General features: G+C 72.8%; 47 protein-coding genes (1 of these 47 running past the window's edge). 22 read left to right on the top strand and 25 right to left on the bottom strand.

All coding sequences use genetic code 11. The features are described from left to right. From AB0J72_RS36570 to AB0J72_RS36540, 7 genes are all read right to left on the bottom strand, one after another. Positions 1 to 2,688, bottom strand: the 5' portion of a protein-coding gene (locus tag AB0J72_RS36570; protein ID WP_363407122.1) for a CHAT domain-containing protein. Its footprint begins 450 nt before the window's first position; only the first 2,688 of its 3,138 coding nucleotides appear in the window; the start codon lies at positions 2,686 to 2,688; its stop codon lies beyond the left edge, outside the window. 650 nt (positions 2,689 to 3,338) lie between these two features. Beyond that, positions 3,339 to 3,815, bottom strand: a complete 477-nt coding sequence (locus AB0J72_RS36565; RefSeq protein ID WP_363407119.1) for a hypothetical protein — start codon at positions 3,813 to 3,815, stop codon at positions 3,339 to 3,341. Between the two features lie 3 nt (positions 3,816 to 3,818). Then, positions 3,819 to 5,519, bottom strand: a complete 1,701-nt coding sequence (locus AB0J72_RS36560; protein WP_363407116.1) for a S8 family serine peptidase — start codon at positions 5,517 to 5,519, stop codon at positions 3,819 to 3,821. Between the two features lie 128 nt (positions 5,520 to 5,647). After that, positions 5,648 to 6,058, bottom strand: coding sequence for a hypothetical protein (locus tag AB0J72_RS36555; RefSeq protein WP_363407113.1), 411 nt, complete (start codon positions 6,056 to 6,058; stop codon positions 5,648 to 5,650). After that, entirely contained in the window at positions 6,055 to 6,864 is an 810-nt protein-coding gene (locus tag AB0J72_RS36550; protein ID WP_363407110.1) for a DUF692 domain-containing protein, read from the bottom strand. The genes AB0J72_RS36555 and AB0J72_RS36550 overlap by 4 nt, the downstream gene beginning before the upstream one ends. After that, positions 6,861 to 7,802 carry a TIGR04222 domain-containing membrane protein gene (locus AB0J72_RS36545; RefSeq protein ID WP_363407107.1) on the bottom strand — a complete coding sequence of 314 codons (942 nt, stop codon included), beginning with the start codon at positions 7,800 to 7,802 and terminating at the stop codon, positions 6,861 to 6,863. Before AB0J72_RS36545 ends, AB0J72_RS36550 begins: the two co-directional genes overlap by 4 nt. Positions 7,803 to 7,876: 74 nt before the next feature. Then, positions 7,877 to 8,452 (bottom strand): helix-turn-helix domain-containing protein, encoded by a 576-nt coding sequence (locus AB0J72_RS36540; RefSeq protein WP_360566156.1) that lies wholly within the window; start codon positions 8,450 to 8,452, stop codon positions 7,877 to 7,879. A 141-nt stretch (positions 8,453 to 8,593) separates the two neighbouring features. Here AB0J72_RS36540 and AB0J72_RS36535 point away from each other — a divergent pair, with 141 nt between their 5' ends. Both AB0J72_RS36535 and AB0J72_RS36530 read left to right on the top strand, forming a co-directional pair. Continuing rightward, a complete protein-coding gene (locus AB0J72_RS36535; RefSeq protein ID WP_363407103.1) occupies positions 8,594 to 9,241 on the top strand; it encodes an HAD family hydrolase in 648 nt (215 codons plus the stop codon). 169 nt (positions 9,242 to 9,410) lie between these two features. Further along, entirely contained in the window at positions 9,411 to 10,307 is an 897-nt protein-coding gene (locus tag AB0J72_RS36530; protein ID WP_363407100.1) for an RIO1 family regulatory kinase/ATPase, read from the top strand. A 113-nt stretch (positions 10,308 to 10,420) separates the two neighbouring features. On the opposite strand, the gene AB0J72_RS36525 is transcribed toward AB0J72_RS36530, so the two are convergent. Together AB0J72_RS36525 and AB0J72_RS36520 are read right to left on the bottom strand one after the other, a co-directional pair. Next, positions 10,421 to 10,807 (bottom strand): hypothetical protein, encoded by a 387-nt coding sequence (locus tag AB0J72_RS36525; RefSeq protein WP_363407097.1) that lies wholly within the window; start codon positions 10,805 to 10,807, stop codon positions 10,421 to 10,423. Between the two features lie 83 nt (positions 10,808 to 10,890). After that, positions 10,891 to 11,844 carry a quinone oxidoreductase gene (locus AB0J72_RS36520; RefSeq protein ID WP_363407094.1) on the bottom strand — a complete coding sequence of 318 codons (954 nt, stop codon included), beginning with the start codon at positions 11,842 to 11,844 and terminating at the stop codon, positions 10,891 to 10,893. 101 nt (positions 11,845 to 11,945) lie between these two features. Between AB0J72_RS36520 and AB0J72_RS36515 the strand changes: the two genes are divergently transcribed. Further along, on the top strand, positions 11,946 to 15,125 hold the full coding sequence (locus AB0J72_RS36515) for an Hsp70 family protein (protein WP_363407091.1): 3,180 nt from the start codon (positions 11,946 to 11,948) through the stop codon (positions 15,123 to 15,125). Positions 15,126 to 15,318: 193 nt separating this feature from the next. Further along, positions 15,319 to 15,753 (top strand): peptidoglycan-binding domain-containing protein, encoded by a 435-nt coding sequence (locus AB0J72_RS36510; protein ID WP_344502962.1) that lies wholly within the window; start codon positions 15,319 to 15,321, stop codon positions 15,751 to 15,753. Positions 15,754 to 15,845: 92 nt separating this feature from the next. Here the strand turns inward: AB0J72_RS36510 and acnA are convergent, their stop codons facing one another. Further along, a complete protein-coding gene (gene acnA / locus AB0J72_RS36505) occupies positions 15,846 to 18,614 on the bottom strand; it encodes an aconitate hydratase AcnA (protein ID WP_363407088.1) in 2,769 nt (922 codons plus the stop codon). A 154-nt stretch (positions 18,615 to 18,768) separates the two neighbouring features. Between acnA and AB0J72_RS36500 the strand changes: the two genes are divergently transcribed. Next, complete coding sequence (locus AB0J72_RS36500; protein ID WP_363407085.1) at positions 18,769 to 19,128, top strand: VOC family protein; 360 nt, start codon at positions 18,769 to 18,771, stop codon at positions 19,126 to 19,128. 35 nt (positions 19,129 to 19,163) lie between these two features. On the opposite strand, the gene AB0J72_RS36495 is transcribed toward AB0J72_RS36500, so the two are convergent. From AB0J72_RS36495 to asnB, 6 genes are all read right to left on the bottom strand, one after another. Next, positions 19,164 to 19,490, bottom strand: coding sequence for a hypothetical protein (locus tag AB0J72_RS36495; RefSeq protein WP_363407082.1), 327 nt, complete (start codon positions 19,488 to 19,490; stop codon positions 19,164 to 19,166). Positions 19,491 to 19,654: 164 nt separating this feature from the next. Then, positions 19,655 to 20,182: a YbhB/YbcL family Raf kinase inhibitor-like protein gene (locus tag AB0J72_RS36490; RefSeq protein ID WP_363407079.1), complete on the bottom strand. Its 528-nt coding sequence runs from the start codon at positions 20,180 to 20,182 to the stop codon at positions 19,655 to 19,657. 62 nt (positions 20,183 to 20,244) lie between these two features. Beyond that, on the bottom strand, positions 20,245 to 20,973 hold the full coding sequence (locus AB0J72_RS36485) for a hypothetical protein (RefSeq protein ID WP_363407076.1): 729 nt from the start codon (positions 20,971 to 20,973) through the stop codon (positions 20,245 to 20,247). Positions 20,974 to 22,469: 1,496 nt separating this feature from the next. Continuing rightward, the gene (locus AB0J72_RS36480; RefSeq protein ID WP_363407073.1) at positions 22,470 to 23,396 is read right to left on the bottom strand and encodes a PfkB family carbohydrate kinase; all 927 of its coding nucleotides are present in this window, start codon (positions 23,394 to 23,396) and stop codon (positions 22,470 to 22,472) included. A 12-nt stretch (positions 23,397 to 23,408) separates the two neighbouring features. Next, positions 23,409 to 24,605 carry an ATP-binding protein gene (locus AB0J72_RS36475; RefSeq protein ID WP_363407070.1) on the bottom strand — a complete coding sequence of 399 codons (1,197 nt, stop codon included), beginning with the start codon at positions 24,603 to 24,605 and terminating at the stop codon, positions 23,409 to 23,411. A gap of 54 nt (positions 24,606 to 24,659) precedes the next feature. Next, entirely contained in the window at positions 24,660 to 26,618 is a 1,959-nt protein-coding gene (gene asnB / locus AB0J72_RS36470) for an asparagine synthase (glutamine-hydrolyzing) (RefSeq protein WP_363407067.1), read from the bottom strand. A gap of 86 nt (positions 26,619 to 26,704) precedes the next feature. Here asnB and AB0J72_RS36465 point away from each other — a divergent pair, with 86 nt between their 5' ends. Then, on the top strand, positions 26,705 to 28,147 hold the full coding sequence (locus tag AB0J72_RS36465; protein WP_363407064.1) for an aminopeptidase P family protein: 1,443 nt from the start codon (positions 26,705 to 26,707) through the stop codon (positions 28,145 to 28,147). On the opposite strand, the gene AB0J72_RS36460 is transcribed toward AB0J72_RS36465, so the two are convergent. Next, the gene (locus tag AB0J72_RS36460; protein ID WP_363407061.1) at positions 28,144 to 28,626 is read right to left on the bottom strand and encodes a cupin domain-containing protein; all 483 of its coding nucleotides are present in this window, start codon (positions 28,624 to 28,626) and stop codon (positions 28,144 to 28,146) included. The genes AB0J72_RS36465 and AB0J72_RS36460 overlap by 4 nt on opposite strands. 60 nt (positions 28,627 to 28,686) lie before the next feature. On the opposite strand from AB0J72_RS36460, the gene trmB reads away from it, so the two are divergent. Together trmB and AB0J72_RS36450 are read left to right on the top strand one after the other, a co-directional pair. Further along, the gene (gene trmB / locus AB0J72_RS36455; RefSeq protein ID WP_363407058.1) at positions 28,687 to 29,334 is read left to right on the top strand and encodes a tRNA (guanosine(46)-N7)-methyltransferase TrmB; all 648 of its coding nucleotides are present in this window, start codon (positions 28,687 to 28,689) and stop codon (positions 29,332 to 29,334) included. Then, complete coding sequence (locus AB0J72_RS36450) at positions 29,331 to 31,847, top strand: DUF3516 domain-containing protein (RefSeq protein ID WP_363407055.1); 2,517 nt, start codon at positions 29,331 to 29,333, stop codon at positions 31,845 to 31,847. The genes trmB and AB0J72_RS36450 overlap by 4 nt, the downstream gene beginning before the upstream one ends. Here AB0J72_RS36450 and AB0J72_RS36445 read toward each other — a convergent pair. Continuing rightward, complete coding sequence (locus tag AB0J72_RS36445) at positions 31,844 to 32,896, bottom strand: alpha/beta hydrolase (protein ID WP_363407052.1); 1,053 nt, start codon at positions 32,894 to 32,896, stop codon at positions 31,844 to 31,846. The two genes, AB0J72_RS36450 and AB0J72_RS36445, sit on opposite strands and share 4 nt — an antisense overlap. Before the next feature lie 84 nt (positions 32,897 to 32,980). On the opposite strand from AB0J72_RS36445, the gene AB0J72_RS36440 reads away from it, so the two are divergent. Beyond that, the gene (locus AB0J72_RS36440) at positions 32,981 to 33,559 is read left to right on the top strand and encodes a TetR/AcrR family transcriptional regulator (protein ID WP_363407049.1); all 579 of its coding nucleotides are present in this window, start codon (positions 32,981 to 32,983) and stop codon (positions 33,557 to 33,559) included. Positions 33,560 to 33,587: 28 nt separating this feature from the next. Next, complete coding sequence (locus AB0J72_RS36435) at positions 33,588 to 35,792, top strand: catalase (protein WP_363407046.1); 2,205 nt, start codon at positions 33,588 to 33,590, stop codon at positions 35,790 to 35,792. Between the two features lie 89 nt (positions 35,793 to 35,881). Here AB0J72_RS36435 and AB0J72_RS36430 read toward each other — a convergent pair whose 3' ends face one another. Then, positions 35,882 to 36,283, bottom strand: coding sequence for a hotdog domain-containing protein (locus tag AB0J72_RS36430; protein WP_363407043.1), 402 nt, complete (start codon positions 36,281 to 36,283; stop codon positions 35,882 to 35,884). Positions 36,284 to 36,320: 37 nt separating this feature from the next. On the opposite strand from AB0J72_RS36430, the gene AB0J72_RS36425 reads away from it, so the two are divergent. After that, positions 36,321 to 37,052 (top strand): Sir2 family NAD-dependent protein deacetylase, encoded by a 732-nt coding sequence (locus AB0J72_RS36425; RefSeq protein WP_363407040.1) that lies wholly within the window; start codon positions 36,321 to 36,323, stop codon positions 37,050 to 37,052. A gap of 1,179 nt (positions 37,053 to 38,231) precedes the next feature. Here the strand turns inward: AB0J72_RS36425 and AB0J72_RS36420 are convergent. From AB0J72_RS36420 to AB0J72_RS36410, 3 genes are all read right to left on the bottom strand, one after another. After that, positions 38,232 to 39,974 (bottom strand): PH domain-containing protein, encoded by a 1,743-nt coding sequence (locus AB0J72_RS36420; protein ID WP_363407037.1) that lies wholly within the window; start codon positions 39,972 to 39,974, stop codon positions 38,232 to 38,234. Further along, positions 39,971 to 40,447, bottom strand: coding sequence for a PH domain-containing protein (locus AB0J72_RS36415; RefSeq protein ID WP_363407034.1), 477 nt, complete (start codon positions 40,445 to 40,447; stop codon positions 39,971 to 39,973). The genes AB0J72_RS36420 and AB0J72_RS36415 overlap by 4 nt, the downstream gene beginning before the upstream one ends. Before the next feature lie 85 nt (positions 40,448 to 40,532). Continuing rightward, positions 40,533 to 40,739 (bottom strand): acetone carboxylase, encoded by a 207-nt coding sequence (locus AB0J72_RS36410; protein WP_363407031.1) that lies wholly within the window; start codon positions 40,737 to 40,739, stop codon positions 40,533 to 40,535. A 287-nt stretch (positions 40,740 to 41,026) separates the two neighbouring features. Between AB0J72_RS36410 and AB0J72_RS36405 the strand changes: the two genes are divergently transcribed. The 7 genes from AB0J72_RS36405 (at position 41,027) to AB0J72_RS36375 (ending at position 48,080) form a co-directional block, all read left to right on the top strand. Continuing rightward, complete coding sequence (locus AB0J72_RS36405; protein WP_363407028.1) at positions 41,027 to 42,166, top strand: MoxR family ATPase; 1,140 nt, start codon at positions 41,027 to 41,029, stop codon at positions 42,164 to 42,166. Between the two features lie 14 nt (positions 42,167 to 42,180). Next, entirely contained in the window at positions 42,181 to 43,086 is a 906-nt protein-coding gene (locus AB0J72_RS36400; protein ID WP_344502939.1) for a DUF58 domain-containing protein, read from the top strand. Then, the gene (locus AB0J72_RS36395; protein ID WP_344502938.1) at positions 43,083 to 44,033 is read left to right on the top strand and encodes a VWA domain-containing protein; all 951 of its coding nucleotides are present in this window, start codon (positions 43,083 to 43,085) and stop codon (positions 44,031 to 44,033) included. Before AB0J72_RS36400 ends, AB0J72_RS36395 begins: the two co-directional genes overlap by 4 nt. A 708-nt stretch (positions 44,034 to 44,741) precedes the next feature. After that, positions 44,742 to 45,446: a 3-oxoacyl-[acyl-carrier-protein] reductase gene (gene fabG, locus AB0J72_RS36390; protein WP_363407024.1), complete on the top strand. Its 705-nt coding sequence runs from the start codon at positions 44,742 to 44,744 to the stop codon at positions 45,444 to 45,446. A 24-nt stretch (positions 45,447 to 45,470) separates the two neighbouring features. Next, the gene (gene fabI / locus AB0J72_RS36385) at positions 45,471 to 46,241 is read left to right on the top strand and encodes an enoyl-ACP reductase FabI (protein WP_363407021.1); all 771 of its coding nucleotides are present in this window, start codon (positions 45,471 to 45,473) and stop codon (positions 46,239 to 46,241) included. 20 nt (positions 46,242 to 46,261) lie between these two features. Next, positions 46,262 to 47,269 carry a ferrochelatase gene (locus AB0J72_RS36380; RefSeq protein WP_363407018.1) on the top strand — a complete coding sequence of 336 codons (1,008 nt, stop codon included), beginning with the start codon at positions 46,262 to 46,264 and terminating at the stop codon, positions 47,267 to 47,269. A 31-nt stretch (positions 47,270 to 47,300) separates the two neighbouring features. Then, positions 47,301 to 48,080: an HAD-IIA family hydrolase gene (locus AB0J72_RS36375; RefSeq protein ID WP_344502933.1), complete on the top strand. Its 780-nt coding sequence runs from the start codon at positions 47,301 to 47,303 to the stop codon at positions 48,078 to 48,080. Between the two features lie 1,153 nt (positions 48,081 to 49,233). Here AB0J72_RS36375 and AB0J72_RS36370 read toward each other — a convergent pair. Continuing rightward, the gene (locus AB0J72_RS36370) at positions 49,234 to 50,019 is read right to left on the bottom strand and encodes a hypothetical protein (protein ID WP_363407015.1); all 786 of its coding nucleotides are present in this window, start codon (positions 50,017 to 50,019) and stop codon (positions 49,234 to 49,236) included. Positions 50,020 to 50,094: 75 nt separating this feature from the next. Between AB0J72_RS36370 and AB0J72_RS36365 the strand changes: the two genes are divergently transcribed. Then, positions 50,095 to 50,937, top strand: a complete 843-nt coding sequence (locus AB0J72_RS36365) for a DUF3097 domain-containing protein (RefSeq protein WP_363407012.1) — start codon at positions 50,095 to 50,097, stop codon at positions 50,935 to 50,937. A 63-nt stretch (positions 50,938 to 51,000) separates the two neighbouring features. Here the strand turns inward: AB0J72_RS36365 and AB0J72_RS36360 are convergent, their stop codons facing one another. Beyond that, positions 51,001 to 52,326: a serine hydrolase domain-containing protein gene (locus AB0J72_RS36360; RefSeq protein WP_363407009.1), complete on the bottom strand. Its 1,326-nt coding sequence runs from the start codon at positions 52,324 to 52,326 to the stop codon at positions 51,001 to 51,003. A 144-nt stretch (positions 52,327 to 52,470) separates the two neighbouring features. Here AB0J72_RS36360 and AB0J72_RS36355 point away from each other — a divergent pair, with 144 nt between their 5' ends. Both AB0J72_RS36355 and AB0J72_RS36350 read left to right on the top strand, forming a co-directional pair. Then, positions 52,471 to 52,899 (top strand): NfeD family protein, encoded by a 429-nt coding sequence (locus AB0J72_RS36355; protein WP_363407201.1) that lies wholly within the window; start codon positions 52,471 to 52,473, stop codon positions 52,897 to 52,899. A gap of 77 nt (positions 52,900 to 52,976) precedes the next feature. Continuing rightward, positions 52,977 to 54,002, top strand: a complete 1,026-nt coding sequence (locus tag AB0J72_RS36350) for an SPFH domain-containing protein (RefSeq protein ID WP_344503242.1) — start codon at positions 52,977 to 52,979, stop codon at positions 54,000 to 54,002. Here the strand turns inward: AB0J72_RS36350 and AB0J72_RS36345 are convergent. Further along, positions 53,999 to 54,778: an RNA methyltransferase gene (locus AB0J72_RS36345; RefSeq protein WP_363407197.1), complete on the bottom strand. Its 780-nt coding sequence runs from the start codon at positions 54,776 to 54,778 to the stop codon at positions 53,999 to 54,001. The genes AB0J72_RS36350 and AB0J72_RS36345 overlap by 4 nt on opposite strands. Before the next feature lie 153 nt (positions 54,779 to 54,931). Between AB0J72_RS36345 and AB0J72_RS36340 the strand changes: the two genes are divergently transcribed. After that, positions 54,932 to 57,671: hypothetical protein (locus tag AB0J72_RS36340; RefSeq protein ID WP_363407006.1), on the top strand; the 2,740-nt coding region annotated here is incomplete at its 3' end.

Raw genomic sequence — 57,671 nt, 5'->3', positions numbered from 1 at the left:
TCGCGCGATCGCGTCGATCTCGGCGTCGGCGTGGACGAGGTCGGGGCCCGCGACGAGCAGCGGCGCTCCTGTTGTGACGGCGTTGGCGGCGGTACGCGCGGCGAGCCACACCGACGCGGACGGCGCCACCGCCACGGGCCGCCCCCGCAGGCTGGGCAGGAGCCCCCAGGGCAGCACCGCAAGCTGCCGGGTCGGCACGACCACCACGTCGTGGGGGCCGAGCGCCGCCAGTACAGGAGTGATCAACGCCTGATCGAGGGTGGCGGCCTGCCGGTCTGCGCTGGCCCGCACCACCGCGGCGAGCTTCGCCGGGAGGCGCCGGTCGGCCGCGGTGTCGAGGTCGCTGAGGAGGCGGCGGACGGACTCGGCCACGGGAGCGTACGGGCCGAGCTCCACCGACGTGATCGCCCCGCCGGCGAGGACGAGCGCGTGCAGGCGGTCGCGGCGGACGAGGTAGCTGACCATGCAGCGGCCGGCGCGGGCGAGCTCGGCGGTCACCTCGGTGTGGGTGGCGGCGCCGTGGCTCTCCTCGGTGTCGCCGGCCCACCAGCCGTGCCGGCGGATGCTCTGCTCGAGGTCGGCGCAGCGGGCGCGCAGCAGCGGCTCGGGCCGGCCTTCGAGCTCGCCGAGGCGCACGGCCCGGCGCAGCTGCCGCAGCTCCGCGAGGGCCTCCGCGATCTGCGGGTCCTGCGGCGGCAGGACGGACCGGATGCGGAACGACTGGGCGCGGGACCGCTCCGACCAGTTGAAGACGAGGCTCGGGGGGCCGAGCGACCAGGAGATGTCCAGCCCGTACGCGCCGAGGTCCGCCCCCAGCGCGGCGACGCTGCTCTGCAACTCGAGGCTGCCGAACCGGCGCCGGTGCTCCTGCAGCGTCACGAGCCCCTTGCGCAGCTCGTCGAGCGCCGCCCGCGGCCGCCCGTCGGCGCGGTGCAGCTCGGCCCGGGTGAGCCGGTGCAGCAGCCGCACGTCGAGCGGCACGTCGGCCGCGAGGGACCGGCGCGCCGGGGCCCGCTGCTCCGCCGGCGGGGTGTCACCGGCCGCCACCCTGGCACGCAGCGCCAGCAGCTCCGCACTGCCGGCGTCGTGCCGCAGCCCGAGTCCCCGCAGCGTCGCCGCCAGCCGTGTCGCCCGCCTGGCCACGGCCAGCAACTTCCGACGATTTGGGTTTTTCGGCTGATGTACCCCTGAAACCACCCCGACACGACTGCCGTTGCTTTCCGGCTGGACGTCGCTGCTGATCGTGGCGGGCTGGACGAAAGCAGCCGCTGCCACCGACGCCCGGGTGGGCCCGGTGGCCGGTGGCTGATCCGGGTTGCGGGCGGCCACGGGTTCGCCGGGGCCAGGCTGCGTCCTGGCGGGACGGGTGGCCGGCAGCTGTTCCGGGTTGGCGGCGGGCGAGGGTTTGCCAGGGGCGAACAGCGCCGGGGTGGGACCGGTGGTCGCTGGCTGGTCCGGGCTGGTGGCGGGCGCGGGTTCGCCAGGGGCAAGCTGCGGCCTGGCGGGACCGGTGGCCGGTGGTGGCTGGACGGGACCGAAGGCCGTTGGCGTCTGGTTGCGGGCGGCGGCAGGTCGTGGCTGGACGAGTCCGGCGGCCTGGACGGGGGCGGTGGCCGGTGGTGCCTGAACAGGGGCAGTGGCGGGTGGTGCCTGAACAGGGGCAGTGGCCGGTGGCGCCTGAACAGGGGCAGTGGCCGGTGGCGCCTGGACAGGGGCGGTGGCCGGTGGTGGCGGGACGGCGGCGGCCTGGGTGTGGGCGGCGCTGGCGAGGTCGACGCGGACCTGGAGCGACGCGGCGAGGGCGGCCCAGGCGCGGTTGCGGCGGCGGGTGAAACGGGCGCGGGCCCGGGCGCTCCACAGGGCCGCGGCGGCCAGGTCGCCGCTGCCGAGGGCGGCCTGGGCGCGGGCGAGCTCGGCCTCGCCGAGGTCCTGGCTGAGGCGGTGGCGTTTGAGCAGTTCGATCGACCGGTCGAGCTCCTCCGCGGCGGCGGTGTCGAGGCCCGCGCCGAGCAGGGCCCGCGCCCGGTCGAGCATCGAGATGGCGAGGAACCCGTCCGCCCGCAGCCGCCGCAGCGAGTCCGCCGCCGTGTCGAACGCCTGCAACGCCACGGGCACGTCCCCGCCCGCGAGCGCGCAGTAGCCGAGGTTGTGCTCGACCTTCGCCGCGAGCAGGTCGAGCCCGTGCGCACCGGCGAGCTCGCGGCACAGGCGCAGGTCGGCCCGGGCCAGCCGGACCCGCCCCGCGGTGAGGTGCACGACGCCCCGGTTGAGCAGCGTCCGCGCGAGGACCGCCGGCTCCCCGTGCTCCTGCAGCACCGGCACGGCCGCGTCCAGCAGCTTCAACGCCGCGTCGATCTCCCCGACGCGCAGCAGGAGCAGCCCCCGCTGCTGCAGCACGGTGCCGACGTCGGCCAGGTCGGCGAGCGTCTCGGCCCGGTCGAGCAGCTCCAGCCCGAGCTCGGTGCGCCCCTGTTCGGCCTCCGCGTGCGCGAGCGTCAGCAGCAGCCGCGCCGCCAGCGCCGGCCTGGACGGCTCCGCCGGCCACCCCAGCAGCCGCAGCGCCTCGGTCGCCCGCTTCGCCGCCGCCGCAGGCTTCCCGGCCGCCCCGGCCCGCACCGCCGACCGGTGCAGCCGCACCACCCGAGCGACCTCCCGCCGCTCGCCCGCGTCCGCCCCACCGTCCGCCATCGCCCGCCCCACCGGCGCCGTCACACCCGCCCCCGCACTGGCGCCCGGTGCAGCGCCGCCCGATGAACCGGCAGCCACGGACGGCCCAGCTCCCGCGACGGTGCCGGCCCCCGCAACCGCCGCCGGACTGTCCGCGGGGGAAGGGACGGTGGTGTTGGGCCGCGTGGCACCCGCCGAACTGCCGGCGGCGGGCGCGGTGGTGGCGGCTCGCGTGGCGCCCGCCGGACTGTCCGCGGGGGAAGGTGCGGTGGGTGCGGTGATGGATCGTGCGGCCTTCACCGGACTGCCGGCGGGGGGACGTGTGGTGGTCCGTGCGGCGGTTTTGGGTCGCGCGGCGCCCGCCCGGCTGCCGGTGGCGGGTTGCGTGGTGTCCGGTGCTGCGGTGGTGGTTCGTGCGGCCCTCACCGGACTTTCGGCGGGGGGACGTGCGGCGGTGGTGGGTCGTGCGGCGCCCGCCGGTCTGTCGGCGGGGGATGGCGTGGCGGTGGCGGCTCGCGCGGTGTCTGCCGAACTGCGGGCGGAGGGTGCGGTGGTGGCGCGCGCGGTGCGCGTCGGGCTGCCGGCAGCGGGCAGGGTGGTGCGGATGGGCATGGGTGTGGCCCGCGTGGAGGTGGACGCACGCGGGTCGGTCGGGGGCGGTGGAGTTGCGGCTACACCACGAACGATGGCGTCACCACCGTCCGGGCGCCATCGGCTTCTTGGTCGTTCGTCGGGTGGACGCGGATCTGGACCTCGCCGCGGGTGACCCGCTGGGCGGCGAAGCGGCCGCCCTCGTCGGTGTCCATGGTCTGCGGGCCGTCGACCGTGCGCAGCTCGATGCGGCAGGGGGAGGGTGGGGCGAGCCAGCCGTCGAGGCGAACGGTGCCGGCGACGCCGGCGGTCCATTCGACCATGATGGTGAGGCTCGCCGACTCGAACGTGGCGCGGGTGGTCTCCTCGTCGCCGCGGACCCCGGCCATCGCGCCGTCCAGCGCCGGGACGAGGCGGCAGACCTCGATGTCGAGGCCGGTGACGCTGAGGGAGAAGAGCAGGTCGGCGGGGACGGGGTCGACCAGGCCGGCGATGCGGCGCAGGTCGGCGAGCAGCGCGTCGTCGGTCGCGCCCGGGGAGTGCGGGAAGTCGGCCATGGTCTACCCCGGGAACCCGTCGAGGGCTCGCAGCGCCCGTTGCGTGGTGGACTTCGCGTCCAGCTGGTCGAGGCGCAGCTGCGGGTCGGCGGCGGCGTTCTCCAGCAGGAGCGCGGCGACCTCGGCGGCGCCGAGACCCGCGGCGAACGAGCTGCCGCTCCACGAGGCGAAGCCGCGCGTGTAGTCGTCGTCGTCGAGGGTCTCGCGGCGGGTGGGCCGGCCCCCGGCGTTGCCCGCGGGGGTGGTGAAGGCGGCGCCCCGGCTGCCCTGGACCTTCGGGAACGTGCTGATCAGCGCCGACCCGGGCGCCCAGTACCGGACCCAGGGGCCGTCGTTGCTGAACATGGCCTTGGCGTCGTTGGGCTGGAAGGCGCCGACGCTCATCACCGGCAGCTCCCCGTCGCACGCGAGGGCCGCGGGGTAGAACTCGCGGGACGTGGCGTGGTTCCCGGCGGCGGCGACCACGACCACCCCGGCCGCGAGCAGGCGGTCGATGTGTTCCTGGAGGCGGATGGTGTACGAACCGTCGGCCGCGCTCTCGAGGTAGTACCCCAGCGACAGGCAGACGACGTCGACCATCCGCCCACCGGTGCCCGCCTGGGCCGCTTCGACCTCGTCGGCGAGGCGGTCGAGGGCGATGAGCAGGTCGCTCTCGTAGACGACGCCGTCGCTGTGCATGACCCGGATCTGCAGGACCGTGGCGTCGGGGGCGACCTGCCGGACCAGCCCGCCGATGAACGTGCCGTGCCCCGTGTGGCTGCCGAGCTCGCCGGCGACGGAGCCGGTGCTGATCTGCCGCTCCCAGGCGTCGCGGAGGCGTTGCAGGGAGTGACCGGCGGCGATGAGCTGGTCCTGCGCGGCGAGGATCATGGCCTGCAGCTCGGTGTCGACGGTGGTGAACCCGTCCGCGGGCAGCGCCGAGCCGGCGGGGGTGGGGACGTCGAGCCACTCGTGCGGGGAGATGCCGGTGTCGAGGATCGCGACGACGGGCCGCCGGTCGCCGAGCTCCGCGACGGTGCGCCGGCGCGGCGGCGGGAGGACGAGGTCGACCGGCCGGCGGCCGGCGCCGCCGGCGAACCGCCAGGCGCTGCCCTCCGTCATCGGGGACCCCTCCGTCATGGGGGAGCCTTCGGTCATCGGCGAACCCTCCGTCATCGGAGAGCCTTCCGTCATGGGCGAACCCTCCGTCATCGGAGAGCCTTCCGTCATGGGGGAGCCCTCGGTCATCGGCACCCCGCCGATGGAGGCGCCGAAGAGCAGGTGGTCGAGCGACAGGTGCGCCCCGTGGCCGCTGGCGCGCAGCGCCTTCAGCGCCGCCCACGCGTCGACGGACTCGGGGTCGGCGCCGTGCGCCGCGACGAGCTGGACGGCCCGCACGCGCCGCCGCACGGCCCGCTCCCGGGCGGGCCCGTCGGGGCCGTGCGCCGCGGCACCGCGCCCGGCGGGCACGGCGTGGCTCTCGGCGAGGCGCATGCCGGACCCGGCGAGGGTCTGGTTGCAGCGCTCGAGGGTGTCCGGCGGCTCGCTCGCCGGCGCGGTCGACAGCAGGACGCCCGCCCGGTACACCGTCGGCGCGGACCCGCCGTCGCCGGGCTCCAGCACGCGGGCGCCGTGGCGGCGCAGGACGGCGGCCGACGGCAGCCAGGGCGTCGACGGTGGCGCGCCGTTGTCGTCACCGAGGTCGGCCAGGGCGTCCCCCGTCATCCGCCGGCAGCGTAACTGCATGTGGCTCTCCGTCCCGCAGGGCGCCGCGAACCCGATGTCAGCGCCGTCTCACCTGACTAGAGGGCGCACGCCTGGCACCTGATACAAGAATTTCGGAGCGCGCCCGGTCACGTGGTCCGGGATCCGTGCCGTGGCAGCAGCCGCCGCAGCCGGGCGGCGAGCCGCCCGCGGGGGACCGGGGCGGTGGCGCCGTCGTAGCGGAACGCGGCCTCGCGCCCGGCGAGCTCCTCCCGGGCGAGCGGCGTCAGCGTGGCGGGGTCGGCGGAGCGGGCGAAGTCCCAGCCGTCGCGCAGCGAACCCTGCGGCGGGCGCCCGGACGCCCAGTCGGCGAACGTGCGATGCCAGCGGTCGCCGTACGACGCGGCCAGGAATGGCCACGTGCGGGCCACCTCGCCGGCGCGTTTCCTGCGGAGGGCGACGGCCGCTGCCTGTACACCTGCCGCATCGAAACCAGGGGGGACGGCACCGCCGGCGACGAGCGCGTCGACGAGGGCCCGCTGCCGGTCGGCCAGGGTCATGCCGTGATCCGGGGGAGGCCGGCGGCGGCGCAGAGGGCGTCGAGCTCGCGGGTCAGCTCGGCGGCGGGCGGGTAGTGGCCGTCGCGTTCGAGCATCAGCGCCGGCGGGCTGGTCCGCGCGCACAGCTCCTTGACCAGGTCGAGGACCTCCGGCGGGGTCGGGTCGGTGTGGGTGTCGTGGTAGAAGCCGTCGTGCTCGGCCCCGCCGGCGACGTGCACGTACGCGATCCGCTCCAGCGGCAGCCCGTCGAGCGGGTCACCGGCAGTGCCGCGGTTGCGGGCGTTGGCGTGGACGTTGGCGACGTCGAGCAGGAGCGCGCAGCCGGTCCGGTCGAGGATCTCGGTGAGGAACTGCGCCTCGGTCAGCTCCGGGTCGGGCCAGTCGAACAGCGCGGCGATCGGCTCCAGGGCGAGGGTGACGCCGCCGAGCGCCGCCTGGGTGCGCCGGACGTTGGCGACGACCGCGTCGACCGCCTCCCGGGTGCGGGGCACCGGCAGCAGGTGCCCCGCCTCGACGCCGCCGGCCCGCACGAACGCGATGTGCTCGCTGACCAGCGGCGACCGCAGCAGCTCGGCGCAGCGCGCCAGGTGCGCCGCGCGGGTGTCGTCGACGGGTTCGGCGCCGCCGAGCGACAGCCTCACCCCGTGCGGCACGACCCGCACGCCCCGGTCGACCAGGTCCATGAGCATCGCCGGCGGGTGCGTCAGGTGTACGGACTCCGCGACGACCTCCGTGAACCGCAGCCCCGGGAGGCCGGCGACGTAACCGGCGATCTCGGGCCGCCAGCCGATGCCGACCGTGGTCATCCCCCGCACCCTCCGCCGCCACCGCAGCTCGACCCGCCGCCGCAGCTCGAGCTCGACCCGCCGCAGGAGCTGGACGAGCCGGAGTCGGAGCTGCCGCTCCAGCCACTGTCGAAGGAGCCGCCGCCACCGCTGGCGGCGACGTGCCGCTGCAGCTCGGCGGACTCGGCGAACGCGGGGTCGGCGAGGAAGAACGCGCCGGCGCCGAAGAGCCCGATGCTGAGCGCCGCGGCCTCCGGGCCGTAGGTCGACCACGACGGCGACTGGCGCGGCGACAGGTGCTGGGCCCGCATCCGCATCCGGGTCAGCAGCGCCCGGCCGTTGCTGGTGACCCGGGGGACGGCCCGGAAGAGCAGCGCGATGACGAAGACCGGGAACACCAGCATCACCAGGAAGCCGATGGGGCGGTCGTTGAAGATGCCGGCGCCGATCCGGGCGACGCCGAGCGCGACGACGGCGAGGACGATCAGCCACGCCCGCCGCACGTTGCGGCGGCGGTCGGGGTCGAGCAGCCACCCGGCCAGGGTCAGCTGCTCCTCGGTGCGCTTGAGCACGGCGACGACGCCGGAGTCGGTCTGCACGTTGCGGGCGGCGAGGCCACGGCGCGCGGTCTCGTGCACGGCCTGGTCGAGCTCGCCGGCGCCGGCCGGCAGCGGGCCGGTCTTCCGGAGGGTGCCCCGGGTGCTGGTGTCGATGGCGCCGGCGGCGCGCAGGGCGGCGAGGGAGCTGTAGACGGCCAGCTTCCGGTCGCCGTTGAGGAGCGCGGCCTGGGTCGGGGTCAGGTCCCGGGCGCGGCGCAGCGAAGGACCGCGCATGGCGGCGCGGCGCCAGATGAACGCGGTGATGATCGCGAGTGCGGCGAGCCCGGCGTACAGCCACAGGAAGTCCGGGCCCGCGATGCCCCAGGTGTCACCCGGGCCAGCGACGATCGATGTCCTCATGGGGTCAGTGTGGGTGCGGACGTCGAGTAGCGCCTGTCACCGGAAGGACACTTGAGGAAACCTTGTGACCGATGTCATCCCGACCTTCGGACGGCGGCCTCGACCAGGTTGAGGACGGCCTCGAGATCCTGCACGGGGCGGCCGGTCGCGAGGTGGAGGACCAGGCCGTCGTAGGCCAGCTCGAGGAACTGCGCGAGGATCGCGATCGGGACGTCGGCGCGCAGCACGCCGGCCTCCCGCTGGCGCTGCAACCGCTCGCGGGTCGCCTCGGCGACCGCCTCCGAGCGGGCCGCCCACCGCTTCGCGAACTCCGGGTCGGTGCGCAGCCGCCGCGACACCTCCAGCTGGCTGCCGAGCCACCCGGCGACGTCCTCGGTGGCCGCCCGGGCGAGGAGGTCCCGCATGACCTGGACGAGGCCGTGCTCGGCGACCGTGGCTACCATGGTCGCGGCGTCGTCCTCGGCGACGGCGAGGAAGAGCGAGTCCTTGTCCCGGAAGTGGTGGAAGATCGCGCCGCGGGACAGGCCGATCTCCTCTTCCAGCCGCCGGACCGTCGCCCCTTCGTAGCCGTGTCGGGCGAAACAGGTCCGCGCGCCGGTGAGGATCTCCTTCCGGCGTGCGTCGAGCTGGTCCTGGCTCACCCTGGGCACGGGACCGATTATGCAAGCCGTACATACGGTTTGGCACACTGCCCAGTGAAAACGGTGCGTTTCACCCCGGTCTGTGGGGATCCTCGGCCATCGAAAATGTGAGCACTGTTTTATGTCATTCCGGTCACGTACCCTGCCCGCGTGCCCCTGTTGTTGCTCTCCCTGGACGACACCCTGCTGGACAGGGCCGGGGCGTTCCGCGCATGGGCCGGCGACTTCCTGCGTGGCATCGGCGCGCCCGAATATGACCTGGACTGGCTGCTGTCCGTGGACGCCGACGGGATGAGTTCGACGTGGGACGTCGCCGAGGGGATCCGGGAGCGGTACGGGCTCCGCGAGGCCGCGATCGACCTCGTCGAGGAGATCCGCGGCGAGCTGATGGCCCGGGTCCGGCTCAACCCGCTGACCGCCTGCGCCCTCGCGATCGCCGAGGACGCCGGCTGGGTGCCCGTCGTCGTCACCAACGGCGAGACCCGGCAGCAGGAGGAGAAGCTGCGCAAGACCGGGCTCGACCGGTACCTCGCGGACTGGGTCATCTCCGAGGACGTCGGCGTCCGCAAGCCCAACCCGCGGATCTTCGCGATCGCGGCGGAGCGGGCGCGGATGCGGCTCGGTGGCGCCTGGATCATCGGCGACAGCCCCGAGGCCGACATCGGCGGTGCCGCGGACGTCGGGATGCGCAGCGTCTGGCTGCACCGGGGCCGCCGCTGGGTGGAGCCCCGCTACGCGCCGACCCGCACGGCCGACGGGGTGATCGCCGCGATCGCCGAGGTCATGGCGTCGCGGTAATTCGGTTGCGCTTTCCGCGGGGGTACGGGATGGTGCATCTGACCCCAGGGTCTTCGTGTCTTCGTGTTTTCGTGTCTCGAGTTGAGAGGGGGCTGGTTCGCATGGCTGCCGTCACGGCGCGTTTTCGCATGCCGACTTCCGCTTTCCTCTTGACTCTGGAGACCTCGCGTTGCGTGACAACGACTCTTTTGGCACGTCCACCCGCCGCCGCCGCAAGTTCGACGACGACGAACCGACTTTCGTAAAACGCTCCTCCCCGTCCGGCGAGACCGCCTGGGACGTCGTGGAGGAGGAGACCGGCTGGTCCTCGTGGAGCGCGCCCGGCGTGCAGCACGGCCCGGCCCCGTTCCCCGACTGGGTGATCACCGAGCACGCCGCCAAGGACACCGACCGGGGCGTGCTCAAGACCGGTAAGGAAGCCGACGTCCACCTGGTGGAGCGCGGCGTCCCCGGCACCGACCGGCGGGTCCTGCTCGCCGCGAAGCGGTACCGGGCCGCCGAGCACCGCCTCTTCCACCGCGACTCCGGTTACCTGGAGGGCCGCCGGGTCCGCGAGTCCCGGGTCACCCGGGCCATGGCGGGGCGGACGGCGTTCGGCCGGGAGGCGATCGCCGGCCAGTGGGCGAGCGCCGAGTTCGGCGCGCTCGCGCAGCTGTGGGAGCTGGGTGTCTGCGTCCCGTACCCGGTGCAGCTGCTCGGCACGGAGCTCATGCTGCAGTTCATCGGGGACGACGACGGCACGGCCGCGCCGCGGCTCGCGCAGACCCGCCCGGACCTGGACCTGCTGGCGGACCTGTGGTGGCAGCTGGTCGACGCGCTGCGGGTCCTCGCCCGCGCCGGCGTCGCCCACGGCGACCTGTCGCCGTACAACACCCTCGTCCACGCCGGGCGGCTGGTCATCATCGACCTGCCGCAGATCGTCGACGTGGTGATCAACCCGAAGGGGGCGGACTTCCTGGCCCGGGACGTCGCCAACATGGCGAAGTGGTTCACGGGCAAGGGCTTCCCCGTCGACCCGGAGCCGCTGATCGTGGAGCTGCTGCACGACGCCGGCATGCGGGTCTGAGCGTCTGGTTTCAAAGCGCGGCCCGCCCGGTCTTGTGGCCGGGCGGGCCGCGGGTGAAAGCGGCGGGGAGGGTATGTCCGCCGCTTCCGTCTGCGCGAGGTGTCGAACCTCGCTCAGCCCATGTGGACGGCTCCCTCTGCCGGTATGTCGTCCTTGCCCGCCTTGATGAAGACGGCGACGATCACGGCCGCGGCGACCAGCAGGGCCGAGCCCCACCAGAACGCGGTCACGTAGCCGTGCACCATCGCCTCCAGCTGCGTGCCCTGCGGGTTCCCGGCCGGCGCGTGGTCCGTGAAGTACGACGTGGCGGCCGTGATGGCGACCGTGTTGAGCAGTGCCGTGCCGAGCGAACCGCCGACCTGCGGCAGCGCGACGTTGACGACCGTGGCGTCCAGCACCACCATCAGCTGCGCCACCGCGATGATCGCCAGCGCGAACCAGCGGCTCGGGTGCGTGTGCAGCTCGTGCCTGCCGTGCTGGGTCGTTGCCACGTGGCTCATCGCGCTCCCCTCCTCTGACCATTGAATGGTCTAGTCGGGGGACTTTTCCCGGCTTCGCGCAGGCCTGTCGCTTGAGATCACGATCACGGAATAATGAGCAGCTTCCCGGTCGAGTGCCGCCCCTCGAGCGCGGCGTACGCGTCCTGTACGGCGTCCAGCGGGTACTTCCCGGTGACGGCCACCTCGACGACGCCGTCCGCGATCCAGCCGAACAGCGTTTCGGCGCGTTCGAGCAGTTCGTGCCGCTTCGCGATGAAGTGCCCCAGGGTGGGGCGGGTCAGCATGTAGGACCCCGCCATCAGGCGCAGCGGGTCGACCGGCGGCACCTTCCCGCTCGCCGCGCCGAACAGGACGAGGGTGCCGCGCGGGCGGAGCGCCTCGAGACTGGCGTCGAACGTGTCCTTGCCCACGCCGTCGTACACGGCCGCCGCCCCGTCGCTGACCTCGCGGACGGCTTGCAGGGCCTCGTCGTACGGGACGGCCCGCACCGCACCGTCGGCGAGGGCGATCTCCCGCTTCGCGGGTGTGCCGGCGGTCGCCACCACCCGGCCGCCGAGGTGCGTGATGATCCTCGTCAGCAGGCGCCCGACCCCACCCGCGGCGGCGTGCACCAGGACGGTGTCCCCGGCGCGCACCGGGTAGGAGTCGTGGGTCAGGTAGTGCGCGGTGAGGCCCTGCAGCATCGCCGCGGCCGCCTGCTCGGTGCTGATCCCGTCCGGCACGGGCACCAGCCGGTCCGCCGGGACGACGGCCTGCTCCGCGTGGCTGCCGGGGACGCCGGTCCACGCCACCCGGTCGCCGGGGGCGAGGCCCTCCACCCCGTCGCCGAAGCTGAGCACCGTGCCGCCGCCCTCGCTGCCCAGCACGAACGGCAGCGGCACCTGGTAGGTGCCGCTGCGCTGGTACACGTCGATGAAATTCACCCCGCTGGCTTCCACGAGCACCAGGACCTCGCCCGGCCCCGGCTGCGGGTCCGGGGCTTCCTTCGCCCGCAGGACCTCCCGGTCGCCGTACTGCTCGAACACGACTGCGCGCATCGACCCTCCCGTTTCTGTGTCGGCTTCCTGTCTACCCCAAACCGCCGATCGGAAATGTCGTACCGCTGCCGTACGATCCCGGGGTCTTTGGAGGTGAGGGCGTGGGGCCGACCCATCGTCTCGCGATCGATCTGGGCACCTGCCACACCGTCGCGGTCGTCCGCCGTGGTGACGACGCCCCGCGCGCGCTGCTCTTCGACGGGTCGCCGGTCATGGCGTCCGGCATCTACGCCGACGAGAGCGGCAAGCTCTCCGTCGGCCGCGACGCGGAGCGGCTCTCCCAGCTGGCCCCGTCCCGCTTCGAGCCCTACCCGAAGCGCAGCGTCGATGAGGGCGCGGTCCTGCTCGGCGACACCGAGGTCACCGTCGTCGAGATGCTCTCCGCGCTGCTCAAGCGGGTCGCCGACGAGTCCCTGCAGGCCGGGGTCAACCCGGTCGGCTCCACCGTCCTCACCTGCCCCGCCGACTGGGGCGGCCAGCGGCGCAACGTGTTGCTGGAGGCGGCCCGCGCCGCCAACCTCGGCCCGGTCGTCCTCGTCGACGAGCCGATCGCCGCCGCCACGTACTGCCTGCGCGTCCTCGGCCAGCAGGTCGCGCCGCTGCAGTCCCTCGCCGTGTTCGACTTCGGCGGCGGCACGCTCGACGTCTCCGTGGTGCGCCGCGAGCCCGCCGCCGCGGGTGGCGCGGGCGGCCTGCGCGTCCTCGGCGTCGGCGGCCTCGACGACCTCGGCGGCGTCGACATCGACGCGGCTCTCGTCGGCCACCTCGGCCAGCTCATCAGCCTGCGCAACCCCGAGATCTGGCAGCGCCTCGCCAACCCTGACAGCATCGCCGCGCACCGCGACCGCCGCGCCCTGTGGACCGAGGTCCGCGCCGCGAAGGAGATGCTGTCCCGCGCCGCCTCCGCCCCGATCCACGTCCCCGGCACCGAAGAGGCCCTGCACATCACCCGCGAGGAGCTGGAGCGCGTCGCCGGCCCCCTCATCGACCGTGCCGTCGACGAGACCCGCCGCGTCCTGGAGCGCGCCGGCGTCGACGTCCGCCAGCTCGCCGGCATCTTCCTCGTCGGCGGCTCCTCCCGCATCCCGCTCGTCGCGAGCCGCCTGCACGCCCGCTTCGGCGTCGCCCCCGTCGTGCCCGAGCAGCCCGAGCTGCCCGTCGCCTATGGCGGCATGCTCGCCGTGGCCACCTCACCCCAGCAGCTCTTCGACGGCGGCCAGTCCCCGGCCCCCCGCCCGGTCTCCGGCACCCCGGTCTCCCCGAGCGGCACCGCCTCCCACCCGCTCTCGGTCCCGATCGCGGGGATCGGCGGCTCGTCGTCCCCGACCTCTCCGGGCGCCTACGGCTCCCCGGCGAACTTGTCGCAGACCTTCAACGCCGCCTCCCCGTCGTCCCCGGCCGCCTTCGTCCCCAACCAGGGCGGCCGTCCCAGCGGGCCCGGTTTCGGCGGCCCGGCGGCGTTCGGCGCGACCGCTCCGCCCGGCGTCCGGCCCGCTCCCGGCGTCCCCGCGGGCGCTCCCGGCCTGGCCCGCCCCGACGTCCCCGCCGGCATCGGCGCCCCCGGCGGTTTCAGCACTCCCGGCGGCCCACCCGGCCAGGGCGGTCCCGGTTTCGGCACCCCAGGCGGCCCGCCGGGCCAGGGCGGTCCCGGTTTCAGCACTCCGGGCGGCCCAGGCGGTCCCGGCTTCGGTGCTCCGGGTGGCCCGCCCGGTCAGGGTGGCTTCGGCGCCACGCCGTTCCCGCCGGGCGGCCAGCCCGCGTTCACCCCACCCCCACCGGTCATCGTCCGCCCCCGCCGCAGCGCCGCCCCCTGGATCGCCCTCGTCATCGTCCTGTCCCTCATCGGCGGCTGCCTCTGGGGCGGCTCCAAGGTCTTCACCTGGATCGGCGACCAGTTCGAGTCCGTCAAGGACGGCCTGCCGGACAACACCACCGCCAACGACAACGGCACCGTCAAGGACCCGAAGATCCAGGGGCTCAGGTCGGGGACGCCGATCACCCTGCCGAGCGAGGGCGCCGTCGCCGCGGTGGCCGGCAACGGCATGATCTTCACGGCGGCGGTCAGCGTCGGCTCGACCGACGTCGTCGGCTATGAGGCCATCGGCGGCCAGAAGTTCCGGGTCCAGCTCGGGATGGAGCCGAAGAAGGTGCACCTCACCGTCGTGGGTGGCCTCCTCATCGTCGACGGCGAGGAGGACGTCAAGCAGGCGGAGAAGAAGAGCAGCCGCGCCGTCGTCGACATCGCGAGCGGCACCCAGAAGTGGATCGGTCCCTACATCGACCGCATCGACGCGCTGTACATCGGCACCGACGCGATCACCGAGTTCCGCGGCTTCAACGCCACCGCGATCGAGCGCATCAACCTGCTTGACGGCAAGACCCGCTGGTCGCACGCCGGTGCCAAGGAGTACTACATGCACGGCGCCCGTGCGGTGCGCCCCGCGCAGCGCTGGGCCGCCGCCGGGTCGCCGGCCGACGTGATCGTCCCGACCTACTCGGTGTCGTTCAGCGATCCTGTGCCGTATCAGCAGTCGCTCACGGCCGACACCACGGTGGCCGTGCAGCTCCAGGACGGCGACAAGGCGAGCACGATCGATCTCAACTCGGGCAAGGTCAAGGCGACCGGCGCCATCTCCATGGGTGACGAGCTGTGGACCGTCTACAACGACCTGGCGATGGTCAAACCTGAGAGCGACGGCAACCAGCTCGTCGCCTATGGCCTGGCCGACATGAAGGAGAAGTGGCGGTACAAAGCCACCGCCGGCACCAAGATCGGCGACGTCCGCCCCTGCGGCGAGAAGCTCGTCTGCGTGCAGGCCGAGCTGTCGTCGTCGAAGGACGCCATCGTCGCCATCGGCACCGCCGACGGCACGGCCAAGTGGACCAAGACCCCGCCCGCCGACGGCAAGAGCCTCATCACCAGCGACGGCGAGTGGGCCGTGGTCGGCGGCAAGCTGATCGGCGGCTTCGGCTCGTCCGGCGAGATCGGCGAGGGCGCGGTCATCGACCCGGCCAACGGCAACAACCAGTTCTACCTCGGCCAGAGCCTCGACGCCCATGACGTCGCCGCCTGCGCCGCCGGCCGGGTCGCCATCGTCAGCTTCCGCAACGCGGCCTCCGCCGTCCAGGTCGCGATCGTCAACGTCGCCGACAACAAGATCGTCGGCACCGCCGACCTCGCCAAGGACGACATCCTCCAGGAGGTCTCGATGACGGACAACACGGTCGTCGCCCTCAACCCCGACACCCGCGTCGTCCAGCGCTACACCATCCCCAGCTGACCCCGAGGCGTTCGCAGTCCGTGTCCGCTCGCGGGGCAGCCGGGAGCGGGCACGGCGGACACCGGCGGCACCCGTGACTTCGCGGGCACTCGGGCACCGGGCCTGTCCTCGGCCGAAGCGTGGCGACAGCCGGAATCGGCCGGTTTGTCTGCGCGGGCGGTAGCGACCGGTCCGGGCAACGACAATGCTGAATGTGAATATCAACGTTCGTCAACGAGTCGCGTCGCTGGCCGCGGCGCTGGTCATCGGGGCCGCCGGGAGCGTGGTGCTGCTCGCGGAGCCGGCGGCTGCGGCGGTGCCGGTGTGCACGAGCTACGTCCGGACCTCGATCTACCGGCCCTCCTCCTCGACGGGTGACTACCGGTGCTGGATGCAGCGCGGTCACCGGACCGACGGAGTCATCATCCTGCAGGAGGCGATCCGCGTCTGCTACGGCGCGTGGCTCAGGTCGATCGGATTCCCTCAGGAGGTCAAATCCGACGGGGACTTCGGGCCGATCACGGAGGACGCGCTGCGCCGAATCCAGAAACTCGAAGGCGCCGCCGTCGACGGCGTGTTCGGGATCGATACGTCGTATCGGATGCTGTGGTTCAACGGGCGGGACGCGAACTGCCGCCACGTGTACTGACGATCGAGGCGATGCCGGTGCGATCGCAGCGACGGCAAGAGGGCGGGCCGGTCACCGTGGTGGTGGCCGGCCCGTCGCGTTGGAGCCTCTGGTTACGCCTCGATCATCTTGCGGAGGACGTACTGGAGGATGCCGCCGTGGCGGTAGTAGTCCGCCTCGCCGGGGGTGTCGATGCGGACGACGGCGTCGAACTCGGTGCCGGTGTCGGTGGTGACCTTGACGGTGCGGGGGGTGGTGCCGTCGTTGAGCTGTTCGACGCCGGTGACCGTGAAGGTCTCGGTGCCGGTGAGGCCCAGGGACTCGGCGTTCTGGCCCTGCGGGTACTGCAGCGGCAGGACGCCCATGCCGATGAGGTTGGAGCGGTGGATGCGCTCGTAGCTCTCGGCGATGACGGTGCGGACGCCCAGCAGGGCGGTGCCCTTCGCGGCCCAGTCGCGGGACGAGCCCGAGCCGTACTCCTTGCCGGCCAGGATGACCAGCGGGGTGCCGGACTCGGCGTACGCGACGGAGGCGTCGTAGATGGTCGTCTGCTCACCGGTGAGGTGGTTGACGGTGACGCCGCCCTCGGTGCCGGGGGCGAGCTGGTTGCGCAGGCGGATGTTCGCGAACGTGCCGCGGATCATCACCTCGTGGTTGCCGCGCCGGGAGCCGTACGAGTTGAAGTCCTTGCGGTCCACGCCGTGCGCGGCGAGGTACTTGCCCGCGGGGGAGTCGGCCTTGATCGAGCCGGCGGGGGAGATGTGGTCGGTGGTGACCGAGTCGCCGAGCTTCGCCAGGACCCGGGCGCCGCTGATGTCGGAGACCGGGGCCGGCGAGGTGGCCATGCCCTCGAAGTACGGGGGCTTCCGCACGTACGTCGACTCGGCGTCCCACTCGAACGTGGAGCCGGTCGGCGTGGGCAGCGACTGCCACTGCTCGTCGCCGGCGAACACGTCGGCGTAGCGGGAGTTGTACAGGTCGCTGCCGATCGCCGCGGCGATGGTGTCCTCGACCTCCTTCGGCGTGGGCCAGATGTCGCGGAGGTACACGGGCTGGCCGTCGGAGCCGGTGCCGAGCGGCTCGCTGGTGAGGTCCAGGTCCATGGTGCCGGCGAGGGCGTACGCGACGACGAGCGGCGGAGACGCGAGGTAGTTCATCTTCACGTCGGGGTTGATGCGGCCCTCGAAGTTACGGTTGCCGGACAGCACCGACACGACGCTGAGGTCGTGCTCGTTGACGGCGGCGCTCACCGCCTCGGGCAGCGGGCCGGAGTTGCCGATGCAGGTCGTGCAGCCGTACCCGACGAGGTTGAAGCCGAGCTTGTCGAGGTACGCGGTGAGCCCCGCCCGCTCGTAGTAGTCGGTGACGACCTTCGAGCCGGGCGCCAGGGTGGTCTTCACCCACGGCTTGACGGTGAGGCCCCGCTCGACGGCGTTGCGGGCCAGGAGGCCGGCGCCGATCATGACCTGCGGGTTGGACGTGTTGGTGCAGGAGGTGATCGCGGCGATGACGACGGCGCCGTGGTCGAGCTCGAAGTCGCCGACCTTCACCGGCTTCGACTGGCGCCCGTTGGCGCCGCGGGCGGCCGAGACGAGGTCGTGCGGCTTGTCGCCGTTGGTCTGCAGGTGGTTGGCGGGCGGGTCGCTGGCCGGGAAGGACTCGGCGCTCGCCTCGTCGGCCGGGCCCTCGATGCCACCGTCGGCGACGTAGTCACCCAGTACACCTCGGAACAACGGCTTGGCGCTCTTCAGCGGCACCCGGTCCTGGGGCCGCTTCGGGCCCGCGAGGGAGGGCTCGATGGTGGACAGGTCCAGCTCGAGCCGCTCGGAGTAGTCCGGCTCGGCGGCCGGGTCGTGCCAGAGGCCCTGCTCCTTGGCGTACGCCTCGACGAGCGCGACCTGGGCCTCGTCGCGGCCGGTGAGGCGCAGGTACTTGATCGTCTCGTCGTCGATCGGGAAGATCGCGACGGTCGAGCCGTACTCGGGGCTCATGTTGCCGATCGTGGCGCGGTTGGCGAGCGGGACGGCGCTGACGCCGGGGCCGTAGAACTCGACGAACTTGCCGACGACGCCGTGCTTGCGCAGCTTCTCGGTGATGACGAGCACCAGGTCAGTGGCGGTGCAGCCCTCGGGGAGCTCGCCGCTGAGCTTGAAGCCGACGACCCGCGGGATCAGCATCGACACGGGCTGGCCGAGCATCGCGGCCTCCGCCTCGATGCCGCCGACGCCCCAGCCGACGACGCCCAGGCCGTTGACCATCGTGGTGTGCGAGTCGGTGCCGACGACCGTGTCCGGGTAGGCCTGGCCCTTGCGGGGCATGACGACCGGCGCCAGGTACTCGATGTTGACCTGGTGCACGATGCCGGTGCCCGGGGGCACGACCTTGAACTCGTTGAACGCGGTCTGGCCCCAGCGCAGGAACTGGTAGCGCTCCTTGTTGCGGCCGTACTCCAGCTCGACGTTGCGCTCGAAGGCGTCCGGCCGGCCGAACAGGTCGGCGATGACCGAGTGGTCGATGACCAGCTCGGCGGGGGCGAGCGGGTTCACGCGGGTCGGGTCGCCGCCGAGCTCGACGACGGCCTCGCGCATGGTGGCCAGGTCGACGACGCACGGGACGCCGGTGAAGTCCTGCATCAGTACCCGGGCGGGGGTGAACTGGATCTCCACGCTGGGCTCCGCGGTGGCGTCCCAGCCACCGAGCGCACGGATGTGCTCGGCGGTGATGTTGGCGCCGTCCTCGGTGCGCAGCAGGTTCTCAAGGAGGATCTTCAGGCTGTAGGGCAGGCGCTCGGCGCCCTCGACCTTGTCGACCTTGAAGATCTCGTAGCTGGCGTCACCGACGCTCAGCTGGCTCTTGGCTCCGAACGTGTCGAGGCTCGCCACGGCGTTGCTCCCTCAAGTCATCAGGCGGGTGTCTCACGGCAAGTCTTCCGCAAGTGGGACGCCCGGTCGTCGTCAACCGTCGTCAACCGTCGTCCAGCAAGAAAACCGTACGTCCGTCTTGTTATACCCGCAAGCGTGTACCAAGCTGTGAAACATGATTCACCACGCCCAACTCGCCTGCCCGGCGGGCTCCGAGGCGGTGTCGATCGCCTTCTACAGTGACCTGCTCGGCCTCGCCGTGGTGCCGAAACCGCCGGCGCTCGCCGACAGGGGTGGCTGCTGGTTCCGCGGGCATGGCATCGAGCTGCACCTCGGGGTGGAGACGCCGTTCACGCCGGCGCGCAAGGCTCACCCAGGGCTGCTCTGGCCCGACCTGCCGGCGCTCGCCGCGCGGCTGTCCGCGGCCGGCCACCAGGTGACGTGGAGCGACGAGCTGCCCGGGTACCGGCGGTTCCACACCTTCGACCCGCACGGGAACCGGTTGGAGTTCTTGCAGCCGCTTGTCGCTTTTTAGACCTTTCCGATTTGTCGGATTTTTCCGATCTCTTTTTAGAGATCGACGGCCCACCCGCCGGCATCCTGCTGGAAGCCGGCCTGGCGCAGCAGGTCGTGGCCGTTCGGGGGGAACTCCGCGGCGAGCCGCTCCGCCTCACCCGCGCGGAGCGCGTCGACGAGCCCCTGCAGGACCTGCACCGCGAGGTCGTGCCGCCCCGGCGGCGCGGCGAGACGGATCAGCTTGACCGTGGCCCCGTCGGGGCGGACCGCGGCGAGCGCGGCGGCGGGCTGCTCGTCGTCGGAGACCGGATCGACCAGCTCCCACCACTGCACCCCGGACGTGGCCGGCGTGCCCCAGTGGGCGGTGATGCGCCGAGTCACGGCGAGGCGGTGTGCCGGCACGCGCCGGACAAGGAGTAGGGGATCCACCCGACCACTGTGTGGGATCGGTCTTGCAGGACCCTTGCCGTCGCTTGCCACGTGGCGAGGGCGTTCTTGTGTACCGCCCGCGTGCTTTGCCGGCGCGCGGGCGGTGCCACCTTGCGTCAGAACCCGAACTCGGCCACCAGCACGGCCCGGGCGATCGTGTGCGCGACCACGTTGAACCCGACGACGTTCGCCGCCGCGTCGGCGCCGATCTCCAGGGCGTCCACGTCCAGGGCGTGCACCGCGAAGAAGTACCGGTGCGGCGCGTCCTTCGGCGGCGGTGCCGCACCGCCGAAGTCCCGGGTGCCGTAGTCGTTGCGGGCGTGGATCGCCTCGTCCGGCAGGCCGTCCTTGTCACCCGTGCCGGCACCCGTCGGCAGCTCGGTCGCGTCCGCCGGCAGGTTGTACACGATCCAGTGCCAGAACCCGCCGCCCGTCGGCGCGTCCGGGTCGTAGCAGGTCAACGCGAAGCTCTTCGTCCCGGCCGGGAACCCCGACCAGCTCAGGTGGGGCGAGGTGTTGCCGCGCTCGTAGACCTGCGCGTCGGGCAGCGTGCCGCCCTCGGTCAGGTCCTCACTGGTCAACGCGAACGCCGGCACCGCGGGCAGGAAGTCGTACGGCGACGGGGGGCGGGGTCGGTCGGTCATGCGCACTCTCCTAGTGCTGGGATGGCTCCTAACCAGATCCTCTTACCCAACGACCAGGCGGCTCAAGTGACGCCGGTCAGCCTCGCGTACTCCGCCTCGGTCCCGATCGCCGCCCGCCGGTCCGGATGCTCCACGTAGTGCTCGACCACCGATCCGAGGAACACCGGCTCGACCGCCAGCAGCTCCAGCGGCACCAGCAACCAGCCAGGCTCATGCCGCCCCGGCCGCCGGATGCTGAGCGCCAGCTTCGGGCTGCGCACGGTGAGCGGCAGTGGTCGCTGCGGCACCTGTACGAGGTCGTCCCAGCGGACCCGCCGGCTGCCACCCGCGCGGATCGTGAGGCCGTCGGGGCTGAAGACGATCCGCGGCCCCCGCAGCAACGGCACCGCGGCCAGCCCGATGAGCAGCACGGCGACCGCGTTCAACGTGACCCGCAACTCGACCGGTGCGCTCGGGTCGCTCTCCAGGAACAACGTGCCGAGCAGCGCCCACGCCATCGTCGCCCGCCCCGACCAGACCGGGGACCCCGGCACGACGAACGCGTCCCCGCGCACCCGCAACGCCGCGGGCGGCGGCTGCATCACCGGCCGCAGCACGATCCCGAACCCCACGAACGCCCCGCTGAGCAGCACGACCGGCGCCAGCAGCAACGTCACCGCCAGCCACGTCGGCGTCCGCGCCTCGGTCACCCCGAACTCGTACCCGACCCGCAGCCCCACCAGCACCAACGCGACAACCCCAGCCGCGATCCTGCTCCCACGCACATAGCGGCCGAGCTGCTCCGACGTCACACCGGCCAGTGTACGAACAACCGCATCGGCCGACATGAGTAACATTGGGCAACGCAGCCATCGCGCTGCGAAACCACGATTTGGTGGCATGAAGTAGCGTGCTGTACAGCGGAACGCCCGGCGCCACTCACCCGTTTCCATCGACCACCGCCTTGCCCCAGCCACCCCCGCCGCCACCCCGACCCAGCGCAGCCGCCCGCACCCGCGCGCGTAACCCTGGCGCCGCCACGCGCGTCGCCCTGAACCGACAACCCGAACCGCGCCCCGGCGACGCGCTCGGGCCAGTCGCCGATCTTGCTGCTGGTGAGGCAGCCCCCGCCGGCAGCATCCGGCCACGTCATCGAGATCTCCGACCACGCTTCCCTGAACGATCGCCCGCCGCCCGTCGCCCTCGCCCGCCGCCCGTCGCCCGCGCCCGTCGCCCGCCGCCCGTCGCCCGCGCCCGTCGCGCGCCGCTCGTCGCGCTCGCCGCGCCTGGTGATCGTGCCGTGTTCGCGGGTCAAGGGGCTGGCGGGGGTATTGGGGTGTGGGCCGGACGGGTGGCGAGTGCGGACTGGGCCGGCGGCGTCCGCGTGTCGGACCGGGCTGACGGTGAGCGTGGGCTGGGCGTAGCCGGCGCCGGGCGCGGGTCGAGGCGGATTGGGCTGGATCGGGCTGGGTCGGACGGGTGGCGGCCGTGGGTCGGGCGGGTGACGAGGGCGGGTGCCGTCAGCTGCGGGTGGGCCAGGCCGGGCCGATGGTGGCGTGGGCCGGGTCGGCCGGGCTGGCGGTGAGCGTGGGTCGAGCCGAATGGTGGCGCGGGCGGGCGGGCTGGGCTGGGGGCGAGTGCGGGTCGGGTCGGCGGTGAGCGTGGGCGCGGCCGGGGCGATGGGTGGCGTGGGTCGGGCGGCGGCGGGTGCGGGTCGGTTCGGCGGCGGGTCGCGCTGGGCTGGGTCGGGGCGATGGGTGGCGTGGGTCGGGCGGGTGCGGGTCGGGTCGGTGGCGGGTCGCGCTGGGCTGGGTCGGGGAGATGGGTGGCGTGGGTCGGGCGGGTGCGGGTCGGGTCGGTGGCGGGTCGCGCTGGGCTGGGTCGGGCCGGATCGGGCTGAATCGGGGCGGCGGGGAACGTGGGCGGGACGGTGGCGGGCGCAGGTTGGGCGGGTGGCGGGCTTGGGAAGCCGCCTGCGTGCGAGGCGGGGCGCCCGGCGTGAGCTGTCGAAGGGCGGCGACGGTCGTGTCCAGCGTGCGATGCGGGCCGCCCGGCGTGAGCTGTCGAAGGGCGGCGATGGTCGTGTCCAGCGCCCGCTGTCGTGGACGGCGAAACCCGTGGCGCCGGGCATCCCCGCGTCGTCATCACGGACAGGACCGGCCATCGCCATGCGTGCGGACACCGTCCTACGGCCGGCAAGCCCGCGGAACGCCGTACTGCGGGCTGCCAGGCCGCGGAACGGCGAGCGCCGCGCGGAACGGCAAGCGGCCCGCGGAACGGCGGCGGGCGGGAGCGCCGACGCGGTGGGTTACAGGGGCAGGGTGGGGAAGCGGGCCTGCAGGGCGGCCACGGTGGGCATCGAGACCGCGCCGCCGCGGGATTCGCAGACCAGGGCGGCGACGTGGACCGCGACCCGGGTGAGGTCCGCCCAGCCGTCAAGGGTGGTGGGGAGGCCCTTGGTGAGGATGCCCCAGGACAAGGCTGCCATGGTGGCGTCGCCCGCGCCGGTGGCGTCGACGGCGGTGACGGTGGGGGCTGGGACGCGGACGGTGGCGCCGGCGTGGGCGACGAGGGCGCCCTCCGCGCCGTTGGTCACCACGACCGCGCCGGCGCCCAGGTCGAGCAGGCGGCCGGCGGCGTGCTCGGGGGACTCGCCCCAGAGGGCGGCGGCGTCGGCGGAGCTGAGCTTGACCAGGTCGGCGGTCGCGGCGAACTCGGCCACCACGTCGGGGTCGACGCCGACGACCGGGCGGACGTTGGGGTCGAAGACGCGGATCGGGCCGGGGGTGGCCCAGGCCGCGCGGGCGGCGGCCAGGACGGGCGGGCTGAGCAGGCACATCGAGCCGCAGTACAGCAGCCCGGCGGCGCTGACGAGGGCGATCGACAGGTCGGCGGGGGACAGGAGGGCGTAGGAGGGCGGGTCGCCGTAGAAGCGGAAGGTCGGTTCGATGCCGCGGAAGGTGGTCACGGCGAGGGTGGTGGCGACGCCGGGGACGGTGGCCACGCCGCGGGTGCCGACGCCGGTGGCGGTGAGGAAGTCGACGATGCGGGTGGCCCAGGGGTCGTCGCCGACGGAGCCCGCGAACTCGCTGGCGGCGCCCAGGCGGGCGATGCCGACGGCGACGTTGAGCGGGGCGCCGCCGATGGCGGGGTGGTAGACGATCTGGCCGTCGCCGGTGGTGGTCTCCAGCAGGTCGACCAGGGCTTCACCGATGACCACCGCATGTCCCGTCATCGCGCCAGTACATCACTTCGGCTGACGTGCCAGCCAGAGTTCGCGGGCGAGGTCGCCGGGGCCGAGCTGGGTGGCGGAGGGGGCGCGGCTGAGGACGGTGGCGCCGTCGGAGTCCTTGGCGACGTACCAGATCTGCTCCGGGTCCAGGACGGGCAGGCCGTCGCTGCCGGGGCCGAACGGGGTGCGTGCGGTGAAGACCAGCTGCGCCCTGGCCGGGTTGAGGTCGCGGTCGCGGAGCAGGCGGAGCGCCTCGGCGGCGAGGTCGGGATGCACGGCGGTGTCCAGGTCGTCGACGAGCAGCACGCCGCCGCGTTCCAGCATCGGCAGCAGGGCGGCGAGCAGGTCGAGCCAGGCGATGGTGCCGTCGGACTCGGCCCAGCCGCCGAGGGGGACCGAGCCGGAGCGGCCGGCGTGGACGAGCCGGAGCAGGTCGCGCTCGACGCCGACGACGCCGAGGTCCGCGTGGCTGACCAGGAGCGTCAGCTGCTCGCTCCACCGGTCGGAGAGGTGGGCCAGGCCGCCGGCGAGCCGGGTGCCGGGGGCGAGGCGGACGGTCCGGATGCCGAACAGCCACGCGGCGATCGGGGCGAGCCACGGATGCTCCACGTCGGCGCCGAGTGACAGCAGCGTGACGGCGGGTGGGCAGGCGGCGGCGAGGTGGTCGAGGCGGGCCTCGGGCAGGCAGCGGATGCCGGTGCGGTCCCGCTCGAACCAGACCCGCCGCCGGTCGCGGTCCGTGGCGTGCAGCCACTCGCCGGCGATCTCGTCGCGCTTGTAGGCGCAGCCGTAGACGTACCGGACGCCGTCGAGCAGGAACTCGATCTCGAACCGGGTCGGCAGCAGGCGGGCGGCCGGGTCGAGCTGGAACGGCTCGAAGCGTTGCGTGGCGTCGTGGACGTCGCTGCCGGACACGGCGAGGGACCGCATCGTGGACAGGGCGCGCAGGATGGTCGACTTGCCGGCGGCGGTCGGGCCGAACACCCCGCACAGCGGCGACACCCGCAGCGCCCCGACGCTGTTGTCCGGGGATCCGGCGGTACGTGGGGAGCCGGCGGAACCCTGAGCGGCGGACGAGCGCGAAGGGCCAGGTGCACCAGAACAGCCGGAGCGCAACGGCACGCCGAAACCGCCGTCGGGGCCCGAGAGCAGTGTCAGCTCTTGGATGTCACGGACCGAGCGGGAGTTCTGGAGCCTGAACTTGAGCAGCATCGTCTACCGACGCTAAGCGCCTGCCAGCACGGCGAACAGTGTGCGGCGTGAAGATCACCAGGGATCTAACCCCAGGCCGTCGGCGACGGAGTGCGACACCGCCGAGGGGATCACGGGTTTGACGGTCTCCGTGACGAACACGGCGTGCCACATGCAGAAGACCAGCACCGTCCAGATCTTGCGGGAGTGGTCGGCCTCCTTCTTGCGGTGCGCCTTCAGCAGGCCGCGCACCACGTCGAGGTCGATGAGGTCGCCGGCGCCCGACGAGTCGAGCAGGCCGTGCGCCCAGTCGTGCATCTCGGTGCGCAGCCACGGCCGGATCGGCACCGGGAAGCCGAGCTTCGCGCGGTTGACGATCGGGTCCGGCACGACCCCGGCCAGGGCCCGGCGCAGCGCCGCCTTCGTCACCGGCGACTGGGTGCGCGAGCGCGGCGGCACCTTCAGGTCGCTCGGCAGCGTCGAGGCGACCTCGAACACGGCCCGGTCCAGGAAGGGCGTGCGCAGCTGCAGCCCGTGCGCCATCGTCATGCGGTCGGCCTTGACCAGGATGTCGCCGCGCAGCCACGTGTACAGGTCGATGTACTGCATCGTGGTGACGTCGTCGAGGGCGCTGGCCTCCTTGAAGACCGGCGCGGTGACGTCGGTGTGCCTGATGTCCGCCGTGTAGTGCCGCAGCAGCGCCGCCTTCTCCTCCTCGGTGAAGACCCGCGCGTTGCCGTAGTAGCGCTCCTCGATCGGCGTGGTGCCGCGCTCCAGGAAGCTCTTGCCCTTCACGCCCTGCGGGATCACCCGCGACACCGCCCGCAGGCCGCGCTGCATGGTGTCGGGCAGGTGGCTGACGCCGGCGAGGGACAGCGGCTCCCGGTAGATCGGGTAGCCGCCGAAGAGCTCGTCGGCGCCGTCGCCGCCGAGGACCACGGTGACGTCCCGGGCGGCGCGCTCCGCGAGCAGGAACAGCGGGACGAGCGCCGGGTCGGCGACCGGGTCGTCGAGGTGCCAGACGATCCGCGGCAGCGCCCGCATCAGGTCCGCCGGGCCGACCTCCAGCGGCACGTTGGGCACCCCGAGCGCGCGGGCGGACTGCGCCGCCACCTCCAGCTCGGAAAACTGCGCCACATCGTAGCCAACCGTATATGTCCGGATCGCCGGATCGACCTCGGCCGCGAGCGCCACCAGGGCCGTCGAGTCGATGCCGCTGGACAGGAAGGCGCCCACCGGCACGTCGGCCCGCAGGTGCGCCTGGACGCTGTCGCGCAGCGCCGAGGTGATCCGCCGGATCAGGCCGTCCTCGTCGCCGGTCGGGGTGGGGCGCAGGTCCAGCTGCCCGTAGCGGCGGTTCGCGAGGGGGCCGCCGGGCGTGTAGACGAACGACTCGCCCGCGCCCAGCCGCCGGATGTCGGGGTGCAGGGTGGACGGCTCCGGCACGTACTGCATCGTCAGGTAGTGCTGCAGGTTGGCCGGGTCGACCAGGCGGCGGCGCTCCTCGGCGACGAAGGGCAGCAGGGCCTTGCGTTCGGACGCCAGGTAGACGCCGTCGTCGGTGGTCAGCTGGTACAGCGGGCGGATGCCATACGGGTCGCGCGCGCCGAAGGCGCGCCTCGCCGAACCGTCCCAGATGACGAACGCGAACATGCCGCGCAGCCGGCTGACCGCGCTCGGCCCCCAGTGGTGGTACGCGGCGAGGATGACCTCGGCCTCCGACTCGGTGGCGAAGTCGGCGCCCCGGTCCTCGACCAGCTCCGCGCGCAGCTCGTCGGCGTTGTGGACGGCGCCGTCGAAGACGATGAGGTACCGCCCGCGGGTCACGCCCATCGGCGGGAACGACATCGGCTGCCGCCCGCCGGTGAGGTCCCGCACGGCGAGCCGGTCGGCCCCGAACACCACGTCGTCGGTGACGACTACGTTGGTGTCGTCAGGTCCGCGGTGGCGCAGCAGCTCCAGCGCGTCGACGACCGCGTCCCGGTGCGCCGCCGCCCGCCCGCGGGCGCTGACGAAGGTGAGCAGCCCAGCCATCCGTCCCTCCGCTCGTTCAGGAGAAAGTCTCGCACGCGGTACCGTCGCAGGAGGAGCACGAATTCGCAGCGATAGGACGGGCGGAGATGGACGAGAACGCGGGTGGCCAGTCGCACGATCCGGATTTCCCGGACCGGTTCATCGAGTTCATGCGCACCGGCTGGCGCGACTCGACCCTTGACGTGTCGCCCCGGCCGGAGGCGCCGGACCACGCCAAGCGCCGGGCCGAGCTGTCCGCGGCCTTCCCCGGTGAGACGATCGTCATCCCGACCGGCGTCGACAAGGTGCGCTCCAACGACACGTACCACCCGTTCCGCCCCGGCACCGACCACGCGTGGCTGACCGGCGAGCACGACCCCGACGCGGTCCTCGTGCTGCACCCCACCCACGGCGGGCACGACGCGATCCTCTACGTGCGCCCCCGCTCGCCCCGCGACACCGACGAGTTCTTCCGCGACCGCAACCACGGCGAGCTGTGGATCGGCCGCCGGCACACCCTCGCGGAGAAGGCGACCGAGCTGCAGCTGCAGACCGCGCACCTCGACACGCTCGCCGCCGCGCTCGACGACGCCGCGCCCGGGCGCACCCGGGTGCTGCGGGGGTTCGACCCCACGGTCGACGGGGCGGTCCGGTCGGCGCACCCGGCCCGTGACGCCGAGCTGGCCACGGTGCTGGCGGAGCTCCGCCTCGTGAAGGACGCCTGGGAGATCGAGCAGCTGCAGGACGCGATCGACGCGACGACCCGCGGCTTCGAGGACGTCGCCCGCATCCTGCCCGCCGACCGCCCGGTCAGCGAGCGCCTCATCGACGGCGTCTTCAACCTGCGCGCCCGCCACGACGGCAACGCCGTCGGCTACGGCTCCATCGTCGGCAACGGCGCCCACGCCGCGATCCTGCACTGGACCCGCAACGACGGCCGGACCCGCCCCGGCGACCTGCTGCTCATGGACATGGGCGTGGAGAACCGCAACCTGTACACCGCCGACGTCACCCGCACCGTCCCGGTCGACGGCACGTTCACCCCGTTGCAGCGCCAGGTCTACGACCTGGTCTTCCGTTCCCAGCAGGCCGGCATCGACGTGATCCGGGCCGGCACCAGGTTCGACGACGTGCACCAGGCCTGCATGCGGGTCCTCGCCGAGGGCCTCGCCGACCTGGGCATCCTGCCGGTCAGCGTCGACGAGGCGATGGACCCGGCGTGCATCTTCTACCGGCGCTGGACGCTGCACGGGTTCGGGCACATGCTCGGCCTGGACGTGCACGACTGCGGCGAGGCCCGCAAGGAGCGCTACCGCGAGGGTGTCCTCGACGCGGGGTACGTGCTGACCGTCGAGCCGGGCCTGTACTTCCAGCCCGACGACGAGCTCGTCCCCGCCGAGCTGCACGGCATCGGCGTCCGCATCGAGGACGACGTCCTGGTCACCCCGACCGGCGCCGTCGTCATGTCGGAGGCCCTGCCCCGCTCCCCGGACGCCGTCGAGTCGTGGCTCGCCGCCCAGCGCGAGGCAGGCCCCCGCCTGCCGGGTTAGTCCAGCCAGAACGTGTCGTGGGCGAGCATGAACTCGTCGCGCTCCAGCGCGGTCAGGCTGGACAGGTGCGGGAGGCCCTCGAAGTAGGCCTCCCGCGGCGCGCCGGGGGAGAAGTGCAGCAGCATGGAGGCGGGTTCGCCGGACTCGTTGCGGAACGCGTGGATGCCGCCCTCGGGCACGTGCACCCAGTCGCCGGGCCGCGTGGTGATCCACTCCTTGCCGTCGTAGATGCGGACCGAGCCCGACAGGATGTAGAACGACTCGGAGATCGAGCGGTGGTAGTGCGGGTCCGGGCCGCTCGGCTGCGGGCCCATCTCCCACCGGTACAGGCCGAACTGCCCGTGCGTCGTCGCGCCGGTGGCCAGGTAGTGCACCGTGTTGCCGTTCGCGTAGGTGAACTCGGGCGGCGTCGCCGCGGGGCGGTAGGTGGCCGACAGCTCGCCGGTTGGCCCGAGGTAGTACGGCGGTGGATAGGACATACGTCCACAATACGGTGCACCCGGTGCGACCTCGACGAAGCCAGGTAGGCTGTTGACCCCGTGAAGACCATCGAGCGCGTCCGCAAGCCCATCCGGACATATCACCCGCGCCGGGGGCGGCTCAGTGGTCGGCACTTCGACGCCCTCGAGCGCCTCACCACCGCGTACGGGTTCACCCCGGGGGACCGGGTCGACGTCCTGGAGATCGGGTCCGGGATGGGCGAGGCGACCCTCGAGATGGCCGCCGCGGACCCCGGCCGGCGCTACCTGGCGGTCGAGATCCACACGCCGGGCGTGGCGAACCTCCTCGCCAACATCGAGCAGCGCGGCCTGGCGAACCTGAGCGTGGTCAGCGTCGACGCCCTCGACCTGTGCCGGGAGCACATCCCCGACGGGTCCCTGGACGCGGTGCACGTGTTCTTCCCCGACCCGTGGCCGAAGGCCCGGCACCACAAGCGCCGCCTGATCCAGCCCGCCAACGCCGGGCTCCTGGCCGCGAAGCTGCGCACCGGCGGGCTGCTGCACTGCGCCACCGACGACGCCGGCTACGCGGAGTGGATGCTGGAGACCTTGACGAACGCCGCGAACCTGACCAACCGCCACGACGGCTACGCGCCGCGGCCGTCCCACCGGCCGGTCACGAAGTTCGAGCAGCGCGCCCTGGACGCCGGCCGCGCGCCCGCCGACCTGATCTTCGTGAAGTCATGAGCGCCGGACTGGCCGCCCGGGTCCCCCGGGGAGGCGACCCGGACACGGTCTTCGACGCGTTCGCGGAGTGGGCCATGGAGCAGGGCCTGGAGCTGTACCCGCACCAGGAAGAGTCCCTGATGGAGATCGTCTCCGGGGCGAACCTGATCCTGTCCACGCCCACCGGCTCCGGCAAGAGCCTCGTCGCCGCCGGGGCGCACTTCGCCGCCCTCGCCACCGACCGGACCACCTTCTACACCGCGCCGATCAAGGCGCTGGTGTCGGAGAAGTTCTTCGCCCTCGTCGCGATGTTCGGCGCCGAGAACGTCGGCATGCTCACCGGCGACGCGTCCGTCAACGCCGACGCGCCCATCATCTGCTGCACGGCGGAGATCCTCGCCAACATCGCGCTGCGCGACGGCGCGACCGCCGACGTCGGCGTCGTAGTCATGGACGAGTTCCACTTCTACGCCGAGCCCGACCGCGGCTGGGCGTGGCAGGTGCCGCTGATCGAGCTGCCGCAGGCGCAGTTCGTGCTGATGTCGGCGACGCTCGGCGACGTCACCAGGTTCGTCGACGACCTGACGGCGCGCACCGGCCGGCCGACCGCCGTGGTGAAGAACGCCGAACGGCCCGTGCCGCTCATGTTCAGCTACTCGATGGACCCGCTGCACGAGACGATCGAGGAGCTGCTCAGCACGAAGCAGGCACCGGTCTACATCGTGCACTTCACCCAGGCCGCCGCCCTGGAGCGGGCGCAGGCGCTGATGAGCATCAACGTGTCGACCCGCGCGGAGAAGGACATGATCGCCGAGGCGATCGGCCGGTTCCGGTTCACGGCGGGCTTCGGCAAGACCCTGTCGCGGCTCGTCCGGCACGGGATCGGCGTCCATCACGCCGGGATGCTCCCCAAGTACCGCCGCCTCGTCGAGACCCTCGCCCAGGCCGGGCTGCTGAAGGTCATCTGCGGCACCGACACCCTGGGCGTGGGCATCAACGTGCCGATCCGCACGGTGCTGTTCACCGCGCTGTCCAAGTACGACGGGCAGAAGACCCGGCTGCTGTACGCGCGGGAGTTCCACCAGATCGCCGGCCGGGCCGGCCGCGCCGGGTTCGACACGATCGGCACCGTCGTCGTGCAGGCGCCCGACCACGTCATCGACAACGAGCGGGCCCTGGCGAAGGCCGGCGACGACCCGAAGAAGCGGCGCAAGGTCGTACGCAAGAAGCCGCCGGAAGGCTCGATCGGCTGGGGCAAGCCCACGTTCGACCGGCTCGTCGACGCCGAACCCGAGCCGCTGCGCTCCAGCTTCCACGTGTCGCACGCGATGCTGCTCAACGTGATCAGCCGCCCCGGCGACGCGTTCGCCGCGATGCGGCACCTGCTCACGCAGAACCACGAGGACGTCCACTCGCAGCGCCGCCTGATCCGCCGGGCGATCGCGATCTACCGGGCGCTGCTCGCCGGCGGCGTGGTCGAGCAGCTCGCCGAGCCCGACGAGGAGGGCCGGCGGGTCCGGCTCACCGTCGACCTGCAGATGGACTTCGCCCTCAACCAGCCGCTGTCGCCGTTCGCCCTCGCCGCGATCGAGCTGCTCGACCGGGACGCGCCCGCGTACGCGCTGGACGTGCTGTCGGTGATCGAGTCGACGCTCGACGACCCGCGGCAGATCCTGTCCGCGCAGCAGTTCAAGGCCCGCGGCGAGGCCGTCGCCGCGATGAAGGCCGAGGGCATCGAGTACGAGCAGCGCCTGGAGCTGCTCGACACCGTCACCCACCCGAAGCCCCTCGACGAGCTGCTCGACAACGCGTACAACCTGTACAAGCAGGGCCACCCGTGGGTCGCCGACTACCAGGTCAGCCCGAAGTCGGTGGTCCGCGACATGTACGAGCGGGCCATGACGTTCGTCGAGTACGTCAACTTCTACAGCCTGTCCCGCTCCGAGGGCCTCGTGCTGCGGTACCTGGCGGACGCGTTCAAGGCGCTGCGCCAGACGGTCCCCGAGGACGCCCGTACCGAGGAGCTCACCGACATCATCGAGTGGCTCGGCGAGCTCGTCCGGCAGGTCGACTCCAGCCTCATCGACGAGTGGGAGCGGCTGCGCAACCCGGGGGCCGAGGACGAGAAGCTGGTGCTCGACGACCGCCCGCCGGCCGTCACCCGCAACCTGCGCGCGTTTCGCGTCCTGGTCCGCAACGCGCTCTTCCGCCGGGTCGAGCTGGCCGCGCTGCGCCGCTTCGACGAGCTGGGGGAGCTCGACGGCGAGCACGGGTTCACCGCCGACGACTGGCAGGACGCGATCGAGGACTACTTCGACGAGTACGACTCGCTCGGCGTCGGCCCGGACGCCAGAGGTCCGGCCCTGCTCGTCATCGAGCAGAAGCCGGACCGGTGGTTCGTGCGCCAGATCTTCGACGACCCGGCCGGCGACCGCGACTGGGGCATCACCGCCGAGGTGGATCTCGCCGAGTCCGACGCCACGGGGTTCGCGGCGATCAGGGTCACGGCCGTAGGACCCATGTCCGACGCTTAGGCGTCGGCGGTGGTCGTACGGAGCGCCGCCAGGAACTCCGCGGGGTGGGTGAAGGCGGCGAAGTGCGACGCGCCGTCGATCAGGACCAGGGACTTCGCCGGGGCGTCGACCTCGGCGAAGTACTCCACCGCGGGACCGGTCAGGGTGACCACGTCCTGCGCGCCCTGGAACAGGTGGAACGGGATCTCCAGCCGGGTGCCCTCGGCCCGGGCGTCGAAGCGCATGAACTGGGTGAACATCGCGTCCCGGACCGCCGCGAAACCCTTCAGCCAGGCGACCACGTCCAGCAGTGAGTAGTCGGGCTTCGTCAGCAGCAGCGAGAAGAGCTTCTTCAGGCCACCGTTGGGGTTGGACGGGTCGGTGCCCATCGACCACTGCATGCGCCGGCCCCATGCCTTGACGTCCCAGGTGCGCGGGTCGGCGTCGAGCGCCTCGAGGGTGGCCACGCCCCGCTTGTTGCCCGCGGCGCGCAGCCGCTCCAGGGTGTCGAGCCGGCCCTGGCGCTCGTTGTCGACCATGTTCACGTAGAAGTCGGTGCCGACATAGGCGCTGAACAGGTCGGGCCGCTGCCGTGCCATCGGCAGGCCGACGATCGTGCCCATCGAGCCGGCCATCAGGATCACCTTGTCCTTGCCGAGGTGGGCGCGGACGTGCTCGGCGACCTCGATGCCGTCGGTGACCATCCGCTCGAAGGTGAGCTCCTCCGGGGCGGGTGCGCCGTTGCGGCGCAAGGTCCGGCCGCAGCCGCGGCGGTCCCAGTGCACGACCGTGAAGTGCTTCTCCCACTCGCGGAGCGCGGCGGTGAACACCGAGTAGGGCGAGCCGGGGCCGCCGTGCACGACGAGCAGCACCGGGTTGGCCCGGTCCTCGCCGCGGATCTGCAGCCACTGCTCGACGCCGCCGATGGTGACGTAGCGGCCCTCGACGATGCCGGCGGGGCTGGTGATGCGCGCCTCGGCGGCGCGGCGGTGCTTGAGGACCGCCCGGACGGCGAGGGGGGCGGTGGCGAGGGCGGCGATGGCGGCGGGGGCGATCAGCATCAGCGTCATGCCGAGAACTGTACGCACGTCTCACACAAATGTGCAAGAACGATGTGCAAGACGTTTGTGTCAGACGACGCTATGCTTCGGGGCATGGGCAACAAGGAGAAGCTCCTCGAGGGCGCGCTGGCGTGCCTGCTCGACAAGGGCTACGCACGCACCACCGCGCGCGACGTCGCGTCGGCGGCCGGGGTCAGCCTCGCCGCGATCGGGTACCACTTCGGCACCACCGACGCGCTGCTCAACGCCGCGCTCGACCAGGCCCTCGAAGCCTGGGGCGCCACCCTGGAGGAAGCCCTGAGCGGCGCCGCCGACGGGCCCGACGGCGACCCGGCCGCCAGGTTCGAGGCCATCTGGGCGCGGATCATCGCCTCCGTCGAGGCGCAGCCGGCGCTGTGGAAGCTCCAGTTCGAGGTGGTCGCGCAGCTCGCCGTCCTGCCGGAGCTGCACGAGCGCTGGCAGCACTCGCTCGCCGCCGCGCAGGAGGGGCTCGCCGCGCTCTTCGGCGGCAGCCCCGGCACCGGCGCGTTCTATCAGGCGCTGCTCACCGGCGTGGTCGTGCAGCACCTCGTCGCGCCGGGCCGCGGGGTGGACGGCGCGCAGCTGGCGGCGGCGGTGCTGGAGGTGGCGGCGCACCTACGGACCGGTGAAGATGCCGCGGAACGCGTGTAAACGGCGCGAACCGCGGTAGCCCGTAGGTATGACCGCTGCGCTGACCACAGACCAGGGCATCCCGGTCGCCGACACCGACAACTCGCTGCGCGCCGGTGCCCGCGGGCCGAGCCTGCTGGAGGACTTCCATCTGCGGGAGAAGCTGATGCGCTTCGACCACGAACGGATCCCGGAGCGGGTCGTCTACGCCCGCGGTGCCGGAGCGCACGGCGTGTTCAAGCTGCACACGCCGCTGGACGACTACACGACGGCGGACTTCCTCACCGACCCCGACGCCGAGACCCCCGTCTTCGTCCGGTTCTCCACCCTGCAGGGCTCCCGCGGCTCCACCGACACGCCCCGCGACGCGCGTGGCTTCGCCACGAAGTTCTACACCCAGCAGGGCAACTTCGACCTCGTCGGCAGCAACATGCCGGTCTTCTTCATCCAGGACGGCATCAAGTTCCCCGACCTGGTGCACGCGCTCAAGCCGGAGCCGCACCACGAGATGCCGCAGGCGTCGTCGGCGCACGACACGTTCTGGGACTTCGTGTCGCTGCAGCCCGAGACGATGCACCACCTGATCTGGCGGATGTCCGACCGGGCCCTGCCTCGCTCGTACCGCATGATGCAGGGCTTCGGCGTGCACACCTTCCGCCTCGTGAACAGCCAGGGGCGCGGCACGTTCGTCAAGTTCCACTGGCGGCCGTCGCTCGGCACGCACTCGCTGGTCTTCGACGAGGCGCAGCGCATCTCCGGCCAGGACCCCGACTTCAACCGCCGCGACCTCTGGGACGCGATCGCGTCCGGGAACTTCCCCTCCTGGGAGCTCGGCGTGCAGCTGTTCTCCGAGTTCGCCCTGGACGACGTCGACCTGCTCGACGCCACCAAGCTCGTCCCCGAGGAGATCGTGCCCGTCACGCCGGTCGGGCGGCTCACGCTCAACCGCAACCCCGACAACTTCTTCGCCGAGACCGAGCAGGTCGCGTTCAACGTCGGCAACATCGTGCCCGGCATCGACTTCACCGACGACCCGCTGCTCCAGGCGCGGCTGTTCTCCTACCTGGACTCGCAGCTCAACCGGCTCGGCGGCCCCAACTTCGCGCAACTGCCCGTCAACCGGCCGCACGTGCCCGTGCACAACCACCAGCAGGACGGCTCCCACCAGCAGCGGGTGCCGACCAGCCGGGTCACGTACTCGCCCAGCTCCCTCGCCGCCGAGGCGCCCGCCGGTTTCGTCTCGTACCCGGAGACCGTCGACGGGCCGAAGGAACGCAAGCGGAGCGTGACCTTCGCCGACCACTACAGCCAGGCGACCCTGTTCTGGAACAGCATGGCGCCGTGGGAGCGCGCGCACATCGTCGAGGCGTACCGCTTCGAGCTCGGCCGGGTCACCTCGATGGCGATCCGGGTCCGGATGGTCGAGCACCTCAACCGCATCGACCACGACCTGGCGGTGGCGGTCGCGTCCGGGATCGGCGTCGAGGAGCCGGTCCGGTCCGTCGCCAACCACGGCCGCTCGTCCGCGTCCCTCAGCCAGGCCGCCGCAGCGCCGGCACCGGTGGCCACCCGGAAGGTCGCGGTCCTCATGGGCGACGGCGTCTCCGCCCGCTGGGTCGCCCGCCTGCGCGACGACCTCACCGCCGTGGGCGTCGTCGTCGACCTGCTCGGCCCGGTCGACGGCACCGTGATGACCGACGACGGGCTGCCCATGGAGGTCACCCGCGCCCTGAGCACCGTGGCCTCCGTGGTGTACGACGCGGTCGCCGTCCCCGACGGGGTGCTCGCCCTGCCCGTGGACGGCCCCGCGGTCCACTTCGTCGCCGAGGCGTACAAGCACGGCAAGCCGATCGCCGCCTCGGGCACCGGCGTGGACGTGCTGCTCCGCGCCCACATCCCGATCCCCGCGGCGTCCTCCCCGGCGGCCGGCTCCACGGGCGCCGCCTTCGCCGCCCGCTCCGCCGGTCCTTCCGCCGGCGCGTTCAACGGCCCTCGCTCCGCGGGTCCTTCCGCCGCCGCCGAGCCCGAGGGCACCGTCTTCGCCGCCCGTTCGACGGGCCCTTCCGCCGGTGCCACCCGCGGCCCCCGCTCCGCCGCTCCCGCTGGCGCCTCCGCCGCCGGCCCGTCCTCGACGACCGTCGCGGACATCGCCGACATGTCGCTCATCGTCGCCGACGAGCCGGCGTCCCGCCTGCTGACGGCGCTGGCCATGCACCGCAACCACGACCGGGACGTGACCTCGATCCCCGCCTAGCGCCGCCGCGCCCCGTCTATTGGCCCCTACTGGCTCAGGGCCTTCTCCTACTGGCTCAGGGCCTTCTCCTACTGGCTCAGGGCCTTCTCCTACTGGCCCAGTGCCTTCTCCACGAACTTGTGGCGGTCGACGAGCGTGCGCTCGACCCGGCCCTCCGCCACGACCTGGCTGCCATCGCGGGCGACGACCTCGAACACCAGCTTCCGGCCGTCGGTCTTGGCGAGGCGGGCCTCCACGACCACCTTGCCGCCGATCGGGGTGGCCGCGCGGTGCTCCAGCTCGACCCGCGTGCCGACCGTCGTCCAGCCCGGCGGCAGCCGCCTGACCAGCGCGCCGACGCTCGCCGCCTCCGCGAGCGCCAGCACCTTCGGCGTGCCGAGCACCGGCACGTCACCCGACCCCAGCGCCTGCGCCGTGTCGGCGTCGCTGACGATGAGCTCGACCCGGGCGACCGCGCCGACCCAGGGTGCCGCGTCCACTGAGAAACCCATGTGCTCAGCCTAGTGAGTCGCGGCTACAGTCGGGCCGATGCGCAACCTGGCGGCCTGGATCGATGCGGGCTCCGTCGTCGCCCTCACCGGCGCCGGCATCTCCACCGACTCCGGCATCCCCGACTTCCGCGGCCCCGACGGCGTCTGGACCCGCGACCCCGAGGCGATGAAGCTCTCCTCGATCGACCACTACGTGGCAGACCCGCAGGTGCGCCGCCGGGCGTGGCAGGAGCGGCTGCACAACCCCGCGTGGACCGCCGAGCCCAACGCCGCCCACCACGCCCTCGCCGCCCTGGAACGCGCGGGGAAGCTCACCGCCGTCGTCACGCAGAACATCGACGGCCTGCACCAGCGCGCCGGCGCCTCGAACGTCATCGAGCTGCACGGCACGCTCTCGCAGACCGAGTGCCTCACCTGCGCCGAACGCCGCCCGATGCCCGAAACCCTGGCCCGCGTCACCGCCGGCGACCCAGACCCCGCCTGCCTCACCTGCGGTGGCCTGCTGAAGTCGGCGACCATCTCGTTCGGCCAGTCGATGCACCTGCCGACCCTCGAGGCCGCCGCCGAGGCCGCCATGGGCTGCGACGTACTCCTGGCCATCGGCACGTCACTGACCGTCCACCCAGCCGCCGGCCTCGTCGACGTCGCCCTCAAGTCCGGCGCCATGATCGTCATCATCAACGCGGCCGAGACCCCGTACGACCCCATCGCCCACATGCTCGTCCGCGACCCGATCGGCGAGTTCCTACCCAGCCTGGTCGCCGGCTGACTTTCTCCGCGCTCCAGCCGGCGAGGCGCCGCCCCGCCTGGCCGCCGTCCGACTGCTTCGCGGTCCGGCCGGCGAGATGCTGCCCTGCTTGGCCGCCGCCCGTCCGTGATGCGTTCGCCGAGGTGCTGCCCGCCTGGTCGCCCGCTGGCCCGCGCGGCGGTTGGCTGCCGTCCCTGCGGCGGGCCGTGGCTGCGCAGACGGTGGGGAGCGGTCGCCGGGTCGGACGGCGCGGCGATCGATTCCGGCGGTGCGGCCATCGAGCCGAGCGGTGCGGCGATCGGATCGGACGGTGCGGCAATCGAGCCGGGCGGTGCGGCGATCGGGCCGGGCGGTTTGGGTTCGGCGTCGGTGCGGCGGTCGGGCTCGCACGTTGCTCGTCCGTGACCGGTCGGCGAGGTGCTGCCCCGTCTGGTCGCCCGCTGGTCTGCGCGGCGGTTGGCTGCCGTTCCTGCGGTGGGCCGCGGCTGCGCAGGCGGTGGGGGAGCGGTCGCCGGGTCCGGCGGTGCGGCGATCGGGTCGGGCGGTTGGGTTCGGCAGTGATGCGGCGGTCGGCCTCGCGCGTGCTCGTCCGTGACCGGTCGGCGAGGTGCTGGCCCGCCTGGTCGCGCGGCGGTTGGCTGCCGTTCCTGCGGTGGGCCGCGGCTGCGCGGGCGGTGGGGGAGCGGTCGCCGGGTCTGACGGTGCGGCGATCGGGTCGGGCGGTTGGGTTCGGCAGTGATGCGGCGGTCGGCCTCGCGCGTGCTCGTCCGTGACCGGTTGGCGAGGTGCTGCCCCGTCTGGTCGCCCGCTGGCCTGCGTGGCGGTTGGCTGCCGTTCCTGCGGGGGGCCGCGGCTGCGCAGGCGGTGGGGGGAGCGGTCGCCGGGTCTGACGGTGCGGCGATCGGGTCGGGCGGTTGGGTTCGGCGGCGGTCGGGCTCGCACGTTGCTCGTCCGTGACCGGTTGGCGAGGTGCTGCCCCGTCTGGTCGCCCGCTGGCCTGCGCGGCGGTTGGCTGCCGTTCCTGCGGCGGGCCGCGGCTGCACGGGCGGTGGGGGAGCGGTCGCCGGGTCCGGCGGTGCGGTGCGGCGGTCGGGCTCGCACGTGCTCGTCCGTGACCGGTTGGCGAGGTGCTGCCCCGCCTGGTTTGTCCACTGGTCGGCACGGTGGACTGCTGCTGCGCCCGCGGCGGGGCCGTCGCCGTTACACCGGCGGATGGGGCGCGGCTACCGGGCCCGGCGGCGCGGCGATCGGGTCCGGCGGATCGGCTAACGGACCGGGCGGCGCGGCAATCGGGCCCTGAGGCGGCGCGGCAATCGGGTCCGGCGGTGCGGCGTGCGGGTCCGGCGGTGCGGCGTGCGGGTCCGGCGGTGCGGCGTGCGGGTCCGGCGGCGGAGCGGTGACCAGGTTCGGTGGAGCGGCCACAGGACCGGGCAGTGCGGCGGCCGAGCCTTGAGGCGGTGTGGCAAACGGGTCCGGCGGCGGAGCGGCGACTGGATTCGGTGGAGCGGTGATCGGGGCGGGCGGTGCGGTGTGCGGGTCCGGCGGTGGGGCGGCGACCTGGTCCTGTGGTGGGACGGGCGGCTTCTGGAGCGAGACGGCGACGGCGGCGCGGCGGGCGGTGCGGGAGGTGGCCGCGAGGAGGTCGGCGAGGGCGTACGCGTCGGCGGCGGACCGGTGGCGGCCGACGGCGTGCAGGCCGCCCGCGGTGTCGACGTGGACCGTCGCGAGGTCCAGGGCGCGTTGCAGCGGGCCCTGGATCACCCTGACGCTCTGCACCCGGGCCAGCGGGACCACCACCAGCTCGCGGGTCAGGACGCCCTCCCGGACGACGACGACCGTGTCGGTGATGCCGATGCCGATCCGGGACCACGCCAGGGGCGCGAGCCAGCGGGCGCGGCGGGGTGGGCCGGTGACGGCGACCGCGGCCGCGTCGACGGGTGGCCAGTGGCCGGCGCCGGCCAGCGGCGGCATGGGTGCGGCCTTGGCGGGGCGGGCGTGGACGGCGGCGGTGAGCACGGTGGTGACGACCGTGAGCGTGTCGGCGGTGGACGCGACCGGGACGAGGGTGCCGGTGCGCAGCTGCGCCTCGCCGTGGCCCGCGTAGCCGGCGACGTCGAGTCGGGCGCGGGCCCAGCCGGCGCGGCGCCACAGGAGCGGCCAGGTGACCTTCAGCCCCTGGACGCGGTGCGGCGGGACGGTCTGGCTGCGCTTGTTGAGCAGGCCCTGGCGCAGGCGGAGCGCCGCGGCGTCGGTGCCGATGGTGAAGTCCCACTCGTCGAGGACGCGGCGGACGGGGACCTGGAAGACGCCGAGGAACGCGGTGATCGTGCTCGCCGCGCCGATCAGGGTCCAGGTCGGGTCGAGGGTCGCCTGCCAGGCGACGAACGCCAGGCCGGCGGGGACGGCCAGGGCCTGCGGGGTGAGCAGCTGCGCGAGCAGGAGCCGGCGGTTGGCGACGGCGAAGACGCGGGCCTCGCCGGCGCCGGTGTCGGTGGTGGCGGCGTGGGTGTGGGGTACGCCGGTGGACAGGCCGATGAGGCGCGCGCGCAGGCCGGCGGCGCCGGCGACGGTCAGGTAGGCCAGGGGCGCCTCGGTCTTGCTGGCGCCGATCACCTCCAGGCGCAGCTCGGCCAGGCCGAAGACGCGGGCCAGCAGGGGCCGGACGACGTCGATCGCCTGCACCCGCTCCAGGGGGATCGTCCTGGTACGGCGGGAGATCAGCCCCTCGTGCACCCGCAGCTCCCGGCCCACGATCTCGTAGCCGGTGACGAGCCAGACGACGGCGGAGACGACGACCGCCGCGACGAGGATCGCGCCCATCGCGGCCAGCCAGTGCACCAGACCCAGGTCGGACAGGCCGCGCCAGGAGACGGCGGCGGCGGCGAACGCCACCAGCTTCGCCCCCTTCAGCAGCGGCGTCAGCGGGTGGAGGCGCTGTCTCACAGGCCCTCTTCGCGGATCTCGCCGAGCGCGGCGAGCCGGTCCCGCAGCCGGGTCGCCTCCGCGGCCTCCAGGCCCGGGACGGTCGCGTCGCTGGCCGCGGCGGCGGTGTGCAGGGTGACGGTGGCCAGGCCGGCGGCGCGCTCCAGGGGGCCGGCGGTGACGTCGACGAACTGCATCCTCGCGTACGGGACGATCGACAGCCGCCGCACGAGCAGCCCGTGCCTGACGAGCAGGTCCTCGGCCCGTTCCGCGTAACCCCAGGCGCGCACCGACCGGCGCACGAACACCGCCCGGAGCCCACCCAGTACCAACGCCGCGAACGACAACAGGAAGAACCAGGGGCTGACGAGCAGCGCCGCGACCGCGCCCGCCACCGCGAAGGCCAGGGTCCAGGCGCTCAGGACGGCGAGGCGCAGCCAGAAATAGCGAGGAGAGATTGATCGCCAGGTAACTTCAACGGGCGGCGCGGTCACGTCGTCACCTCCGCTGCGCTACGGTGCCGACGCGACCAGGTGCTGAGCCCATGGTGACGGGCCACTCCGCTGCGCTCCAGTCCCGTCACGTGTCGAGCGTATCCGCTGCCACGGGGATGACGTCGCGGAGGAAACCGCGTGCGGTCAGGAAGTCACTCAGCGTCGTGCGGTGGGTGTCACACGCCAGCCAGATCTTGCGGCGCTCCGGCGTGTGCAACTTCGGGTTGTTCCAGCGCAGCTGCCACGTCGCCTCGGCGCGACAGCCTTTGGCGGAGCAGATGAGGGGTTCCACGCGGCCAGTCTGCCAGCGGTGGAGAAGAGGATGAGCGCCGGGCGGCCACGGGGGAAGCCGCCCGGCGACGGGGTGAATCGTACCCACCCGGGTACGGGTGATGTCCAGTCACCCGAGGTGTCCGATCCGAAAATCCCGCTCAATCACTGGTCACTTTTACGATTAATACGTAAAAATCGGTCGCGGGTAGGACTCCCAGAAGCTTCCCAGTGACGTCGGATCGCGTTCGGTTGGTGCGGCGTGCGAGGCTTGGAGTCGTCTGTACGCCAGCAAGCAGTGGAGGACCGGTGACCCAGCCGAGCAACCCCGTCTCGCCGCCAGGTGGGCAGGTCTCGACGCCCGCGCAGGACGCGACCGTGCTGGAACGCGCCCTGTTCGAGGTCAAACGGGTCATCGTCGGCCAGGACCGGATGATCGAGCGGATGTTCGTCTCGCTCCTCGCCCGCGGTCACGTGCTGCTCGAAGGCGTCCCCGGCGTCGCGAAGACCCTGGCCGTGGAGACCCTCGCGCGGGTCGTGGGCGGCACGTTCTCCCGCATCCAGTTCACGCCCGACCTCGTGCCGGCCGACATCGTCGGCACGCGCATCTACCGGCAGTCCAGCGAGAAGTTCGACGTCGAGCTCGGCCCGGTGTTCGTCAACTTCCTGCTCGCCGACGAGATCAACCGCGCGCCCGCGAAGGTGCAGTCCGCGCTGCTGGAGGTCATGGCCGAGCAGCAGGTGTCGGTCGGCGGCGAGACGTACGAGGTGCCGCGGCCGTTCCTCGTCATGGCCACGCAGAACCCGATCGAGCAGGAAGGCGTCTACCCGCTGCCCGAGGCGCAGCGCGACCGCTTCCTGATGAAGATCCAGGTGGGGTACCCCACCGACAGCGAAGAGCGCGAGATCGTCTACCGGGTCAGCGTGAAGACCCCGGAGCCCGTCGCCGTGCTCTCCCCGACCGAGCTCATGGCGCTGCAGGACAAGGCCGACGACGTGTTCGTGCACAACGCGCTCGTCGACTACGCCGTGCGGCTGGTCGTGGCGACCCGCTCCCCGGCGGAGCACGGGCTCGCCGACATCGCGCAGCTCATCCAGTACGGTGCGAGCCCCCGCGCCTCGCTCGGCATCGTCCGCGCGTCCCGGGCCCTCGCGCTGCTGCGCGGCCGTGACTACGCGCTGCCGCAGGACGTGCAGGACATCGCGCCCGACATCCTGCGCCACCGGCTCGTGCTGTCCTACGACGCGCTCGCCGACGACATCCCCGCCGACGACATCGTCAAGCGGGTCCTCGCCGCCGTGCCGCCGCCGACCGTCGCGCCGCGCCAGCAGGCCGGCCCGGGCGGGCCCGGAGGCCACGGCGGACCCGGCGGTCCCGGAGGCCCTGCGGGCCCTGGAGGTCCCGGCAGCCCCGTACCCACCACCATCACCACCTGGCCCGGCCGTTGAAAGGCCGGTGATCCATGCCGACCGACGACGCCCGCGCCGAGGTTGTGCTCAACCGCATGCAACTGCTCGTCACCCGCAAGCTCGACGGCCTTCTCCAGGGTGACTACCTGGGCCTGCTGCCCGGCCCGGGCACGGAGGCCGGCGAGTCGCGGGAGTACCGGCCGGGCGACGACGTGCGGCGCATGGACTGGCCCGTCACGGCCCGCACGACCCTGCCGCACGTCCGGCAGACCGTCGCCGACCGGGAGCTGGAGACCTGGCTCGCCGTCGACCTGTCCGCGAGCCTCGACTTCGGCACCGCGCGCTACCTCAAGCGCGACCTCGCCATCGCCGCGGCCGCCGCGGTCTCCCACCTGACGGTCCGCGGCGGCAACCGCATCGGCGCCGTCGTCGGTACCGCCGGCGACATGCACCGGATGCCCGCCCGCCCGGGTCGCAAGGACGCGCAGGGCCTGCTCCGGGCGATCGCCATGACGCGGGCGCAGACGGGCCGCGCCGACCTCGGCGCGCTCATCGACATGCTCAACCGGCCGCCCCGGCGGCGCGGCATGGCGGTCGTCATCTCCGACTTCATGACGCCGGTCAGCCAGTGGTCCCGCCCGCTGCGCAAGGTCGGCGTCCGCCACGACCTGCTCGCCGTGGAGATCGTCGACCCGCGCGAGCTGGAGCTGCCCAACGTGGGCGTGATCGCGCTCGTCGACCCCGAGACCGGCCGCACCCACGAGGTGCAGACCGCCGACCCGAAACTGCGCCACCGCTACGCACACGCGGCGGCCGCCCAGCGCGCCGAGATAGCCTCGGCACTGCGCGGCGCCAACGCCGCGCATCTGAGACTGCGCACCGACTCCGACTGGCTGCTCGACATCGTCCGGTTCGTCGCGGCACAGCGGCACGCCCGGACGAGGGGGACGACCCGATGATTCGTTTGCTGTCACCGTGGTGGCTGCTGTCGCTGCTGCCCGTCTTCGCCGTCATCGGCGTGTACATCTGGCGCCAGCTGCACCGGCGGGCCTTCGCCGTGAAGTTCACCAACGTCGACCTGCTCAGCAGCCTGGTGCCCAAGGGCATCGGCGTGCGCCGGCACGTCAGCGCCGCCGCGTTCCTGCTGAGCCTGCTCGTGCTCAGCTTCGGCATGGCCCGGCCGTCGGTCGACACCAAGGAACCCCTCGAGCGGGCCACCATCATGCTCGCCATCGACGTCTCCCTGTCGATGCAGGCGACCGACGTGCAGCCGACCCGCATCGAGGCGGCCAAGTCCGCCGCCACCGACTTCGTCAAGCAGCTCCCGGCGTCGTTCAACGTCGGCCTGGTCTCGTTCGCGAAGACCGCGAGCGTCCTGGTCTCCCCGACGAAGGAACGCGGCTCGGTGCTCCAGGCGATCGACGGCCTCACCCTGCAGGAGTCGACCGCCACCGGCGAGGCCGTCTTCACCAGCCTCGACGCCATCCGCACCGTCCCCGCCGACGGCGCCTCAGGCCCGCCACCGGCCCGCATCGTCCTGCTCTCCGACGGCTTCCGCACCGCCGGGCGCTCCCTCGAGGACGCCTCGGCCGCCGCCTCCGCCGCCAACGTGCCCGTCTCCACCATCGCGTTCGGCACCGACGAGGGCGTGGTCCGCATCGGCAACACCCCGCAGCGGGTCCCGGTCGACCGGGCGTCGCTGCAGAAGGTCGCCGAGACCACCAAGGGCTACTTCTACGAGGCCGCCAGCAAGGACGAGCTCAAGCGGGTGTACACCGACATGGGCAGCTCGATCGGCTTCAAGACCAAGCCCCGCGAGATCACCCAGTGGTACCTCGGCGGCGGCTTCCTGCTCGCCCTGCTCGCCGGCGGCCTGAGCCTCCTGTGGGGCAGCCGCCTCCCGTAACCGCTTCGGTGCCCGCTGGTCGTGATGATCAAGTAGCGGATCCGGCTGCCATGACGACCGGATCCGCGATCCGATCACGGCGCATCCGGCCAGTGCGCCTCATCCCCGGTTATGTCGACTCGCTCCGCTCCCCGACATAACCGAAATTTCGGATATGTTCGCGCCAGCGGACATATCCGGGAAGGCCTGCGTGTCACCCGCCGGCCAGCCACCGGGATGCGCCGCGCAGCGGCGCATTGGGGGTCCGGGGTGAGAATCCCCCGGCGGGACCCGCCGCGCAGCGGTGGGGCGGCGAGCTATTGCGAAGCAACTCGCGGGTTAGTGTGCGCCGACAAGGTAGAAAAGGGCGGCAACCCAGACTGCGGCCAGGAAGAATCCAATGGGCGCGATGAAGCGGCTCATGACGTGCTCCCAACGGTGTGTCTCAACAGGAACGGAGAACAGACACGCGGAGCCGTGACAGGGGAAAGGACTACACCCGGTCACGACTGGAAGGATCGCTACTTCGCACAGCGATCACCTCCAGGGAGCAGCAGCCGCACCGGGCGGTCAGCGAAAAGCACGAGCAGACGCCGCCATGGTACCGCCACGCCTCATGGCTCACATCAGCCGACCGGCGAGTTGCCGGGTACCCGTCAGTAACACCTAATCTCCGTACAGCTGATCGCAGCGCATCACGGAGCATCACAGAAGCAGAAAGGCGGCAACGTGGCGAGGACCGTGCTGGTCACCGGCGGTAACCGTGGGATCGGGCTGGCAATCGCGCAGGCGTTCGCGGCGCAGGGTGACAAGGTCGCGGTGACCCACCGGGGCTCCGGCGCCCCCGACGGGCTGTTCGGCGTGCAGTGTGACATCACCGACAGCGCCGCAGTCGACGCCGCGTTCACGACGGTGGAGGCCGAGCTCGGCCCCGTCGAGGTGCTCGTCGCCAACGCCGGCATCACCGACGACACGCTGCTGCTGCGGATGAGCGAGGACCAGTTCACCCGCGTGCTCGACACGAACCTCACCGGCTCGTTCCGCTGCGCCAAGCGGGCCACCAGCAAGATGCTGCGGGCGAAGTGGGGCCGGATCATCTTCATCTCCTCCGTCGTCGGCCTGTACGGCGGACCCGGCCAGGTCAACTACGCCGCCAGCAAGGCCGGCCTGGTCGGCATGGCCCGGTCGATCACCCGCGAGCTCGGCAGCCGCAACATCACCGCCAACGTGGTGGCGCCCGGGTTCATCGAGACGGACATGACCTCCGTGCTGCCCGAGGCGACGCAGGCCGAGTACAAGAAGGCCATCCCGCTCGGCCGGATGGCGAAGCCCGAGGAGGTCGCCGGCGCGGTGACCTGGCTCGCGAGCGACGCCGCCGGCTACATCACCGGCGCCGTCATCCCCGTCGACGGCGGCCTCGGCATGGGTCACTGACTTTTCCGGACACAGAGGAGAACCATGAGCGGACTGCTCGAAGGCAAGCGGCTGCTGATCACCGGGATCATCACCGACCAGTCGATCGCCTTCTCCGTCGCCAAGCTCGCCCAGGAGCAGGGCGCGACCGTCGTGCTGACCGGGTTCGGCCGGCTGTCGCTCGTCGAGCGGATCGCGAAGCGGCTGCCGCGGGAGGCGCCGGTCATCGAGCTCGACGTGACCAACCCCGAGCACCTCGCCGGCCTGGCCGACAAGGTCCGGGAGCACGTCGACGGGCTCGACGGTGTGCTGCACTCGATCGGCTTCGCCCCGGCCAGCTGCCTCGGCGGCGGGTTCCTGGACGCGCCGTGGGAGGACGTCGCGACCGCGCTGCACGTGTCGACGTTCTCCTACAAGTCCCTCGCGGTGGCCTGCCTGCCGCTGATGGAGACCGGCGGCTCGATCGTCGGCCTGGACTTCGACGCCACGAAGGCGTGGCCCGTGTACGACTGGATGGGCGTCGCCAAGGCCGGCCTCGAGTCCGCGAACCGTTACCTGGCCCGGGATCTCGGCCCGCGCGGGATCCGGGTCAACCTGGTCGCGGCCGGCCCGCTCCGTACCATGGCGGCGAAATCCATCCCCGGCTTCGCGGTGTTCGAGGACTCGTGGGCAAAGACCGCGCCGCTCGGGTGGGACCTCAACGACCAGGTCGCGGCGGCGAAGGCCTGCTGCGCGCTGCTGTCGGACTGGTTCCCCGCCACGACCGGCGAGATCGTGCACGTCGACGGCGGGTACCACGCGGTCGGCTCGTCCTGACCCTCTGGTAACAATGGGGCGTGGCTTATGACGCGTTCCTGCTCGTCTCGTTCGGCGGTCCGGAAGGGCAGGACGACGTCCTGCCCTTTCTGGAGAACGTGACCCGGGGGCGCGGCATCCCCGCGTCGCGCCTCGCGGCGGTCGCGGAGCACTACCGGCACTTCGGCGGCGTGTCGCCCATCAACGCGCAGAACCGCGCGCTGATCGACGCGTTGCGATCCGAGCTCGACCTGCCGATCTACTGGGGCAACCGCAACTGGCACCCGTTCCTGCCCGACACGGTCACGCAGATGCGCGACGACGGGATCCGGCACGCGCTCGCGTTCGTCACCAGCCCGTTCGGCTCCAACTCCTCGTGCCGCCAGTACCTGGACGACATCGCGGCAGCCCGATCCACGGTGGGCGAGGACGCCCCGGCGATCGACAAGATCCGGCACTTCCACGACCACCCGCTCTACATCGAGTCGCACGCCGCGGCCGTCCGGGCGGCGCTGGACGAGCTGCCGTCGCGGCTCGCCGCGCGACTCGTCTTCACCGCGCACTCCATCCCGACCTCGATGAACGCCGCGTCCGGGCCTGGCGGCGTCGGCCGGTACCAGGCGCAACTGCTGGAAACGGCGGCCCTGGTCGCCGCCGCGGCCGCCCCCGAGCTGCCCTGGGACCTGGTCTGGCAGAGCCGCTCCGGCCCGCCGCAGGTGCCATGGCTGGAGCCCGACGTCAACGACCACCTCGAGTCGCTGGCGGCGGCAGGTGTACGGGAGGTCGTGGTCAGCCCGATCGGCTTCATCTCCGACCACCTCGAGGTGATCTGGGACCTCGACAACGAGGCGCGGGCCACCGCCGCCCGGCTCGGTCTCGCCTTCGCGCGCGCCGCCACCCCCGGCGTCGACCCCCGCTTCGTGACGATGATCCGACAGCTCGTCGACGAGCGCGTGCTTGCTCACAGTAACGTTCGTCACGCGCTCGGAACCGTCCCCACCTGGGATTTCTGCCCGGCCGACTGCTGCGTGTCACCGAAACGCGTATAGGCACGAAACGTTTCTGAGGGAGCATGTACGCGTGAGAGAACGCAAGCCCATCGAGTCCTGGCTCACCGACATGGACGGGGTCCTCGTGCACGAGGGCGAGCCCGTGCCCGGCGCACCGGAGTTCGTCAACCGGCTGCGCTCGTCCGGCAAGCCGTTCCTGATCCTGACCAACAACTCCATCTACACCGCCCGCGACCTCCAGGCCCGCCTGCGGCGCATCGGCTTCGACGTGCCCGAGTCGGCGATCTGGACCTCGGCCCTGGCCACCGCCCAGTTCCTCGACACGCAGCGCCCCGGCGGCACCGCCTACGTCATCGGCGAGGCCGGCCTCACCACCGCGATGCACGAGGTCGGCTACATCCTCACCGACACCGAGCCCGACTACGTCGTGCTGGGGGAGACCCGCACGTACAGCTTCGAGGCCATAACGCAGGCGATCCGCCTCATCAACGACGGCGCCCGCTTCATCTGCACCAACCCCGACGCCACCGGCCCCTCCAACGAGGGCGCCCTCCCCGCCTGCGGTGCGGTGGCCGCCCTCATCTCGAAGGCGACGGGCATCGAGCCATACTTCATCGGCAAACCCAACCCGATGATGATGCGCTCGGCCCTCAACAGCATCGACGCCCACTCCGAGACCACCGCCATGATCGGCGACCGCATGGACACCGACGTCCTGTGCGGCCTCGAGGCAGGCCTGGAGACGATCCTGGTCCTGAGCGGCATCTCGACAGTCTCGGACGTGGAACGCTACCCGTACCGCCCGTCCCGCATCATCCCCTCCGTAGCTCACCTGATCGACGAGGTCTGACGCAGCTCTCTGCCGCGAGAACTACGCACTGCAACGGCGCGGTCGCGACTCTGAAGATCGATTAGGTAAGCCTTGGTACGGTGCTAGTGAAACGGCCGGCGCGCCACCGGAAGCCCCCCGTGACCGCTGCCACGCCTCGGCAACTCGGCGCCCGGCAACCCGGCCCGCCGCCCGACCCGACGCCTCGCGCGCGACGTGCCGCGCGACGCATCGGGCCTGGGCTGGCGGGTTGCCGTGACCTACGGACCTGTGGCCCATGATCACGGGGCTCGTCGGTGACGTCCTTGCTGAGACTGAGGACTCCGGGCACTTTCTGAGTGCTCAGGGTCTCCGGATCGCGACGGAGCGGGGGGAGCAGCCACTGGCGCGCCGTGCCGAGGTGGTAAGGCTCGCGGGCGGGAAGCTGAGGCGGTCAGGCTCGCGGGCGGGAACCGGCCGTCGCGGCGCCGGCGCGACTCGGGTGCACCGCTGGCGCGGGCGGGGCATGTTCCGGACGCGTCGCTGATTCTGGCGCGTTGGGCCCTGGGCGCACTGCTGGTCGCGGGTGGTCCGTTCTGGGTTTGCGGTCGTGGGTGGGGCCTGTTCTGGGCTTGCTTGGGTCGTGAGTGGGCCTGCCGTGGGTGCGTTGCTGGTCCGGGCGCGCTGCTGGTCCGGGGCTGGTCCGGGCGCGCTGCTGGTCCGGGATGGGATGCCTGTCCTGGACGGGGCGCTGGTTCCGGACGCGTCGCTGGTTCCGGGCGGGGCGGTGGTCGTGGGCGGGGATTTCTGGGTGCGTCGCCGGTGCGGTTCGGCGCGGGGTTTCGGGTGATCGGGAAGACTTCGTGTAGCCCTGGCTACCCAAGGTCTACCGGATCATGACGCGGAGGGTGTGTCGGCCGCGTGCTCGGGGAGCCGGGGTGTGCTGGGCGCTCCCGAGGCGGGTCATCCGCGGCAGTGTCCGGTGGCGGGGGCTCAAGGTTTACCGGATCATGACGGGCCGGATGGTGGCCGTCGGATGTCGGGCAGGGGGCGACCACCGGATGCGGCGCGCACGCGCGATCCCAGCCACGCGCGCAAGCGCGGGCTGTGCGCCGCGAAGCGGCGCATTGGGGTGCGGGTGAGAATCCCCGCCGGGCCCCGCCGCGGCAGCGGTGGGGGGAATTGCAGCACAGCCTCAGATCAGGGGGGCGTTGCAGGCGGCTACCAGGGCGCGGCGGCAGGCGGTGGTGAGGGGGCGGAGGGCGGCGTCGCGTTGTTGGACCTCGTAGCCGTTGATGGCGCCGCCGGGGGCGGCGTGTTCGGCGAGGGCGAGCACGCGGTCCAGGATGGCCGCGCGGGCGTACAGGCGGCGGGCGCGTGGGTCGTAGCCGGGTGGCAGGTCGGTGGCGCCGTCGGGTTTGCGGAGGGCCTCGATCGCGCCGGCGAGCTCGGGGCGCCACTGGGCGATGTCGAGCTTCGCGAGGGTGCGGGTGGCGGTCGCCAGCTCGGCGGACAGCTCGGCCTCGGCCTCGGCGGTCGTGGGGCTGTCCAGCGGGGCCGGGACGGCCGCGGGTAAGACGAAAACCTGCCAGCGGACGGTCTCGAACTCGTCCCCCGAGCCCGAGGTGTGCAGGCGGACCTCTGGCACGAAGCCGAGGCCGCCCGCGATGACGCCCTCGCCGGCGAGGAGTGCGGCGCTGCTGAAGGGGCCGGGGCCCGGCAGGCCGCGGGGGTCGCCGGGTGCGGGGAGCACCAGGCGGACCTCGTCCGGGTGGAGCTTGGACAGCGCGGTGATCGCATCCACGAGGGATACGTCGGTCCACGTGCCGGGGACGTCGGAGACCATGTGCTCCTCGTCGCCGGAGATCTCGGCGGCGGCGTCGTCGCACGGCACGAGGCCGGCGCGCCACGCCCGGACCCATGCCACGAAACGCGCCGAGCGGCGCGCCTGCAGGGTCGCCGCGCGTGCTGCGGGGGACATGGGAGCAAGGGTACGTGCTGACGTGCCGGTATGTCTCGCAGGCGCTGGGGGCGTCAGCCGATACGCTTGCCGTCCATGGACGTCCTGGCGAACAACGACTGGCGGCGCCGGCGCACGGTCCCGACGGTGGACGCCGAGCTGGACCTCGTCGTGGAGGATGTGGACTCGGGGTTCTGCGGTGCCGTGGTCGGCTACCAGTTCGGCGCGGTGGTGCTGGAGGACCGGCACGGCAAGCGGCGCAACTTCCCGTTGGAGCCGGCCGCGTTCCTGCTGGACGGCGAGCCGGTGACGCTGGTCAAGCCGAAGCTGGCGGTACAGCGGCAGAAAAGCACCATCACCAGCTCGGGGTCGATCGCGGTGGCCGGGCTCACGGCGCGCGTGGCGAGGCGGAGCCGGATCTGGGTCGAGGGCATCCACGACGCGGCGCTCGTCGAGCGGATCTGGGGGCACGACCTGCGTGTCGAGGGCGTCGTCGTCGAGCCCCTGGACGGCATCGACGAGCTGGCCGCGGCCGTCGCCGAGTTCCACCCCGGGCCCGTCGCCAGGCTCGGCGTCCTGGTCGACCATCTCGTACCAAACTCCAAAGAAAGCCGAATTGTCGGAAATATCCGGTCGCCTTACGTCCTCGTCACCGGCCATCCGTACATCGACGTGTGGCAGGCGGTCAAACCCCAGGCCGTCGGCATCCGCCAGTGGCCGGTCGTCCCGCCGGGGCAGAACTGGAAGGAAGGCGTCTGCGAACAGCTCGGCGTGAGCGAGCCGGCCGACATGTGGCGCCGCATCCTCGCGTCGGTGTCCAGCTACAAGGATGTCGAGACCCCGCTGATCAACGCCATGGAGCGCCTCATCGACTTCGTGACCGAACCCGACGAGGACCTGGACGACGACGAGGACCTGGACGACGACGAGGACGCCTAAAGGCGACGACGAGGACCGCCTAAAGGCGACGACGAGGACGCCTGGAAGCGAAGACGAAGACGCCTAGAGCACAGGCCACGGATCCCGGCTGAAGAGGAACGTCGCGACGTCGAGCGCGACCACCGTGCCGTCCCCGTCACGCACCACCCGCAGCAGCTCCCCGTCGCAGTCCCCGGAGAGCCCGCGCCACACGTCCGGCGCGGGCCCGTCCGGCACGAAGCGCCACGGCGTGCCCCCAGCGGTCAGCGGCGTCACGACCAGCTCGCCGCCGGCCCAGCCGACCTCGTGCTCGCGCCCCATCCACCACCACCGGCCGGTCAGCGGCAGGATCTCCGCCGGCGGCTCCTCGCGCGGCCGCCACGACGCCACCCGCACGGGCTCACGGTCCAGCACCGCGCCGAGAAGGTCCAGCACGAAGCCGCTGAGGCCGCCCGAGTCGCGATAGCGCATGGTGTACGCGTTGGCGAACGCGACGACTCCGGTGCGTGACGGCCGGTGTACGGCCAGCACCGCCAGGTAGCCGGGCATCGAGCCGGTGTGGCCGACGAACACCCGTTCCCCGCGCCGCCATAGCTGCAGGCCGAGGCCGTGCCCCGCGGTCCAGCCGTCGAGGTCGCTGAGCACGACCGGCGCGCACATCTCGTCGACGGTCGACGGCGCGAGCACCGCCGGGTCGGGCTCGGCCAGGAACGCCGCCCAGCGCCCGAGGTCCTCCACCGTCGACCACAGCTGGCCGGCGGGTGCCATCGCGGCCGCGTCGTGCCGCGGCTCCTCGCGCAGCTCGTCCAGCCACGGGTGCACGACGTAGCCGCGGGCGAACGGTTCGGCCTCGGCGTAGGTCGTACGGTCGAGCTGGAGCGGCCCGAGGAACCGCTTCGCGAGCATCGACTGCCAGTCCTCGCCGCCGAGGCGGGCGACCATCGCGCCGAGCAGCCCGTAGGCGAGGTTCGAGTAGTGGTACCCGCGCAGCGGCGGGTAGGCGACCTTGTCGGCGGTGAGCGTGGACAGGAACGTGTCGACGTCCACCCCGGCGGCGCGCTCCCACCAGTCGCCGTCCGGCTCGCGCTGCACGCCGCCCGCGTGGCCGAGCAGCTGCCGCAGGGTGACGGTGCCGACGGGCGTGCCGGGAAGGTGGCGGTAGAGCAGGTCGTCGAGGGCCAGCTTCCCCTCGTCGCGCAGGGCCATGACCAGCGCCGCCGTCATCGTCTTCGTGATCGACCCGATCCGGAACTGCAGCCCGGCGGGGGGCTGGTCGAGCCCTGCCGCGGCGACGTGCCGCAGGGCGCCGTCGCGGACGACGCCCGCGACGAGGACGGGCACCCGGCCACCGGCGTGGGCGCGGGCGACGAGGTCGTCGACGCACGAGACGGTCTCGGGCAGCAACGGCACGGCAGGCCTCCAAAGACGAAGCGGCGACTGATTCCCCAACTGTGCACCGGGCCGGCCCGCACCGCGTATCGACAAGGATTCGGCAAGACGAGTGATCAGACGCGAGCGCCACGTGCATCGGCGTGACACGATCGAAGCGTGGACCTGTGGCTGATCGTCTGGATCGTCGTCGGCGCCGCGCTCCTCGCGGCGGAGATCTTCACGACCACGTTCATTCTGCTGATGTTCGCGATCGGCGCGTTCGCCGCGGCGGGCGCCGCCGCCCTCGGCGCCGGGGTGCCGGTGCAGGCAGCGGTGTTCGCGGCCGGGTCGGCCCTGTCGTTCCTGGCGGTGCGGCCGACGCTCAAGCGATACATGCGCCGCGACGTGCGCGACACGCAGATGGGCGTCGAGGCCCTGGAGGGTTCGACGGCGCTCGTCATCGAGGCGGTCGACCACGACAGCGGCCAGATCAAGATCGACGGTGAGTTGTGGCGGGCCCGGCCCTACGACGCGACGCAGACGTTCGCGATCGGGGACCGGGTCCGGGTGATCGAGATCAAGGGTGCTACCGCGATGGTGTGGAAGGACTGAGTCACGTGGATCCGAGTGTGTTCCTGGCGGTCGTCGTCATCGCCGCCGCCCTCCTGGCGATCGTCACGGTCACCAAGATGGTCAAGGTCGTGCCGCAGCAGGTCGAGTACGTGGTGGAGCGGCTCGGCAAGTACAGCCGCACGCTGACGCCCGGTCTCAACATCCTGGTGCCGTTCATCGACTCGGTGCGCAACAAGGTCGACAAGCGCGAGGTGGTCGTCAGCTTCCCGCCGCAGCCTGTCATCACCTCCGACAACCTGGTCGTGTCGATCGACACCGTCCTGTACTTCAAGGTCGTCGACTCGGTCCGCGCCACGTACGAGATCTTCAGCTACCTGCAGGGCATAGAGCAGCTCACCGTGACGACCCTGCGCAACGTGATCGGCTCCCTCGACCTGGAGAAGGCGCTCACCAGCCGCGACGAGATCAACCGCCACCTGTCCGGTGTCCTCGACGAGACCACCGGCCGCTGGGGCATCAAGGTCACCCGCGTGGAGCTGAAGGCGATCGAGCCGCCGCCGAGCATCCGCGACTCGATGGAGAAGCAGATGCGCGCCGAGCGTGACCGCCGCGCCGCGATCCTGCACGCCGAGGGTCTCAAGCAGTCCCAGATCCTCACCGCCGAGGGCGAGAAGCAGGCCGCGGTCCTGCGCGCCGAGGGTGAGCGCCAGTCCCGCATCCTCACCGCGGAGGGTCAGGCGAAGGCGATCCGGACGGTGGTCGACTCGATCCACGTGGCCAACCCGGACTCGAAGGTCATGGCGTACCAGTACCTCCAGTCGCTGCCGCAGATCGCCGCCGGCCAGTCCAACAAGCTGTGGATCCTGCCGGTCGAGCTGACGAAGGCCCTGGAGGGCATCGGCGGCGCGCTGGGCGGCATGGCGCAGCTGTCCGACGCCGCCCGCACCGACCTGGTCAAGCGCAACGTCGCCGAGGAGGAGGAGTCCGAGGACGTCATCGAGGCCCGCCGCTCCGCCGAGGACGCGGCCGCCGCCGCCAACGCCGAGGCCGCCGCGGCCGCCGCCCAGGTGTCGGGCACGCAGGTGACCGCCGCCGAGCTCACCGCCGAGTTCCAGCAGCCGTCCCACGAGCTCGAGCGTTAGCGGCAGAGCTCCCAGAAGGCGACCGCCGCCGCGGCCGCCACGTTGAGCGAGTCGACCCCGTTCCGCATGGGGATCACGACCCGTACGTCGCTGGCGTCGAGGGCCTTGGCCGACAGCCCGGGGCCCTCCGCGCCGAGCAGCAGCGCCGTCCGCTCCCGCTGCGCCGCGCTCAGCGTCTGGATCGGCACCGCGTCGGCGGCCGGCGTCATCGCCAGCAGCGTCAGCCCCGCCTCCCGGACCGCGTGGAGCCCGTCCGGCCACGGCTCGATCCTGGCGTACGGGATCGCGAACACCTCGCCCATGCTGACCCGCACGCTCCGCCGGTACAGCGGATCCGCGCACGACGGCGACAGCAGCACCGCGTCCATCCCGAGCGCCGCCGCGCCCCTGAAGATCGCCCCGACGTTCGTGTGGTTGTTGACGTCCTCCAGGACCGCGACCCGCCGCGCGCTCGCGAGGATGTCGGCCGCAGCAAGGTCCGGTTTGCGGTGGAAGCTCGCCAGCACCCCCCGGTGTACGTGGAACCCGGTGATCGCTTCGAGCGTCGCCTGGTCGCCGGCGTACACGGGGACGTCGCCGAGCGGGAGGTCGTGGAGCTGGCCGACGCGCTTGCTGTCGATCAGCACGGACCGCAGCCGGTAGCCGGCCCGCAGCGCCCGGCGCAGCACCAGCTCGCCCTCGGCGATGAACAGCCCGTTGGGCGGCTCCCACCGGGTGCGCAGCTCGACGTCGGTCAGCGCCCGGTAGTCACCGATCCGCTCGTCGTCCTCGTCCATGATCGTTGTCGCGCTCAGCACCCGGTCGATTCTGCCTTGCGCCGCGATCCCGCGAACAGAACGCCTCCCCGGCGGTGACCGGGGGCGGGCGACACGACATTCCGCACGGGGCGTCGGCGCGGTGCCGGCATCGAGGATCGATAATCTGGGTGCGTGGACGGGCGGGCCGATCCGGTGAGCGCCGGCCGTGGTGCCCTCGTCGACCTGCTGGCCAGGCTGAGACTCCACGCCGGTGAGCCGACCCTGCGGCAGATCGCGGACCGGCTCACCTCGGCCCGCGCCGACGGTAAAGCGTCCATCGGGTACCTCAGCGAGATCTTCCGCGGGCGGAAGACGCCCAGCGGCGACCTGGCGGCGGCGCTGGCCCAGGCGCTCGGCGGCTCCGCCGACGACCAGGCCAGGGCCAGGGTCTACGCCGACGCGGCCGCGCAGGTCGCCCGCCATGGAGCCGCGGCCGGCGCCGCCGCCGTGACCGCCGCGGGCGAGCCGGACGGTGCCGGCGAGACCGGGACCGGCGATCGGGACGGCGCCGGTGAGCCGGACGAGGCGGGCGTGTCCGGTCCGGTACAGCCGTGGTGGCGGCCGGACTACGCGGCGCACGTCGACGACCTGGTGCCCGCCGGTGGGCTCAGGGACCGCGAGGAGGAGCTGGCTGAGCTCGCCGCGTTCTGTGCCGGCGACGAGCCGTACCTCTGGATCCAGGCGAAGCCCTGGGCCGGCAAGTCGGCGCTGCTGGCGACGTTCATGCGCCATCCGCCACCCGGCGTCGACGTCCTCGCGTTCTTCGTCACGGCCCGCCTCGCGACCCAGTCGGACAGCAACGCGTTCGCCGGGGCGCTGGTGGAGCAGCTGACGGGCCTGCTGGAGCTGCGGCTGGACGCGTCGGCGCCCGCGGCGCAGGTGTCGCGGTGGCTCATGCTGTTACGCACCGCGGCCCGGCACGCGGAGCTGGCCGGCCGCCAGCTGGTCCTGGTCGTCGACGGCCTCGACGAGGACAAGGGCGCGGAGACCGGGTCGGGGCTGGCGAGCGTGGCGTCGCTGCTGCCGCGGCACGCCGTCGCGAACCTGCGGATCGTGGTGTCGAGCCGGCCCGACCCGCCGCTGCCGGACGACGTGCCCGGCGACCATCCGCTGCGGCACTGCCGGGTCCGCTGGCTGACGGAGTCCCCGCACGCCAGCTTCATCGCCGTCCACGCGCGGCAGGAGCTGCGGGCGCTGCTGCTCGGCGACTCGACGCACGTGGACGTCATCGGCCTGCTGACGGCGTGCGCGGACGGGTTGACGGTGGCCGAGCTGGAGGAGCTGACCGGGCTCGACCGGTTCCGCCTGGAGCGGCTCATCGGCGGGGTCTTCGGCCGGTCGGTCGCCGTCCGGCCGGTGCACGCGTCCGCGCCGGAGCCGGTGCTGCTGTTCACCCACGACGAGCTGCGCGAGCAGGCGGTGGGCGGGCTCGGCGCCGCGATCGGCCGGCACCGGGAGCGGATCCACGTCTGGGCGGACGGCTACCGGGCGAAGCGCTGGCCGGCGGGCACGCCGCAGTACCTGCTGCACGGCTACCCGCGCATGCTGCGGTCGCTGCCCGATCCGGGGCGGCTGATCACGCTCGCCGTGGACCACGACCGGCACGACCGGCTGCTCGCCGTCACCGGCGGCGACGGTGCGGGCATGGCCGAGGTCCGGGCCGCCCAGGACCTGATCATCGGCCAGCACGAGCCGGACCTGCGCGCCATGGTCCGCCTCGCGCTGCGCCTGGACGAGCTCACCGCCCGGAACGCCAACATCCCGGCCGGCCTGCCGGCGCTGTGGGTCGTCCTGGGGGAGGCCGCGCGGGGCGACGCGCTCGCCCAGGGCATGGCCGATCCGGTGGCGCAGAACATGGCCCTTCGCCAGCTGGCGGTCGCGCTCGCCGGGACCGTCGACGAGCGGTTCGCCCAGACGGTCGCGTGGAGCATCGTCGACGCCAAGCGGCACGAACTGTCGCTCGCCGACCTGGTCGAGACGGCGGTCCGCATCGGCGACCACCGCCGCGCGGCGCGCTTCGCCCGCAGCGCCATCGACCAGGATCGGTGGGCGCGGAGCATGCTGGGCCTGGTCGGCGCCGTCCTCGACGACGGCGACCTGCCGCTCGCGATGTCGCTGGCCCGGTCGATCGTCGACGCGGACCACCGGGCGCTGGCGATGAGCCAGCTGCTGCGGGCCTTCGGCGCCGCGGGCGACGCCGAACAGGTCGAGCGACTCATGACGGAGGCGGAGACCGCGGCGCACACCGTCCGCGACCGGAGCGGCCGGTCGGTGGCGCTGGCCCGGCTGGCCGCCGCGGTCCGCGCGGCCGGTCGGAGCCGGCGGTCGGAGCGGCTCTTCACCGAGGCGCTGTCGCTGGCCCGGTCCATCACCGACCCGGCCGTCCGGTCCCGCACGCTGGCCGGCCTGCTGCAGTGGGGCGCTCCGGCGCCCGGCGGCCCCGGCGGCCTCGCCGCCGAGGCGGCGGCCGCCGCCGGGACGATCGACGGGCCGATCGGACGGGCCGAACTCATGCTGGAGCTCGTCGACGCGGTCCTCGCCGCCGGCGACCTGCGATCCGCGGAGACCCTCGGCCGCCTGATCGACGACCCGCGGCTCCGGACGAGCGCCCTGACCCGCCTGCTGGCGCACACCGCACGGGCAGGCGCCACACCACCAGCCGCGGACGCCCCAGCAGCGGACGGCGCCGCACCGCTGGTCGCGGACGCGTCGACCGTGGAAGCGCTGGTCGTGCACGACGCCGCACCGCTGGTCGCGGACGCGTCGGTCGTGGACGCGCTGGTCGTGCACGACGCCGCACCGCTGGTCGCGGACGCGTCGGTCGTGGACGCGCTGGTCGTGCACGACGCCGCACCGCTGGTCGCGGACGCGT

Origin of the sequence: Dactylosporangium sp. NPDC049742 (genome assembly GCF_040674675.1) — a bacterium.
GTDB classification, from domain to species: Bacteria; Actinomycetota; Actinomycetes; order Mycobacteriales; family Micromonosporaceae; genus Dactylosporangium; species Dactylosporangium maewongense.
This window is presented reverse-complemented; position numbering and strand designations above follow the sequence as displayed.

Coding starts and splice junctions, on each gene's coding strand:
- AB0J72_RS36565 (WP_363407119.1), bottom strand. CDS start 3,815: ATGGCCGACTTCCCGCACTCCCCGGGCGCGACCGACGACGCGCTGCTC.
- AB0J72_RS36560 (WP_363407116.1), bottom strand. CDS start 5,519: ATGACGGGGGACGCCCTGGCCGACCTCGGTGACGACAACGGCGCGCCA.
- AB0J72_RS36555 (WP_363407113.1), bottom strand. CDS start 6,058: ATGACCCTGGCCGACCGGCAGCGGGCCCTCGTCGACGCGCTCGTCGCC.
- AB0J72_RS36550 (WP_363407110.1), bottom strand. CDS start 6,864: ATGACCACGGTCGGCATCGGCTGGCGGCCCGAGATCGCCGGTTACGTC.
- AB0J72_RS36545 (WP_363407107.1), bottom strand. CDS start 7,802: ATGAGGACATCGATCGTCGCTGGCCCGGGTGACACCTGGGGCATCGCG.
- AB0J72_RS36525 (WP_363407097.1), bottom strand. CDS start 10,807: ATGAGCCACGTGGCAACGACCCAGCACGGCAGGCACGAGCTGCACACG.
- AB0J72_RS36520 (WP_363407094.1), bottom strand. CDS start 11,844: ATGCGCGCAGTCGTGTTCGAGCAGTACGGCGACCGGGAGGTCCTGCGG.
- AB0J72_RS36500 (WP_363407085.1), top strand. CDS start 18,769: ATGATTCACCACGCCCAACTCGCCTGCCCGGCGGGCTCCGAGGCGGTG.
- AB0J72_RS36490 (WP_363407079.1), bottom strand. CDS start 20,182: ATGACCGACCGACCCCGCCCCCCGTCGCCGTACGACTTCCTGCCCGCG.
- AB0J72_RS36480 (WP_363407073.1), bottom strand. CDS start 23,396: ATGACGGGACATGCGGTGGTCATCGGTGAAGCCCTGGTCGACCTGCTG.
- AB0J72_RS36475 (WP_363407070.1), bottom strand. CDS start 24,605: ATGCTGCTCAAGTTCAGGCTCCAGAACTCCCGCTCGGTCCGTGACATC.
- asnB (WP_363407067.1), bottom strand. CDS start 26,618: ATGGCTGGGCTGCTCACCTTCGTCAGCGCCCGCGGGCGGGCGGCGGCG.
- AB0J72_RS36465 (WP_363407064.1), top strand. CDS start 26,705: ATGGACGAGAACGCGGGTGGCCAGTCGCACGATCCGGATTTCCCGGAC.
- AB0J72_RS36460 (WP_363407061.1), bottom strand. CDS start 28,626: ATGTCCTATCCACCGCCGTACTACCTCGGGCCAACCGGCGAGCTGTCG.
- AB0J72_RS36450 (WP_363407055.1), top strand. CDS start 29,331: ATGAGCGCCGGACTGGCCGCCCGGGTCCCCCGGGGAGGCGACCCGGAC.
- AB0J72_RS36445 (WP_363407052.1), bottom strand. CDS start 32,896: ATGACGCTGATGCTGATCGCCCCCGCCGCCATCGCCGCCCTCGCCACC.
- AB0J72_RS36440 (WP_363407049.1), top strand. CDS start 32,981: ATGGGCAACAAGGAGAAGCTCCTCGAGGGCGCGCTGGCGTGCCTGCTC.
- AB0J72_RS36435 (WP_363407046.1), top strand. CDS start 33,588: ATGACCGCTGCGCTGACCACAGACCAGGGCATCCCGGTCGCCGACACC.
- AB0J72_RS36430 (WP_363407043.1), bottom strand. CDS start 36,283: ATGGGTTTCTCAGTGGACGCGGCACCCTGGGTCGGCGCGGTCGCCCGG.
- AB0J72_RS36425 (WP_363407040.1), top strand. CDS start 36,321: ATGCGCAACCTGGCGGCCTGGATCGATGCGGGCTCCGTCGTCGCCCTC.
- AB0J72_RS36400 (WP_344502939.1), top strand. CDS start 42,181: ATGCCGACCGACGACGCCCGCGCCGAGGTTGTGCTCAACCGCATGCAA.
- AB0J72_RS36395 (WP_344502938.1), top strand. CDS start 43,083: ATGATTCGTTTGCTGTCACCGTGGTGGCTGCTGTCGCTGCTGCCCGTC.
- fabI (WP_363407021.1), top strand. CDS start 45,471: ATGAGCGGACTGCTCGAAGGCAAGCGGCTGCTGATCACCGGGATCATC.
- AB0J72_RS36370 (WP_363407015.1), bottom strand. CDS start 50,019: ATGTCCCCCGCAGCACGCGCGGCGACCCTGCAGGCGCGCCGCTCGGCG.
- AB0J72_RS36365 (WP_363407012.1), top strand. CDS start 50,095: ATGGACGTCCTGGCGAACAACGACTGGCGGCGCCGGCGCACGGTCCCG.
- AB0J72_RS36350 (WP_344503242.1), top strand. CDS start 52,977: ATGGTCAAGGTCGTGCCGCAGCAGGTCGAGTACGTGGTGGAGCGGCTC.
- AB0J72_RS36345 (WP_363407197.1), bottom strand. CDS start 54,778: ATGGACGAGGACGACGAGCGGATCGGTGACTACCGGGCGCTGACCGAC.